The following is a 55,258-nucleotide window of genomic DNA, read 5'->3' on the forward strand; positions in this document are numbered from 1 at the left end:
CTCGGCCAGATCAGCCCGATCACCTACGAACAGCGATCAACTACGCTGGCCACCGCCGCATGACAATCGGTGTCCACGATCACGGGGAAGGCCCCAGACTCGTTCCGGCTCGAGCGCCACTAGCGAGACCCAATGCTTCGGCTATGACGCCCTCGACCGTCTCACCACGGCTTGGACCGCCACCGATTCCTGCTCGGCCACTCCTACAAGCAGTGACCACAGCACGGTCGGTGACGGCATCACCGGAGGCGTGTACTGGACCAGTTGGACCTATGACGCCATCGGCAACCGGGACACCCAGACCCAACACGTGGTATCGGGCACCGGAAGCGACACTGTCACCACCAGCGCCTACTCCAGCAGCCAGCCCAACACCCTGACCGGCACGACCGCCACAGGTGGCTCCACCGCATCCACCAGCTACGGCTACGACAGCGCCGGCAACACCACCAGCCGCGACACCACCGCTGGCGACCAGACCCTCGTCTGGAATAACAGCGGGCAGCTGACCAGCATCTCGAACAGCACAACCGGCACCTCCACCAGTTACATCTACGACGCCGACGGAACCCTGCTGCTGCAGATCGACCCGACCGCCACCACCCTGTACCTCGGCAGCGAGCAGATCACCCTCAACGACTCCGCGGGCACGGCGACCGGCATCCGCTACTACTCACTTCCCGGAGCTACCGCTGTCCGTACTGGAACCGGCACCAACTACGGTTTCGAACTCGCCGCAGACCAGCACGGAACCAACACCCTCTACCTCGACTACACCGCCCAGACGCCCACCTGGCGCCAGTTCGACCTCTACGGCAACGCTCGTGGCACCACCACTACTTGGGCTGACAACCGCACCTTCCTGAACAAGACGACCGACACCACTACCGGCCTCACGGACATCGGTGCCCGAGAATACGACCCGGTCACAGGGCGCTTCATAAGCCTCGACCCCGTCTTCGACACGGGCGATGCCCAGTCCCTCAACGGCTACGGCTATGCCGACGGCGACCCGGTCAACCTCTCCGACCCGACGGGAATGGATAACTGGTGGGCCGACCCCACCATGAACAAGCCCCTTTCCAAGGGCGGCACACCGATCTCACAGAAGCTGGCCAACGAGCAGGGCTTCGGTGACAGCTGCAACGCCAGTAATTGCTCTGACTTCGATCCGAAGGCGAAGCCGAGCTACGCGAGGAGCGCGGCCGTCCAAGCGGCAAAGGCGAAAGAAGCATATGAGGACGATCGCCAGATCGAAGAGATAAACGGCAAGAAGTCGGTGTCCGGTGCCGTCGCCATCGCCGATGAGGGTTGGGAGACCGAGCAGTATCTCGCAGCTGCGCAACGGGTCCGGGACGGTGTAATGGCGCAGCTGCACCTGTTGCGTGAATCGGGGGAGATCTCCTCTTCCCAGTTCAACCGGTTCAGTACCATCACCGTTGCCTGGGATGAGAAGAAGGGCATGATCTACTGGGGTGCCCTCAAGTCGGCGAGAAAGGGGAAAAGCGAATTCTGCGCCGAGGACTTGTGTGACTTCGAAGCGGAGAACCATGGCTCTGCGCCAGAAGATCTGCAGTACACGGAGGCCATCCGTCCACGTGCGGCCGAAACTGTGGAAATATGTGTGCGGTGCCAAAGCTCTCATGAACTGGAGCAGTTCAAGGCGTCCGGTGCAGAGATGGAGGCCGGAGGGCGGCTGGCTGCCCAGCAGGAGTCCGAGGCAGTCGCGCAGGCAGAAGCAGAGGCGCAAGCCGAGGCTGAGGCCGAGGCCCTAGCTGAGGGGATGGCGATGGGATTCGAGGACGAATGATTCCTGAGTCGCTGGTCGTTGCCGCTCCGCACTGATGTGTGGCGCCCGGAATATCCCGGGCGCCACTTTTATCGTGTCAAGTATTTTGTCAGGATGGAGAGTTGCTGGTAGAGGAAGGCGCGTTGCGCAGCCAGCTGTAACCGTCGGGAAGTTCGCTTCCCGGATGGACGAAGGACCAACCTTTCCGGTCGGCTGGAGTGATGACCGGTCGGCGCAGAATCTCACCGAACCAGTCGGCGGCGATCCGGCCCAACTCGGCTGGGCTCCCGGATGCCTCGATCGCTTGCACGGTCGAGCTCTCCTGTGGTGCATAGGTCTGGTTGTGCACCTCGCTGCATGAAAGCCGGTCGCCCACCAGGAAGGCCCCCACTGTCAACAGGACACGTTTGCCGACTCCACTCACGTCAACGATGAGTTGCAACTCGCCCTCATCGTCTTCGGCTTCCTCCTCCAGGTCCTCGCCGGGCTCGTATACGATCACAGCCGTCTGGGCTGGCCGGCATTCCGGCCAATCTTGCGCATAAGGCCTCACTGCGGCCAAAAAGCTCTTCTGCCTGTCATCTACTTCGACGTCGTCGACTTCGAACCACTCCTCGTGCATTGCGTCAGTCTATCTATTGTGCCCGCCGCTGGTCTCGGCAACTCCACCCCGGTTCTGAGCGTCATTGGGGCGTGGCCTGCAGAGGGAATCGCGTCTGCTGCACACTATTTGTTCGGCAGCCTGTACTGCTGCCCCTCCATGCACCATCTCGGCTCGCAAGTACAGCTGACCCTTCAGTCGTAGATCGGCGTGCTCGCTGTAGTTCGTGGCGTGCTCGTGGGCGGTGGCCGGGCGGAGTCCTGGCGTCGTCTGCGGTGGCAGGCCCGGGCGATGGCCTGGTGGAGGCGGCGCCATCGCGACCAGTGCAGACCGTGGCGAATCCGTCCCTCACGAGTTGGGTGACGGTCCATCAGGAAGAGGAGGCGGGCGATCTAGAAGGCGGTCAGGGTGACTGGGGCGAGTCCACCGAGGACGGTGGGGTCACTGCGGGCCCCCTGTGTGGGACGGACCGGACTGCTCGCCCCGGCGTTCGGCGGCGGCCTGGACGGCCAGGAACGCCGCGGCCAGCTGGGAGGGGGTGATGTGCCGGTACCAGCCGTGGACGGCCACGCCGCAGGATTGGCTCAAAATCCCGGTTGAATGGGACGGTGTAAAGTCCAGCGCCCCCTTCGAATACTTCCTCGGCCGGACGGGACAACGGGTCGCGGCAGAACCGCGATGGACTGATTGGTTCATCTCGCTCGGTGTTGAGGAGATCTGGCACTTTCCCCTCTACACCACACAGAGAGCCGATCCCAAGATCCGAAAGGGGCGTCGAAAAATCCAAGCAGAATTCACACGGACCCCTGACGAACTCTGGCGTCCAGGACTGTCCGACGAAGAAAACGCCGAGGCGGAAGTGCGAGAGCTCCTACAGAGCACTTACGACGCCCTCGCTACCGGAAGAAAAATCGAGTAATATCAGACATGTCGAGAAGGTACGGCTCTCGTAACTCATTTGGCACCGGTATTTGCCAGACCGCGCACAGGCGACCAGAGGCCCTACCCGTAGCGGGGTTGGGACTCTTTCGTCGCAAGGTCGGTGCGGTGGAGGCGTTTTCGCCTTCCGGTGTTGCGCTGGATTACCCCCTCGGCTGGCGCTCGGAGCATCTGCCGGCTGGCGTCTCTGGGGCCAGGATGGGGCCGGAAGGATGGTGAAACCCAGGGAATGATCACCATAGCCCGGGTATGCCCATGCCTTCTGACCTGCGTAGACGGTGAGAAGAGGGGGCACCAGTGAACCATGGGGAAATGATCTTGCGAGCTTGTAATGCGTAGGTCGTCGGTTCGAATCCGACAGGGGGCTCTTTTCATGCCCAGCCCAGACAGCGTCTGATCTGGGCTTTCTCGTTCAGCGGATGCGGCGGCGGCGTTCACGTAGCGGCAGGTCCGGCTGATCTGGGTGTGGCGGAGGATCTCCATGATCGTGGTCATGCCGACTCCCGGCTCGTTCAGGATTGTGTCGGCGGTGTGGCGGCTCCCGTCGTAGAGGCGACGGTCGTCGATCCCGGCTTCGGCGAGTAGCTCCTTGAAATCCTCGTAGCCCTGTCGGGGGTCGAGCGGGCGCCCGTCCTCCCGTGCGAACACGACGTGGTGTTCCTGCCACAGCTCTCCGGCCGGGGTTCGCATAGATGGGAAGTTGACGGCGGAACAAATTAGGAAAGAGTCAATTTGAAGATGCAGCCCTTGCCCACGCGTGTCATGTTGGAAGAGCAGGGTGGTTGATTTCTGAGCGTAGGGGGCAGGCACAGTAGGTACCTCCCGGACGGGCCGGTTCAGGAGCGGGGAGAGGTGTCCTTTTCTAGGACATCTTGTGCTCACCAGGCCGAGCAACTTTGACGTTCCCCAGGGGTGAGTCATGTCCAGAAGTGTTCGGAAGCGCGTTCCCCGAATCGTCAGTGCATCTTGTTTCGTCGCGGCATTTGCACTTTCAGCGACGAGCGGTGCTTCGGCCGTCGCCCAAGAATCGGAGCACCTCGCGGTATCGCCGTCGGTAACTAGACGGCCTTCGCCAACAAAAAAGCCCGGGAATACAAAAGTCGTGATACCAAACCTCGGTGGAAAGCCTCACGAGGATGTATTCGTAAACGAGGTCGCGAAGCTCGGCAGCAAAGTCCACAAGGGCGATGTTTTGGCTGAGGTCGACACTGTAAAGGCGAGCGCTGAAATCGAAGCTCCCGTTTCTGGCGTAGTTGTCAAAGTCTGCCTCAAAAGGGGCGCAACGGCGCACGTGGGAGATACTATTGCCGTGATTGGACCCTCACTCAAGGCGAAACCCAAGGCTCACTGCTGAAAGGCGCGGCGGGGGCCTGACAAGAGGAAGGTCCGCAGGGCGCTGAGCGTCCTGCGGACCTGGTGTGGGCCGGGTACCGGTACAGCGCTTACGCCTTCAGGGCCACGCCCGCGTACATGGCGACGTCCGAGTCCTTGACGTCTCCCTCGGTGCCGGGGAGAGGGCGCCAGCGGTGGACGAGTGTCACGCCCGGCTCGACGAGTTTCAACCCGTCGAAGAACGGCTGGACCTCTTCCTTGGTGCGGTTCCGGGCGGGCATGCCGCGCTTGGTGTACTCGGCGACCACGCTGCCGATCGGCTTCGGGCTGGAATCGGTGGTGACCGTGGACAACGCGAGGTAGCTGCCGGGCGCGAGCGGTTGCAGGTATCGCTTGACCAGGTCGTACGCCTTCTGGTCGTCGAGGACGAACTGCAGTACCGCGATGAGCGACAGCCCGACGGGTCGGTCGAGGTCGAGGGTGTCGTTCAGTTCCGCGGAGCTGAAGATGGCGTCCGGGTCGTGCATGTCGGCATGGATGTAGGAGATACGGCCTTCAGGGGTGCCGGTGAGCCGGGCTCCGGCGTGGGCGAGGACGATGGGGTCGTTGTCGACGTAGACGACCCGGGCGTTCGGGGTGACTTCCTGGGCCACCTCGTGGAGGTTCGGGGAGGTCGGAATGCCGGTACCGATGTCCAGGAACTGGTCGATTCCCTGTTCCGCAAGATGACGCACGGCACGGTGCATGAACTTGCGGTTCTCATGCATGGATATCTGCAGGCTGGGCCAGGCGATGAGCATCTGCTCCGCCGCCGCCCGGTCAGGGGGGTAGTTGTCTTTTCCTCCGAGAATGTAGTCGTAGACCCGCGCCGTATGTGGAACGCTCGTATCGATCTGCGGGGGTTCATAGCCCAGAGGTCGATTGGTCCAGTTCGTTTCGTCGGCCACTCGCGTACTCCTCCTGATTACCGGTCCGATCAGGCCGGCAGGCTGGACTGTCCGGCCTCCCAGCCGTCTGCGAAGACATCGAGCTCGATCTGCGTGAAGATCAGCGCCGGCCCGTCAGGATCAGTCGACTGGCGGACGGCGAAACGGCCGTCGGGCAGTTTCCTGACTTCGACGCAGGCGCCGCCGTTGCTTCCGCTCCACGGCATGTGCCAGCCTTCCGTCCCCAGCTCCTGAACAGCATTGTGTATGCGATTCACGGGACTACAGCTCCTTGCGAATATCACCGAGGAATTCCACGGTACGTTTTACTGGAAGGGCCTGCGCAGCCATCCGGTCCAGCGCTTCCTGGTAATTCGTGACGTCGTCGTACTCGTCGAGATACACCGCGCCGACGAGATTCTCGATGTAGGCGATGTCCGAGATTTCCTCGTGTGGGAACCGGAAGATGTGGAACGGCCCGTACATACCCTCGTGCGCGCACAGCCCGAAGGGCATGATCTGGAGTTTGATCTGCGGCAGTTCGGTCGCCTCGATGAGGCGGTCGATCTGTCTTCGCATCACGTCGGGCGGGACCATGGGGCGGCGCAGCACCGTTTCGTCCATCACCACCCACAGTTCGGGCGGCCGGGGCCTGCTGAGCAGTTTCTGGCGCTCCATGCGCACGACGACCCTCTGCTCGGCCTCCGCCTCCTGCTTGCCGTGGAGGCCGGCGCTCAGGATGGTCCGCGCGTACTCCTCGGTCTGGAGCAGCCCCGGGACGTAGTGCGGTTCGTAGACCCGGATGAGGCTGGCCTCTTCCTCCAGGCTGACGTAGGCGCTGAACCAGGCGGGCAGGGCGTCCCGGTGGCGGTGCCACCAACCCGGCTGGTTGGCCTCCTTCGCCAGGGCGAGGAAGGTCTGGGCCTCGTCCGCGGGGACTCCGTACGCCCGCAACAGGGCCTGGACGTACGGGAGTTTCCACTTGCCCTTGGCGAGTTCCATCCGACGGATCGTCAGGTGATTGACGTCGAGCACGAGTGCGGCGTCATCGAACGACATCCCGGCGTGCACGCGCAGATCGCGCAGGCGCCTGCCCAGGACCATCAATCGTACGGTCGAGGCGCCGGCCGTCAACTGAGCTGGAGTCATCTACCGCCCCCTCGCACTGGCTCCATCGAAAGAGTGTGCCACTCCGCTGTGCGCCGACTTCCTGACTGCGTATCTGCTGACTGTGTCTCGGTGAAATTATCACGGCGCACCTTGCTTCGTGACCATGTCGGCGGGCATAGTGATGTCGTGACCATGTTCACTCAAGCGTGGCAGTCCCCCGCCTCGCAGGCCTGGGCACCGGATCTCCCCGTGAAGCCCCGCATCGCACATCCCGTGTGTGGGGCGGAGGCGTGCCGCTTCAGTGACATGACCTTCCAGCCCGCTCCGTCGCCTCCGGACCTGACCTTCGAACTCCCGGCCCACATCACGTCGGTCGGCGAGGCTCGCCGCCGCGTCCGGGCCCACCTCATACGTCAGGGTTGCGGTGACGAGGCGTGCGAGACCGTGGTCCTACTGGTCAGCGAACTGGTGACCAACGCCGTGCGGCACACCCGCAGCACCCGGGTGAGGTGCTCCGTAGGGCTGGAGGCGGGCAAGGTGCGGATCGAGGTGCGGGACCAGGGTGAGGGACGTACCCCCGTGGCACTGGTCCGGGCCACCGACGACGACGTGAACGGCCGGGGCCTGTACCTGGTGGCGGCACTCTCGCAGGAGTGGGGGGTCCGGGAACACGACAGCGGTTCTGGCTGCGTGGTGTGGGCCCTGGTGTCGGCTGCCGACTGAGTCCACGGGAGGATCGGGCCCTTCACGGGCGGCGCGTGCTGTTCCCCAGTGCCGTGAGGGCCTCGTCGGTCAGGCGGTAGACCGTCCACTCGTTCTGCGGTCGGGCGCCGAGGGACTCGTAGAAGGCGATGGTCGGGGCGTTCCAGTTCAGGACGGCCCACTCCAGGCGCTGGTAGCCGCGCTCCACGCAGAGGCGGGCCAGCTCGGTGAGGAGGGCCTTGCCGTGGCCGCCGCCGCGTGCCTCGGGGCGTACGTAGAGGTCCTCCAGGTAGATGCCGTGGACGCCGCGCCAGGTCGAGAAGTTGAGGAACCACAGGGCGAAGCCGACGGGCTCGCCGGTGGTGTCGTCGGCCGCGATGTGCGCGTACGCGGCGGGGTGTTCCCCGAAGAGGGCGTCGTGGAGCTGGGCCTCGGTGGCCCTGGCCTCGTGGGGGACCTTCTCGTAGGTGGCGAGCTCGTGGATGAGGGCGCGGATGACGGGGACGTCGGCGGGGGTCGCGGTGCGGATCATGCGGCCACGCTAGTCGGAGGGAGCGCGCAGACGGCGGGCTATTTCCAGGTGCTCGGGCAGCGGGGCGCGGCCCTCCTCCAGCTGCCACACGGAGTTCTGCAGCACCCGGCCCAGCGTCCAGGCCCGCGCACGGCCCCGGTCCAGCCCCAGTACGTCCGTCATCGCGTCGAAGCGCCAACGGATCTCGTCGGGCTCGAAGCGGTTCCACAGGGCCGGGAGGAGCTCGAAGCCGGGGTCGCCGGCGAGGGGCTTGGGGTCGATGGCGAGCCAGGGTGCACGCGTCGCGGCCAGGACGTTGTCGAAGTGGAGGTCCCAGTGGAGAAGGCGGTCGCCGGGGGTGTCGGTCGCCTCGCGCAGGGCTGCCGCGCAGTCCTGGAGGAGGTGGCGTACGGCGGTGTCGGGAACGGTGGGGAGGGTCGCCGAGGCTCGGTCCAGGAGGCGGGGGGCCAGGTCGCCGAGGTGGCGGAGTGGGGCCGGGGCCTCCTTCGCGGTCAGGAGGGTCAGCAGGCGGGCGACGGTCAGCGTGGCCTCGCGGGAGTCGGGGAGGCCGGCCAACGGGCGCCCGCTGTCGAGCCGTTCGAGCAGCAGGGTGCCGGTCACGGCGTCGGACTCCAGGAGCCGCACGGCCCCGTCGCCGGCCCAGGCGCGCAGCGCGACCGGCTCACCGACGGTCTCCTCGTCGACGTCCTGGAGCTTGAGCACGGCCCGCGAACCGTCGGCCCGCAGCACGGGCAGCACCAGCGCGCACCGCCCGTACATCGACCGCCCGTCCAGCCGCAGCCCCCACTCCTCCAGGAACCGCTCGGCGCGCCCGCGGAGCCCGACGACGAAGGCGCGGCCCGCCGCACCGCCAAGGCGCTGGTGCCGGGCGATCAGCTCGTCCGGAATGTCGATCACCCTCGCGACGATAGTGGCGTGGCTGAATCGCCTCATGCGAATTTTCCGGGACCTCGGCGACCGACTGTGGGCGTATGTCCGCAGCGCCCCCGGCACCTATGTGTGGCTGGCCGTTCTCTTCATGACGACCGTCGCCCTGCACCACATGTCTCCCGAGTTCGAGCAGGACTTCCTGCGGCAGCGGTCCACGAACATCCATGAGCTGTCGAACGACCCGGCCCGGGTGCTGGTGCAGAGCGCGATGTGGATCGACGACGGGCGCTGGCTGCCGTACGCCGTTCTCTACACCGTTTTCCACGCGCAGGCGGAACGCTGGCTGGGTACGGCGCGCTGGCTGATGGTGTGCGTGGCCGCGCATGTCCTGGCGACGCTGATCAGCGAGGGGGCGCTGCTGCGCGCGGTCCATGAGGGGGTCGCCCCGCAGTCGGCGGTCAACACCCTCGACATCGGGGTGAGTTACGCGCTGGCCGGGGTGGTGGCCGTACTGACCTACCGGATCGCGCCGCCGTGGCGATACCTCTTTCTGGCGGTCGTGCTGGTGGTGTACGGCCTGCCCCTGCTGTCCACCCCCACCTTCACCGACTTCGGGCACTTCGTGTCCGTACTGATCGGGCTGGCGTGTTATCCGCTGGTCAGAGGGCGCGGAAAAGCATGGAATCCGAAGGAGACAGTGGCCGCTCTGAGAGGTTAGCTTTCCGGCCATGAGCAGATCGGCCGGCAGTGGCGTCGTGAACGGTGGCATCTCCTTCTGGTACGCGGACGACGGTCTCCCGGTGGTGCGGGAGCCGCTCGTCGGTGACGCGTCGGCGGACGTGGTGATCGTCGGGGGCGGGTACACGGGGCTGTGGACCGCCTATTACCTGAAGAAGGCCGTGCCCTTCCTGCGGATCACCGTCCTGGAGCAGAAGTTCTGCGGCTACGGCGCCTCGGGACGCAACGGCGGCTGGCTGTACAACGGCATCGCCGGCCGCGACCGGTACGCGAAGCTGCACGGCCAGGAGGCCGCCGTACGGCTGCAGAAGGCCATGAACAGCGCCGTGGACGAGGTCGTCCGGGTCGCCGCGGAAGAGGGCGTCGAGGCCGACATCCACAAGGGCGGCGTCCTCGAAGTAGCCACCACACCGGCGCAGTTGGCCCGGCTGAAGGCGTTCCACGAGCACGAGCTGTCGTACGGGGAGAAGGACCGCGAGCTCTACGGCGCCCGTGAGACGGCCGAGCGCATCCGGGTCGCGGGCGCCGTCGGCTCCAGCTGGACCCCGCACGGGGCCCGGCTGCACCCGGTGAAGCTGGTGAAGGGGCTCGCCGCCGTCGTCGAGGCACTCGGGGTGACCATCCACGAGTCGACCCCGGTGACGGAGATCCGCCCGAAGCACGCCGTCACCCCGTACGGCACCGTCCGCGCGCCCTACGTCCTGCGCTGCACGGAGGGCTTCACCGCCGGGCTCAGGGGCCAGAAGCGCACCTGGCTGCCCATGAACTCCTCGATGATCGCCACCGAGCCGCTGAGCGGGGAACAGTGGGAGTCGGTGGGGTGGAGCGGACGGGAGGCGCTCGGCGACATGGCGCACGCCTACATGTACGCGCAGCGCACCGCCGACGGCCGGATCGCGCTCGGCGGGCGCGGGGTGCCGTACCGCTTCGGGTCGAGGACGGACAACGACGGGCGGACGCAGGACGAGACGGTCGAGGCGCTGCGCGACATCCTCGTGCGGTTCTTCCCCTCCCTCGCCGGGGTCGCGATCGAGCACGCCTGGTCGGGTGTGCTGGGGGTGCCCCGCGACTGGTGCGCGACGGTGACGCTGGACCGGTCGACGGGGCTGGGCTGGGCGGGCGGTTACGTCGGCTCGGGCGTCACGACCACCAACCTCGCGGCGCGGACCCTGCGGGATCTGGTGCAGCTGGATTCCGGGCAGGGGCAGAAGACGGAGCTCACGGAGCTGCCCTGGGTCGGGCACAAGGTGCGGAAGTGGGAGCCGGAGCCGTTTCGGTGGCTGGGCGTGCAGGGGATGTACGCGACGTATCGGGCGGCGGACGAGCGGGAGCGGAACCGGCACAGCGTGGAGTCGTCGAGGCTGGCGCGTTTCGCCGACCGGGTCGCGGGGCGGCACTAGGGGGTGTTTCTCGCCCCGTGCTTCGGCGGCTTCGCCGTCACCACCAGGGCGATGTCGTGCTCACGGCTCCAGTACCACCTTTCCGGTCGTGGCGCGCGTCTGCAGCGCGCGATGGGCGGCCGCCGCCTCGGCGAGCGGGAAGCGCTGTACGGCGGGGGTCAGCCGGCCCGCCGCGGCCTCGGCGAGAGCGCGCAGTTCAAGGGTCTGTACGGGGTTCGGGCCGCCGGCCCCGCGCAGCATCGCGGGTCCCAGGACGCGCTCCGACACGCCTTCGACGAGGTAGGGCGCACCGCCTCGGATGCCCTCGGCCGACCAGCCGAAGACGAGATGCCTGCCGCCGGGCCCGAGGAGGGCGACGGCGTGCCGGGCGATGTCACCGCCCACGCCGTCGAGGACGAGGGTGGCCGGGCGGCCGCCGAGATGGGCGCGGACCTTCTGCGGCCACTCGGGGTCCGTGTAGTCGACGGCGAGATCGGCGCCGTTGGCCTGGACACGCGCCGTCTTGGCGGCCCCGCCGGCCAGGCCGATGACCGTGGCCCCGGAGTTCTTCGCGCACTGCACGAGCAGGGTGCCGACACCGCCGGCCGCGGCCGGGATCACGACCACGGCATCGGGTCCGAACTCGGCGAACCGCACGATCCCCATCGCCGTACGGCCCGTGCCGATCATGGCGACCGCCTCGGCGAAGTCCAGGTTCTCCGGTATCTCGTGCACGCGGTCGACGTCGGCGACGGCGAGTTCGGCGTACCCGCCGGGGGCGGCGCCGAGGTGTACGACGACGCGCTTGCCGAGCCAGAGCCGGGCGACCCCCTCGCCGAGGGCCTCGACGACTCCGGCGACCTCACGGCCGGGCACGGTGGGCAGGGCGGGCGGCTCGGGGAACGGCCCCCGCTCGCCCTCCCGCAGGGCGGTGTCCAGCAGATGCACACCGGCCGCCGCCACGGCGACCCGGACCTGGCCGGGGCCGGGTTCGGGGTCGGCGATCTCCTCGTGGCGGAGGTTCTCGGGCGGCCCGAAGGCGTGCAGTCGGATGGCGTGCATGGCGGTTCCCCCATCGGTTTCTGATGAACCCCACTGGCGTGTGAGACCTCACTCTTCAACCTCGAGCAAGCTTCAGGTCAAGGTGATTGTCAGTGGCGGGGTGCAGCATGGGGGCATGGTGAGGCGAGCGATGAGTGGGGCCGGTGGAGCCGGCGGAGCCGGTGGTTCACGGCGGGCGGCGGTGAAGGGGGCGCGGCGGCCGGAGCTGCGGTTGCCGGAGCTGGAGCGGTTCGGGGGAGGGGAGCTGGAGCCGGACGGGGACTACGACGGGCTGGACTTCCGGGACGAGGACTTCGCCGGACAGGACGCGGGCGGCGCCCGTTTCATGGACTGCTCGGTGACGGGCTGCGCGGTGGACGAGACGCGGCTGCATCACGCGCGGCTGCTCGACTCGGTCCTGACGGGTCTACGAGGCGTCGGCACCGATCTCGCGGAGGCGACCCTGCGTGACGTGGAGGTGGTCGACGCCCGCCTGGGCGGCACGCAGCTGCACGGCGCGGTCCTGGAGCGGGTCGTCATCCGCGGCGGCAAGATCGACTATCTGAACCTGCGCAAGGCGAGGCTGCGGGACGTCGTCTTCGAGAACTGCGTCCTCGTCGAACCGGACTTCGGCGGAGCCCACCTCGAACGTGTGGAGTTCCTGGACTGCGTCCTGAAGCAGGCGGACCTCACCTCGGCGGTGCTCAAGGACGTCGACCTGAGAGCGGCGACCGAGTTCAGCATCGCGCGAGGGGTGGACCGGCTGGCGGGGGCGGTGGTGAGCACGGCCCAACTGATGGATCTGGCACCGGTGTTGGCGGCGGAGATGGGGATCAGGGTGGAGGACTGACGGAAGGGAAGTCGGGTGGACGGCGCCTGGACTGCTCACCGCACCCCGGGGAACTGCTCACCGCACCCTGGGGAAGCGGGCCTGCAGGGTCCAGATCGCCGGGTTCTCGCCCAGGTCCTCGTGCAGGTCCACCAGGTCGGCGATCAGGTCGTGCAGGAAGTCCCGGGCCTCGCGGCGCAGTTCGGCGTGGGAGAAGGTCAGCGGGGGCTCCTCCGCCGGCATCCAGTCCGACTCGATGTCGACCCAGCCGAAGCGGCGCTCGAAGAGCATGCGGTCGGTGGACTCGGTGAAGTCCAGTTCCGCCCGCTGGGGGCGGGAGGCGCGGGAGCCCGCCGGGTCCCGGTCGATCCGCTCCACGATGTCGCACAGCGCCCACGCGAAGTCGAGCACCGGCACCCATCCCCAGGCTGTGGACAGTTCCCGGTCGGCCTTGGTGTCGGCGAGGTAGACATCCCCGCAGAACAGGTCGTGGCGCAGGGCGTGGACGTCCGCGCGGCGGTAGTCCGTCTGCGGCGGGTCCGGGAAGCGGTTGGAGAGGGCGTAGCCGATGTCGAGCACGTACGAGATGGTGCCATGCCGCTTTAGGATCACTGGAGTGTCCCGATCCGTACCCGTTGTCCCGGCTGTCCCGGCCTTCCTGCTCGCTCTGGGCCTCGCCCTCACCGCGTGCTCCGGCGGCGGCGTCCACGGCAGTCCTGGAAGCTCCGGCGTACACGACCCGTACTTCCCGAAGGCGGGCAACGGCGGCTACGACGTCAGCCACTACGACCTGAAGCTGGCGTACACCCCTGGCCAGGGCGATCGTGATCGCGGTCAGGGCAGTCGCCTGACCGGTACCGCGACCCTCACCGCCCGGGCCACCGAGCACCTCTCCGCCTTCGACCTCGACCTCAAGGGCCTGGACGTCGAGGACGTCACCGTCGAAGGGCGGCCGGCCCGCTGGAGCCGCTCCGGCCAGGAACTCGCCGTCCGCCCCCACGACGACCTCGACGCCGACGAGACCTTCCGTGTCACCGTCCACTACTCCGGCACCCCCGAGACCATCACCGACCCCGACGGCTCCGAGGAGGGCTGGCTGCCCACCGCCGACGGCGCGCTGGCCCTCGGTGAGCCGACGGGTTCGATGGCCTGGCTCCCCGGCAACGACCACCCGTCCGACAAGGCGTCGTACGACATCACGATCACGGTGCCGAAGGGTCTGCAGGCCGTCTCCAACGGCGAGCTGAGAGGCGAGAGCACCTCCGGGGGCCGTACGACATTCGCCTGGCGCAGCGCCGAACCGATGGCGACCTATCTCGCCACGGTCGCCGTCGGCCGCTACGACATCAGCCGGTCCACCCTCGGCCCCGGCCACCTCCCGGTGTACATCGCCGTCGACCCCACCCAGGCCCGGGCCGCCCGCGGGGTGTTGGCGAAGCTCCCCGAGATCATGGAGTGGGAGGAGTACAACTTCGGGCCGTACCCCTTCTCCTCCACCGGTGCGATCGTCGACCGCCCGCAGGACGCCGGCTACGCGCTGGAGACCCAGACCCGCCCCGTCTTCCCGGGCGCCCCCGACACCACCACCCTCGTCCATGAACTCGCCCACCAGTGGTACGGCGACTCGGTCACCCCGAAGACCTGGCAGGACATGTGGCTCAACGAGGGCTTCGCGACCTACGCCGAGTGGCTGTGGGCCGAGGACCACGACGGCGACACCGCGCAGCAGACCTTCGACCGCCTCTACGCCCACGGCGAGGACGACTACCCCGACCTCTGGTCCTTCCCGCCGGCGAAACCGACCAGCGCCGCGCACATCTCCGACGACCCGGTCTACGTACGGGGCGCGATGGTCCTCCAGAAGATCAGGCGGACGGTCGGCGACGACAGGTTCTACGACATCGTCCAGGGCTGGGCGGCGGCCCATCGCCACGGCAACGCGGACACGGACGACTTCACGGCGTACGTGGAGAGGATGGCGCCGGGGAAGGACTTCACGGGGATCTGGAGGGACTGGCTGTACGGGAAGGGGAAGCCGGACCGCCCCTGAGGAAGGGAGCGGTCCGGCACGGTGTGACCGGGGCCCGTGACCGGGTCCGTGATCAGTTGCGGGTGGCCCTGCTCTGCACGATGTACGCCGGGCCCGAGGCCGCCTTGACGGTGGTGGACGTCATGCGGACCGTGGCGTTGCGGAGGGTGAGGCCGGTCTTGGCGCTGATGGTCACCGAGGTCAGGGTGAGCCCGGTGACCGGCCGCTCGGGGAGGCCGACGATCTGGCCGGCCTCGGTCGCGCCGGTCGCGGTGATGCCCGAGATGGTGATGTCGTGGTAGTTCGGCGTGGTGGCGGTGATCGCCTGGGCGGGGTCGCCGTCCGCGGGGACCTTCGGGTAGTAGCCGACGACCTGGATGGGCGTCGTCACATTGGTCATCTTCAGGTTCCGGTACGTGATGTCGTGGACCTCGCCGCCGCGGTCGCGCGCGGTCTTGATGCGGACGCCGGCGGTGGTGCCGGTGAGGGTGTTGTCGTGGATGTTCACGTTGTGGACACCGCCGGCGGTGAAGCTGCCGATGGACAGACCGTGGCCGTGCAGGATCGTGCAGCCGCTGAGCGAGATGTCGTGGGCGGGCCCGCCCGCCGTCGAGGAGTCGATGGCGATGTCGTCGTCACCCACGTCGATGGTGCTGCCGGTGACCGCGACGCCCGAGGACGACCACACATCGATGCCGTCGGTGTTGGGCGAGTCGGCGGGCGACGAGATCGTGAGCTTGTCGAGGACGGCCGTGGTCACCTTCTTGACGGTGATGTGGACGTTCGGGGCGTTCTTGAGGGTGATCCCGGTGATCTTGAGGTTCGAGGCGTCGGTGACCGAGATCAGTCCGGGCCGGGAGGACAGCGTCCGGCCCGCGGCCTTCTCGGCCTTGGTCCTCGCCCACCAGGGGGCGCCCTGGCCGTCGATGGTGCCCGCACCGGTGATGGTCAGGTTCTTCCCGGACCCGGCCAGCAGCGGGGCGAGCTTCGATCCCGAGGAGGCGTAGTCCGCGGCGTTCTGCGAGGCGAGCAGCGTCGCTCCGGAGTCGATCCGGAATGTGAGGTCGCCGGGCAGGTTCAGGGCGCCCGAGAGGTACTTGCCGCTGGTCAGCTCCACCGTGCCCTTGCCCGCGCAGGCGTTGATCGCCTTCTGCAGGGCCGCGGTGTCCTTCGTCCTGCCGTCGGCCTTCGCTCCGTAGGCGGTGGGCTCGCAGAACGTGCCGGCCGACGGCGTGGAGGCCCCGGCCGTGGCCATCGGGTTCCAGCCGTCCGAGCCGGCCAGGTACTTGGCGGGGGTGTACTTCGCCGCCTGGGCGTCGCTCAGCTGCGGCCGGTTGGCGTTGACGGTCGCGCCCGCGCCGGTGTTCTTGTACTCGCTGAAGCGGGCCTTCGTCCACACGGACCCGGACATGTCGCTCCAGGGCCGCCCGCTGTTGACGAACGACCCGAGGTCGGACTCCCGGTAGAGCACCTGCGCGTCCTGACGCCACGGCCGGCCGAGGCTGCCGGTCCTGGAGCCCGAGGGCCCGGTGATCCTCGACTTGTAGAACAGGTAGCCGTAGGTTTTGGCGGCCGGTGTGCTGGCCGCGGTGAGAAAGCCGCCGCCGCCCAGCTGGTGGATCTCGTCCTGGTCGAAGACCGCGGTCCCGCCGCCGAAGATGAAGTCGACGGTGCCCGCGATGTACGACTTCAGGAAGTAGGCCCGCGCCGAGTTGTTGAGCAGCAGGGTGTCCTGGTGGCCGAGGATCCGTACGTTCGTCAGGACCGCGCGGTCGGCGGACAGGCTCAGGGCGACCGCCTGGCCGGTGCTGTCGGTCCCGGTGTCGTAGTCGTTGGAGACGGTCAGGTTCGAGGCCGAGAAGTCATGGCCGTCGACGAACGCGGTCGCGCTGCCGGAGGTGCCGTAGGTCGTCCCGTCCGCCTTCTTGGTGCCCGCCCCGTGGTTCTCGACCAGCACGACGTCGGAGGCGGTGGCGCCGAGGCCCTTCAGCGTCACGTACGGCTTGTCGGCCGGGACGGTGAAGACACCCCGGTAGGTGCCCTTCTTGATGGCGACGGTCACCGGCTCGGTGTTGTTCGCCGGGACCTTGTCGATCGCCGCCTGTACGGTCCTGACGTCACCGCTGCCGTCGGCCGCGACCGTGATGGTCGTACCCGAAGCGGCGGGCTTCTGCACGGAGTTGGAGGAGGAGGCGCCGACCGCCCTCAGTGACCAGCGCTTGTTGCTGTTGGTGGAGCAGGTCTCCTGGATGACGGCGGCGCCGGGCGCGGTGCTCGCCCCCGCGTCGCTGGCGCACAGGCCGTTGCCGGCGCTGACGATCTGGTACGTGTGGTCCCGCGCCGGCTTCAGCCGCCACAGCTGGTTGGGCTGGTCGTTGCCGCAGCCCCACTGCTGGAGGCGGGTCCCGGACGCCGTGGAGCCGCCGGTGACATCGAGGCACAGACCGCTGGCCACGGACTTGACGGCGAACCGCCCCGATCCCCGGTCGACCAGCGTCCACTGCTGGTTGGTCTGCCCCGCCGCGCAGCCCCACTGCTGGACCCGTGTGCCGGGGGACGAGGCGCCCCCCACGAGATCCATGCACAGTCCGCTCTTCGCGACCGCCAGGCTGTACGTCCCCGCCTTGACGCCGGTCGTGTCGTCGCCGGAGCCCGCGACGACGGTGGCCGCCGTTGCGACCCCGCCCAGGACGACGAGGGCCGCCACGCCCGCGGGCGCCGCGATACGCCATCGGGGTCGTCTGCTCCGGGCCCGCCTGCCGCGTCTGAAATACATGTCGTCGGGTTCCTTTCTCCGCTGTCGTTACGGAGACGGCTCAGCCCGGCGGCTCATAACAACTACCCGCACACGAATTTCACGCGGCGTCCACAGGCGGCGGGGTGAGGCCCGGTAGGGCCCGGCGGCGGGCCACGGCGACGGGGCGTGCAATCATGACCGCCCTCCGCCGAGGAATGACCCTGTGAGGAAGAAGTGCACGAGACTTCGGCACCGCTCGCGGCGGCACGAACCGAGCTGGTCGAGGCCGCCCGCGCCGGTGACAGCCGCGCCCGGGCAGCCCTGTTCGCCGAGTATCTGCCGCTGGTCTACAACGTGGTCGGGCGCGGGCTGCACGGGCATCCGGACGTGGACGACGTCGTCCAGGAGACGATGGTGCGCGCCCTGCGCACCCTTCCCGGACTTCGCGAACCGGAACGGTTCAGGTCCTGGCTCGTGGCGATAGCGATCCGTCAGATGCACGACCACGGACGGCGTCAGAAGAGAGCCCATGTCCACCAGGTGTCCCTGCCGGAGACGGCCGAAGTCCCGGACCCCTCACCCGACCTGGCCGAACTGGCCGTGGACCGGCAGACGTTGGCACGCGCGGGCAGTGATCTGCTGGAAGCCGGGCGCTGGTTGACCGAGGACCAGCGTCGGACGATGGCGCTGTGGTGGCAGGAGGCAGCCGGCCAGTTGAGCCGTGCGGAGGTCGCCGCCGCGCTGGATCTGAGCGTCCCGCACACCGCCGTACGCATCCAGCGCATGAAGGCCAAGCTCGAACTGGCCGTCGACGTGCTGGCGGCATGGCGGGCCCGGCCGCGCTGCCCCGACCTCTCGGGTCTGACGGACGGCGGCCCGGTCAGGGACGGAACCCGGGTCCTGGCCAGGCTCAGCCGGCATGTGGCGGACTGTCCTCGCTGCCGGGTGGCGGTCAGCGCCCGGGCCTCCGTCGACGAGGTGCCGATCCGGCTCAGCGGGCTGGCGGTGCCGGCCGCGCTGGCGGCGGCGATCCCCGGTCTGGTCGGCCGGCACGCCCTGGCGCCCGGCCTGACGGCGTCGCTGTGGCGCGCCGTCCACCATGTTCTGGGCCGGTTCTCGGCCAAGTCCGCCCTGGCCGTGGGCGCGGGCGCGACGGCCGCCGCGGTCACCGTCCTCGCGATCCACTCTTCGCTTCCGCACACGACTCCGGCGACGCGGGAGCCGTCGCCGACGGCGAGTGCCGCGCACGGCGGACCCGCCGCCCCGGCGGCTTCGGTCTCTGCCACGCCCACCGCCACCCGCCCACCAGCAGCCCCCATCTACTCGGGGGTCACGACCGCGGACTACTACATCGCCCCGGACGGCGACGACACCAACCCCGGCACCCGCGCGCGCCCCTTCGCCACCCTCACCCGGGCGCTCGCCGCGACCCGCCCCGGCCAGACGGTCGCGGTGCGCGGAGGGACGTACCACCCGACGACAACGACCACCCTCGACACCTCCGGTACGGCGGCTCACCGGATCACGGTGAGCAACTACCGCGACGAACATCCCGTGTTCGACGGCACCGGATTCTCGTCCGGCACCCCGTTCTTCGTGCAGAGCGCCGCCCATCTCACGGTGCGCGGCCTGGAGATCGTCAACGCCCCCGACATCGCCTACGCCTGCGGGTCCTGCCACGACGACGTCCTGGCCCGGCTCTCCGTCCACGACAACGGCCGTATCGGCCTGATCTTCCACGGCGCCGGAACCCTGAACAACCTCGTCCTCAACAGCGACTTCTTCGACAACCACGAGTCCGGGTCCTCCGGCGGCCACGCCGACGGCCTGGTCTTCCGCGACGGCTCCGGCGCGGGCAACCGCATCCGCGGATGCCGGATCTACGACAACTCCGGCGACGGCGCCGACCTCAGCGGCTTCCTCGGCGCGGTGGCCATCGAACACACCTGGTCCTTCGGCAACGGTGTCAACCGCTGGGCCCTCCCGGACTTCTCCGGCACCGGCAGCGGCTTCAAACTCGGCGGCGGTACGACCACCCAGACCACCCAGACCACCACGGACAGCGCGTCCTGGGACAACGCCGGCTTCGGCTTCACCGAACTCGGCGACACGGGCGCGGCTCACCTCACCCACAACACGGCTTACGACAACGGCGCGGCAGGCTTCGCCTTCGTCCACTCCGCAGCCACCCTCGACCACAACCTCGCCCTGTCCAACCACCCCGACAACTGGCTGGGCCCCCGAACCCACCACACCGCCAACTCCTGGGAGCAACAGGGCTGGACACCGTCAGCACTCCACCTTTCAGACGCCGACTCGACCACAGCCCAGCGCGCCCCGGACGGCGACCTGCCTGCTACTCGGTTCCTCGGTGGTGGTGCGGAGGGTGGGGGGATGGGGGCGGCGATGTGAAAGCGCCGAACCGCATCATCGACGAGATCGCCCAGGAGCTCGGAGGCACATCTGCGCCCGGGTCGCACCTGGATGTCCGGGTTGGCCACACGGCACTGATCCGCGACGGATGGCGGGACTCCCTGATGTTCAGTCTGCTCGAGGACGAGTGGCGGACCGCCGCCGAACAGCCGTCGGCCACGGCCGCCGAGTGACGTCACGCGGCCCGATGTCACAGAGGCGGGTGGCTGAACCGTCAACAAGGCGAACAGAACTCGGAGCTCGGGAGCTCGGGCCCTCGGAAAGGGAGATGACTTGTTCGCCGCCTACCTCACGGTGACCCTCCTCGGCGCGGGCTTCAACGGTGCCGCCGCCGTCACCTACCTGATCGGCCACGAATACCCCAAAACCCAGGCGGACATGAAAGGTCTGCCCCGGAAGTGGGTGCCGGTCCTGGGCATGCTGCTCGCGGCGGGCACCGTGGGGCTGCTGGCCGGACTCGCCGTGCCCGTTCTCGGCACCCTCGCCGCCTGCGGCCTCGTGCTCTACTTCGTCGGCGCCATCATCGCCCACCTGAGAGTCGGGTCCCGCAACATCGTGGGCGGGATCGTGTTCCTCGCCACCGCCGTGGCCGCCCTGGTCCTGGGCTGGAGCTACCACGGCCCCTGGTGACCCCTTGGGGCCCCGTGTCCCACAGGTGGGCGACCGGGCTACGCTCACCCCGCACCACGATCAGGAGCACGGGCAGAGGTAGAGGCAGAGGCAGAGGCAGGGAGAACGATGACCACACCGCCGCCGGGCTTCGGACCACCCCCACCGCAGTACGCTGCCCCGATGCCGCCCCAACCTCCCGCCCAGGGGCCGGAGTTCATGGCGGTCGACGTCCACAACTCCATCGTGGTCGACATCGCCGGCATCGCCTTCGAGGACCACGACGCGTCCGTCGAGTTCTCCTGGCCGGAGATCCGCAGCGTCCACTACAAGGCGAGCCCCAACGGCAAGGCGTTGATGATGGCGGTCATCCACCTGGACGGCCGCTTCTACGAGTGCGTGGTCCAGGCCAAGCCAAGGGCCCAACTGGGCCAGTGGTTCGGACAGTTGGCGGCGGTGCTGGGCTATTACCGGCCGATGGGCTGGTAGAGCGGCAGGTCGTCGGTCGAGATGGTCCAGTCGCCGATGGTGACGTCCTCGCCGTAGACGAAGTCCTTGCGAGTGGCGTAGCGGGGGCCCTCGGGTGTGGGGTGGATGTCGGTGAGGACGGCGCCGGCGCCGGTACGGGGGTCGAAGATCGCGTAGACGGGGACGCCGATCAGGGGGTAGTCGCGCAGCTTGGTGACCCAGTCGTTGTCGGGGTTGGAGCGCGAGACGATTTCGATGGCGGCGATGAGCGTACGAGGGTCGAAGGACCCTTCGCCCTCCATGTCCGCCTCAGTGATCACCATGATGTCGGGGCGGCGCATGATGCCTTCAGGCTCCAGCTCGACGTCGGGTTCGCCTGTGTGAGCCACGATCTCCTCCGGCATGACCTTCTCCAGGCGTTTCCGGAGACGTAGTGCGGTGAGTTCGTGTGGCCGGACAGGCGACATCATGTCGAGGACGATCCCTTCCTTGGTGATCTCGAACTTGCCCGGGAGGGTGCCGGCCGTGGACTCCACGAAGTCACGCATGGCCCGGTAGAGGAGGGAAGCGCCCTGTCGCGCGTTGTCCGGGGCGATGGTCATGGCGCTCGCTCCTCGTCTGTGCCCGGGGGCAAGGATCGTCACCTCCATGCTAGGTGGACTCCCTGGAGATCGGATCGGCACTCGCCGCAGTGGCCGGGGCCCGGGGCGCGGAAAGCGCGGTCGCAGGCGTCGCAGTTCTGGAGTGGGTGCCGGACGGGTGGTGGAGGGGTGGGAGGCCGGACGGGGGGTGGGGGAGGGAGCTGGGCCGTCAGGCGGTGGGCCAGGAGGGCGGCCGGGCGGCACAGAGGTGAGGGGAGGTCCCTGGTGAGAGCTTCTCGTACGGTCGTCGGGAGTACGTCCCGTTCCAGCCAGGCCGCGACGCCGGGAGCCAGGTGGGCCACGTCCTGCTCGCTCAACAGCAGGCTGCGGTCGTGGGTGCGGAGGGCCACGAGGAAGTCCGTGGCCTGCTGGATCAGGGCCGGGGCGGGGTAGGCCGGTCTCGGCACCGGCGGGAGTGGCTTGGGTGGGGCCTTCTTCCGGCGGGCGGGCTTCGGGGCGTGCGGGGCGTCCTGCTCGCCGCCACGCCCCGGCTGGTTGCAGGAGACCGTGCGGGTGACGATACGGCCGCCACCGGTGCGTTCGCGTTCGCGGCGCAGGTAGCCGTGGGCCTCCAGTTCGCGCAGGGCGGCGGCGATGCGGTCACGGCTCTCGGGGAAACGGGCGGCGAGGGTCTTGATGTCCACGCGGGCTCCCATCCGCAGCGACTGGATGTGGCAGGCCAGTCCGATCGCCAGCAGCGACAGCTCCGGGTGCTGGGTGAGGTGGTTGCCGATCACCGTGAAGCGGGTGGTGTGGCGGGTGTGGTCGTGGACCAGGCCGCCCGCGGAAGGGTGGTTTTTGCCCGTGTCACGGGACTGGGCACGCGACGGCGCGCTAGGGTTTTCGATGTCCATCGGGAAGGGCTGCTTCCTTGGTGGTCAGGCCCTCGCATTGGGATGCCAGTCCCTGCGGGGGCCGTTGTCTGTCTGGGGCTTGTTGCGCTGAGCGTAAGGCAGGCAACCAGGGCCAAAGCCAGCCGAGTTGGCGATGTTCACCCGGGCGGGTGAAGGGGCTGGGGTTTGGTTTGGTGGGGGTTCTTTCACCAGGTCGTTTCTTGAGAAAGGCGTCCCGAGCCACCGTCGCACGGGCCACCGGAACACGGTTTCCCGGGCTTCGGTCGGTCCAGGCGGACCTCTGCCCATACCGTCTTGCGTGGGGGCAGACCCGGTGCGACTCCCCACTTGTCGGCCAGGGCGTCCACGAGGACGAGGCCTCTGCCCGACTCCGCGTCGGGGGCGGGGTGTTGGGGCCGGGGGACTTCGTCACCGCGCGTGTCCGTCACCTCGATGCGGAGAGTGGTGCCCACGACGTACAGGATCAGGTGGAAGTCCCGGCCCGGCACGCGGCCGTGGGTCGCCGCGTTCGCCGCCAGTTCCGCGACGATGTGCGCCGCCGGGTCCAACGGAAGCTCCCAGGAGCGGAGTTGTTCCGTGGCCAGGAGTCGGGCCAGGCGGGCTCCGCGCGGTGTGGGGGAGAGCCGCACGCTGAAGTTGCGGACCTGGGTGGAGATTTCTTGATTCACATCACTCAGCGTGGCCGGGCGTGCGTACCGTGAGGAGTGACTGCATCGTTGCGTACGGTGACTGTCCGGAGCTTGTCCGGTGGTGTCCGGGCTGTCGGGGCGGGGCGTACGGGTAGGGGCGTCGCGGGTACGGACGTACGGCGGAGGGGTGCGGGATGAGTGTCGACGGCGAGGCGGTCGAGGCGGGTTGGGAGGTCGACCCCGACGACGAGTGGGGCGTCGCGGTGATCGCGACGGTCGGACGGCAGCTGAAGCTGCGGCGCGAGACGGTCGGGATGCGGGCCGCCGAGTTCGGGGCGGCCGTCGGGTACGGCGAGGATCTCGTCTACAAGATCGAGGGCGGGAAGCGGATTCCCCGGCAGGAGTATCTGGACAGGGCCGACGAGGTGTTGAGGGCGGGTGGGCTGATCTCGGCGACGTGGGAGGACGTCAAGAAGGTCCGGTACCCGAAGCGGGTGCGTGAGCTGGGCAAGTTGGAGGCGCGGGCGGTCGAGATCGGGGTGTACGAGTGCAACAGCGTCCATGGGTTGTTGCAGACACCGGACCATGCGAGGACGCTCTTCGAGGCAGCGCAACCGCCGTACTCACAGGACGACGTGGAACGCATGATGGCCGCGCGACTGGCCCGGCAGGCGGTCTTTGAGCGGGACCCGGCTCCCTCCCTCCACTTCGTGCTGGAAGAGGCCGTGATCCGCCGACCGGTCGGGGGCACAATGGTGTGGCGACAGCAGCTCGAACGTCTGTTGGAGGTGGGGAGGTTGCGCCACGTCACGCTTCAGCTCATGCCGACGAACAGCGATGCCCACCCGGGTTTGGACGGCAAGATCGAGCTGCTGAAATTCCCGGACGGGACGGCGGTGGGTCGCTCGGACGGCGCCTTCAACGGTCGCCCGATCACCGATCCGAAACAGCTCCGCATTCTTGAACTGCGGTATGGCACCATCCGGGCTCAGGCTCTCTCCCCAAGGGAGTCGCTGGCCTTCATCGAGAAACTGCTGGGAGAAACATGATCCGCAAGCCCGCTGCCGGTGACGCCTGCGAACTGGTGTGGTTCAAGAGCAGCTACAGCAGCGGCACCGACGGCAACTCCTGCGTCGAGATCGCGATAGCACCCCGTACCGTCCACATCCGCGACTCCAAGCAGAACACCACCGGCCCCCGCCTCACCTTCGCCCCCACCGCCTGGGCGAACTTCCTGCCCCACGCGAAAGACTGAACGCCGGAGCCCCCGGCTGCAACGCACCCAGGGGCTCCCGCTCAGCGTGGCGTCCCTCAGACGTTGACGCCGAAGTCCTGGGCGATGCCCACGAGGCCCGACGCGTAGCCCTGGCCGACCGCGCGGAACTTCCACTCCGCGCCGTTGCGGTACAGCTCGCCGAAGACCATCGCCGTCTCCGTCGCCGCGTCCTCGGAGAGGTCGTAGCGGGCGATCTCGGCGCCGCCGGCCTGGTTGATGATGCGGATGTACGCGTTGCGGACCTGGCCGAAGTTCTGCGAGCGGTTCTCCGCGTCGTAGATGGAGACCGGGAAGACGATCTTGTCGATGTCGGCCGGGAGGGCCGCCAGGTTGACGTTGATCGCCTCGTCGTCGCCCTCGCCCTCGCCGGTGCGGTTGTCGCCGGTGTGGACGATGGTGTTGTCCGGGGTCTGCTTGTTGTTGAAGAAGACGAAGTGGGCGTCCGAGTAGACCTTGCCCTGTGTGTTGACCGCGATGGCGGAGGCGTCGAGGTCGAAGTCCGTGCCGGTGGTGGTGCGGACGTCCCAGCCGAGGCCCACGGTGACGGCGGTCAGGCCCGGAGCCTCCTTGGTGAGCGAGACGTTGCCACCCTTGGACAGGCTTACAGCCATGGTTGGGAGTCCTTTCCCTCGTTTATGTACGGCGGTACGACGTACGGGCTAGAAGCTACAGCTACCGGTATGAACGCCGAGAGGGGTACCAAAGGTTCCAGGTCTCTTTACTTTCTTTACCGAACTTCGGGTGAACGTCCGTGGACGCGGGTGGGCCCTCGTGCGCCCTCGTGGACGTTATTCGCGTGACGTGCGCCGGTCACGCGCGCGACCATGGGGGACATGTCCGGTCCCTATCTCATCCGCGGCTCCGTCTCGCTCCCCGAGGCCGAGCTCATGTGGCGTTTCTCGCGGTCGTCGGGGCCCGGCGGGCAGCACGTCAACACCAGTGACTCCCAGGTGGAGCTGCGTTTCGACGTGGCGAACACCGAGGCCCTGCCGGAGGTCTGGAAGCGGCGGGCGCTGGAGCGTCTGGCCGGGCGGCTCGTCGACGGGGTGGTCTCGGTCCGTGCGTCCGAGCACCGCTCGCAGTGGCGCAACCGGGAGACGGCGGCCGTACGCCTGGCATCCCTTCTCGCCGAGGCCACGGCCCCGCCGCCGAAGCCCCGCCGCCCCACCCGCATCCCCCGCGGCATGAACGAGCGCCGCCTCAGGGAGAAGAAGCAGCGCTCGGAGACGAAGCGGGGGCGCACGGGACGCGACTGGGGGTAGCCGCGCCCTCGAAGACGGGCCTGCGGTCAGGGGGTTGATCGAGCAGGTCACCCCAACTGCCGGTATCGGCCCCGGAAATACGTCAGTGGGCCGCCGTCCGCGCTCGGTACCTCCGCTGTCAGGACGCGGCCGATCACCAGGGTGTGGTCGCCGGCGGTCACTCGCTGCTCGGTGCGGCACTCCAGGGTCGCGAGGGCGCCGCCCACCAGGGGAGCGCCGGTCGCCTTCCCGCGGACGTAGGGGATGTCCTCGAAGAGGAGGCGGTCGCTGATGCGGCCCTTCATGGCGAAGCGGCCGGCGATGTGACGCTGGCTCTCGGACAGGACCGAGACCGCCCACAGGGGCTGTTCGTCGAGGAGGTCGTCCATACGGGCGCCGGTGCGCAGGCTGACCAGGACCAGCGGGGGGTCCAGGGAGACGGACATGAAGGCGGTGGCCGTCATGCCGACGTCCTCGCCCGCCGGTGCGGACGGGTCGTCCGGGTCCAGCGATGGCTCCCGCGCGGTCACCAGGACCACACCCGCGGCCAGCCGGGACATGGCGGCGCGGAACTCGTCGTTGCTCACACCGACAGGATGCCCGGAGGCGGGCTCGGCAGTGATCAGGGCCTGGGCGGGGGGAATGTTCAGCACGTCCGAAACGCTAGGGCGGGGGGCCCGCGGACCGCATCGGGCGTCGGGACCAGCCGGGACCTAGGACCATCGGCCGAACCGGTCCGCGCACGGACCCGTGCACCGAACGTCCGACTTCCACATATGTACAAAGTTTGCGTTCAGGAAAGGCACAGGGAAAACGCAGAAACCCCACTCAATTGTTCATGTTTAGCTGTGACTTGAGTCACAAGGGACATTAATTGTTGACCCTGTGTACCGAGTGGGCTTCACGCTGTGATTCAGTGGCGGGGAAGCTGCCAGAACGATACGCCGATGAGAACCCTTGATTCGCTGCGAGGTCTCGGGGGGAGGGCGAGCATGGAGACCGAGTCGGAGCCCTACGTCCGTCTTGCGACTCTGCGACAACTGCACCAGGTCATGGCCGACATGAACACGGCCCGAAGCCTGGCCGACACCTTGCAGACCGTAGCCGACGGCGTGGTCAACGGGCTCGGTTACGAGCTGGCGTGCGTCAACCTCGTCCGCCCCGACGGCGACCTCGTCGTCGCCGCCCTCGCCGGCAACCCGGCGGCCGAGGCGCTGATCACCGGCCGGGTCGGCTCCCGCGACTCCTGGGAGCGCCGGCTGACCATGGGTGAGCACTGGGGCGACCTGGTGTTCATACCGCACACCGAGGGCTGGATACTCGACGACGACGACGTCCCGCAGTGGTACACGGACGGACCCGCGCCCCGCTTCGAGGACGAGTGGCACCCGTCGGACCGGCTCTTCGCTCCCATGTACACGCCCGCCGCGCCCGGCGGCACCTGCGGCGAGCTGATCGGCGTCCTGTCCGTGGACCGCCCGCGCAACGGCCGCAGGCCCGGCGCCTGGGGACGCGAAGCGCTTCAGATGTACGCGTTCCAGGCCGCGATCGCGATCAGCAACGCACGCCTGAGGTCCAACATGCAGCGTGCACTGGTCAGACTCGAAAGGGAGCAGCAGGCCCTGCGCGCCAGCGAGGAGAGCTTCCGGCAGGCCTTCGAGTACGCCCCCTCGGGCATGGCCATCGCCGAGATGGGCGGCGACCAGCACGGCCGGATCCTGCGGACCAACGACGCCCTGTGCCGGCTGCTGGGCCGCCCCGCCTCCGCGATGCGCCGCTACTCCTTCTCCGACCTGGTCCACCCCGAGGACATAGGCACGCTGCTGAGGACCTCGGCCGAGGGCGGGCGGGCGGAGCTCAGGCTCGGCCGCCGGGACGGCACCTATGTCTGGGTCAGCCTGCGCAACAGCGTCGTCGCGGACGCCGCCGACGGTCCCCGCTTCCTCCTCACCCATGTCGAGGACATAGAGGAGCGCAAGCGCCGCGAGCTGCAGCTCGCCCACCGGGCCTCGCACGACTCGCTGACCGGCCTGCCGAACTCCGCAGAGCTGCGTTCCCGGCTCTCCTCCCGGCTGTGCACCCGCCCCGCGCACCCGGGCGCCCTGGAGTCCCTGGACGCGGCCTACGGCAGCGCCGCGTACGACATAAACGGCCATGGCTTCGACTTCCGCCCGGGCGGGGCCGAGGCCTTCGACGCCTTCGACCACCATGTGCACACCATCGCCCCCGAGGGGGAGCGCGACGACGGCACCAAGGGCCTCGCGGTCCTCTTCTGCGACCTCGACGGCTTCAAGTCGATCAACGACCGGTTCGGGCACAACGCCGGTGACGCGGTCCTCATCGAGGTCGCCCGACGGCTCTCCCGCGGGGTGCGCGACGGCGACACGGTGGCCCGGCTCGGCGGCGACGAGTTCGTGGTCCTCGCCGACGGCCTCGGCCGTGCCGACGCCCAGGACCTGGCCGTACGCCTGCGCAACGAGATCATCCAGCCGATCCGCGTCGACGGACGGGCCATGCGGGTGGGCGCCAGCTTCGGCATCGGCTGGGCGCACTGCGGCATGACCGCGGACGAAGTGCTGAAGTCGGCCGACGAGCGGATGTACGTAGAGAAACGATCTCGTCCCAAACAGCATCGACGGGCCGGCTGATCCGAGCCGATCCCCCAGGTCAGCGGCGGGGGCGGGGCGGCGATGCGATCCGAGTCACCCGTTTGGGGCAGCGGAAGCGGGTAGGCTCGCCATTCTGACCCCCCGTATCGCGTTCGATCCGCACCGCTGAGGAGTATCCAGGGATGACGTCCGGCAACAACGGCGCCAGCACGCCCGAGGACGACGACCCGTTCGGCTACCTCTACGCCGACGGCCAGGCCAACGGCGCCCAGCCGCCGTCCGGTGGCGGTGGCTACGGCTACCCGGGCTCCGTCAACCGGAACCGCGCGGTCGGCCAGCGCCAGTACAGCCAGCCGGCCCAGGCCCAGCAGACGGCCGCCTACGGGCAGGTCCCGCAGCAGCAGGGGACGTACGGCCAGCCGAACGCGAACTACGCGGCTCCCGAGACCTTCCCCGGCGGCGGCGCTCCCACGGCCCCGCACCAGCAGCCGGCCTACAGCGGACGCGGTGGTCGGCGCGGGCCCAACACCAAGGGGCTGCTGATCGGCGCGATCGCGGTGGTCGCCGCGGTCGTCATCGGCATCGGCGTGGCGATGATCGGCGGCGACGGGTCGGACAACAAGGCGGGCGGGGGCTCCTCGCCCTCGCAGTCCGCGTCGGCGAGCGGGCAGCCGAGCCAGTCGGCGAGCGCGAACGAGGCCGGCGGCGAACTGCCCAAGACCGACGCCAAGGACCTCCAGCTGGGCGGCGGGGCCACGACGGCGTCGGACGTCAAGGGCGCCAAGGCGGACGGCGGGACCTATGTGACCGGGTTCAACAACGTCGGCGCGTCGATCACCTGGACCGTCGACCTCCAGAAGGCCGGCTCCTACCGTCTGTACGTGCAGTACAGCATTCCCGCCGTGGACGCCAACGCGACGCTGACGGTCAACGGCAAGTCCAACCAGCAGCCGCTGGGCATGAAGAACTTCATCAAGTCCTCGGACACCGACCTGGCGAAGAACTGGCAGTCCACCTGGGCCCCGGTGAAGCTGAACAAGGGCACCAACACGCTGACGCTCTCCTGCGGCCAGGGGAACCAGTGCAACGCCCTGATAGACCAGCTGTGGGTGCAGTAGCGCGGCCAAGTCGCCGTGGGAGCAAGGACTTCAGGCGGCGGTGACCTCGCCGGTCACCGCTATGCGCGTCAGTAGTTCCTCGTAGGCCGCGCGGTCGAACTCGCCCGCCACCGGGGCCATCACGGTCGCCGTGGCCAGGGCCACCGCGCGGGACAGCCGGTCGGGCCAGGGGAGTTGGTCGACCAGGCCCGACAGCAGGCCCGCCACCACCGAGTCACCGGCGCCGGTCGGGTTGCCCCGGACCCGGGCGGGCGGGATGGCGCGCCAGCGGCCCTCGGGGGCGGCCGCGAGCAGACCGCCGGTGCCGAGCGAGGCGACGACCGCGCGGGCGCCCCGGCGGCGGGCGTCCTGGGCGGCGCGCGACGGGTCGTGGGAGCCGGTGAGTTCGGCCAGTTCGTCGGCGTTGGGCTTGAGCAGGTCCGGGCGGGCGGCGACACCGCGGCGCAGGGGTTCGCCGCTGGTGTCGAGGAGGACGGGCACGCCGGCCGCCTTGGCGGCCCGTATGAGACCCGCGTACGCGCCCACCGGCACCCCCGGCGGCAGACTCCCGCACAGGGCCACCGCGGACGCCGGCGCCAGCAGGTCCTGGTAGGCGTCCTGGAAGGCGGACCACTCGGCGGGCGTGATCGTCGGGCCGGGCTCGTTGAGCTGGGTCGTGTCGCCGGTCAGCTCGTCGACGACGGCGATCGTGCGCCGGGTCGGGGCGGCGATCGGGACCAGGGCGTCCACCACCCCTGGTGCGGCGGTGAGTTGCCCCTGTACGACGGCTCCGGTGGCGCCGCCCGTGAAGCCGGTGACCGTCACCTCGTGGCCGAGGGCGGCGAGCACCCGGGCCACGTTCAGGCCCTTGCCGCCCGGGCGTTCGGTCACCTCGGTCACACGGTGGGAGGCGTGCGGCCGCAGGGACCGTACGCGATAGGTGATGTCGAGAGCGGTGTTCAGCGTGACCGTGAGGATCACCTGGGCCGACCTCCCCCGGAGAAAGACATGCAGAACGTGGTCGCCCTATTTTCACAGGACGACCGCCGCCCTCAACAGCCGGACACATCAGCCCAGTTGGGGATCGACCACCCATTCACCCCGGCGCATCACGCCCTTGAGGTCGAATTGATGGTCCAGCAGGACCAGGTCGGCGTCCTTGCCGGGCTCCAGCGAGCCGATCCGGTCGTCCATGCCGAGCAGCCGGGCCGGGTTCGCCGAGATCGCGGCCACCACGTCCTCGACGGACAGCCCGTCCACGGTGACCGCCCGCTTGAACGCGCGGTCCAGGGTCAGCGTCGACCCGGCGATGGAGCCGCCCTCCACGAGCCGCGCCACGCCTTCGCTGACCTCCACCTCCAGGGGGCCCAGCATGTAGCGCCCGTCGCCGAAACCGGCCGCGTCCATGGCGTCCGTGATGAAGGCGACCCGGCCCGCTCCCGCGTGGTGGAACGCCAACTGGAGGGAGGCCGGGTGGAGATGGGTGCCGTCGTCGATGAGTTCGACCGTGACGCGCTCGTCCTCCAGGAGGGCGGTGATCGGGCCCGGGGCACGGTGACCGATCTGCGGCATCGCGTTGAAGAGGTGGGTGGCGACCGTCGCGCCCGCGTCGATCGCCTCGACCGTCTGCTCGTACGTCGCGTCGGTGTGGCCGATCGCCGCGATGACACCGTGTTCCACGAGCAGGCGTACGGAGTCGATGCCGCCGGGGAGTTCGGTGGCGAGGGTGACCATGCGGGCCCTGCCGCGCGCGGCGTCGACCAGCTTGCGGACCTCCGCCGGGTCGGGGTCGCGCAGGAGTTCCTCGGAGTGGGCGCCCTTTCGGCACGGTGAGATGAAGGGGCCCTCGAAGTGGATACCGGCCAGATCGCCCTGCTCGGCGAGTTCGCTGAGCAGACCGGCCCGCTGGACGAGGAAGTCCATGTCGCCGGTGACCGTGGAGGCGACGAGGGTGGTGGTGCCGTGCAGACGGTGGGTGTGGATGCCGTGCAGGACGTCTTCGACGGTGCCGGAGGTGAAGGAGGCTCCGCCGCCGCCGTGGTTGTGGAGGTCGACGAAGCCGGGCACCAGCGTGAGGCCGGAGGCGTCGATGACCTGGGCGTTGGCGGGGGCTGAGCCGGCGATTCTCGTGCCGTCGACGACAAGTCGGCCATCGCGGACCGTTCCTGTGGGCAGCACGACGTCTGCGCCCGTGAGCACCGTGGGGGTGTCGGCCGTCGCGGGGTGCGGGCTCGTCGTGGCTGGTCGCGCCCACGCGGCGGTAGCCGCAGATTCGGCGGGGCCCCGCGCCCCTGGGTGGGTTGCCATCAGGGGGTTACCTCCGTGCGGTCGGTGGTGGTCAGGAGGTCCCAGGCCAGTAGGCCGGCACCGAGGCAGCCCGCCGTGTCACCCAGGGCCGCCGGCAGGATCTGTGGCTGTTTCTGGAAGGTGATCCGGCGTTCGACGGCTTCCCTCAGCGGTGTGAACAAGGTTTCCCCCGCCTCGGCCAGCCCGCCACCGATGATCAGTGCGCCGGGGTCCAGCAGGGTGAGGGCCGTGAGGAGACCGTCGGCCAGGGCGTCCACCGCCTCCTGCCAGACCCGGACGGCGTTCGGGTCGCCGGACAGGACGGCCCTGGCGCAGTCGGCGGCGTCCGCGTCCGGGTCGCCGCAGGCCCGCGCCCAGGCCTCGCTGACGGCCGCCGCGGAGGCGTACCGCTCCAGACAGCCCCGCTGGCCGCACGGACAGGCGCTGCCGCCGGGCCGTACGACGATGTGGCCGATCTCGCCCGCGAAGCCGTGCGCGCCCGACTCCACCCGGCCCGCGATGCCGATCGCGCCGGCGATACCGGTGCCGAGGGGGACGAAGAGAAAGCGGTCGGCTCCCTTGCCCGCGCCGATGCGGCCCTCGGCGAGCCCGCCGGTGCGGACGTCGTGGCCGAGGGCGACCGGGGTGCCGAGGCGGTCGCCGAGCAGGTCGCGCAGGGGTATGTCGCGCCAGCCGAGGTTGGCCGCGTAGGCGGCGACGCCGTGCTGTTCGTCGACGATGCCGGGGACGGCCACGCCGGCCGCGGCCGCGGGCTCGCCGAGGTGCTCGACGCCGTACGCGCGCAGCTCGGCGGCGAAGTCGAGGATGCCCTCGACCACCGCGTCGGGGCCGCGTTCGCGGCCGGTCGCGCGGCGGGCGCGATGGAGCAGCTCGCCGCGCGCGCCGACGAGGGCGGCCTTCATCCCGGTGCCGCCCACATCGAGGGCGATGACATGTCTCACGGGGGTAGTGTGGCCCGCCGACCCATGAGAGGTCTAGTCCACTTACGTGGTGTAGACCTTATGGAGTCCAGATATTGAACGGCGACACAGTTGGGGCGAGCAGTGCAGCGGCGTAGGACGGGAACGGTCGCGGTGGTCTCCGCACTGGGGATGACGGCGGTTCTGGGAGGCTGCGGCCTCACCGGCGGCTCGGGGGACGTGACGCTCAGACTGGTCGCCGCGGACTACGGCGACTCGGCGTCCGACAGCTCCCGGAAGTACTGGGACAAGCTGGTGAAGGAGTACGAGAGCGAGCACGCCGGTGTGAAGGTCGACGTCAGCGTGTACTCGTGGAACGACGTCGACCGCAAGGTCAAGGAGATGGTCGCCGCGGGCGACGAGCCCGACCTGGCGCAGATAGGGGCGTACGCCGACTACGCCGACAAGGACCTGCTCTACTCGGCCGACGACCTGCTCTCCATCAGCACCCAGGCCGACTTCGCCTCCCAGCTGGCCACCGCGGGGGAGGTGAGGGGCGTGCAGTACGGGATGCCCTTCGCGGCCTCGACGCGGCTGCTCTTCTACAACAAGACCCTGTTCGAGCAGGCCGGCCTCACCGCGCCGAAGACCTGGAAGCAGCTCGCCGCCGACGCCCAGGTGCTCAAGGAACGGGGCGTGAAGTACCCGTACGCGCTGCCGCTCGGCTCCGAGGAGGCGCAGGCCGAGACCATGCAGTGGATGCTCAGCGGAGGGGGCGGCTACACGGACGCCGTCGGCACCTACGGCATCGACTCCACGGAGAACGTCGCCACCTTCGACTGGCTGAAGAACGACCTGGTCGACAAGGGCCTCACCGGTCCGGTCGCACCGGGCCGGCTCAACCGCGCCGCCGCGTTCACCGCCTTCGCCGACGGTGAGGTGGGCATGCTCAACGGCCATCCCTCGCTGATGAAGATCGCCGCGAGGAAGGGCGTGAAGTTCGGCATGGTGCCGATGCCGGGCGTCGACGGGCGGAGCAGGACCGCGCTGGGCGTGGCCGACTGGATGATGGCCTTCAAGAAGAACGGCCACGCCCAGCAGATCGGCGACTTCCTCGACTTCGTCTACGACCGGAAGAACGTCCTCGCCTTCTCGCACGAGTACGACCTGTTGCCGGTCACCAACTCGGCCTCCGAGGCGATGGGTTCGGACGCCGAGGACGCCGACCTCAAGCCGTTCCTCGACGAGCTGCCCCGGTCCGAGATGTATCCCGTGGACAAGATGTCGTGGGCGGACGTGAGCGCCGCGGTGAAGAAGCGGATAGGCCAGGCGGTCGCCCCGGGCGGAAGCCCGGCGGCGACGCTCGGGCAGCTGCAGGACGCGGCCTCGTCGGCGGAGAGCGCGGACTAGGCCTTCAGCGGCTGTGGGGTGACTGTCAGTGGCGGGGGCTACGGTTCTGACATGGACGAGGAGCAGCAGCTGGGGGAGCGCGAGCGGGCCGTGCTCGCACTGGAGCGCCGGGGTTTCCCGGGCCCCGGCCTGAAGGAGCGGGCGATACGGGAGGAGCTGGGGCTGGCCCCGGTCCGCTACTACCAGTTGCTGAACGCCCTGCTGGACGACGAGCGGGCGCTCGCTCATGATCCGGTCACCGTGAACAGGCTGAGAAGAGTGCGGGAGCAGCGGCGGGGGGAGCGTTAGGGTCGCCTTATGGGAAGCCCTACGGATCGTCTGCCGGTGCCGTCCACCCGGGCCGGGCGGGACGGACTCGCCGCCATCCTCGCGAACCCCGCGAAGTCGGTGCTCGCCTTCGACTTCGACGGGACCCTCGCCCCGATCGTGCCGGACCCCGAGCAGGCCCGGGCCCACCCGGAGGCGGTTCCCGCGCTGGCGGGCCTCGCGCCGAAGGTGGCCTCCGTGGCGGTCGTCACCGGCCGTCCGGCCGGGGTCGCCGTCCGGCACGGAGGCTTCGCGGGGGTCGCCGGCCTGGAACACCTGGTCGTCCTCGGGCACTACGGCGCCGAGCGCTGGGACGCGGTCAGCGGCGAGGTCAGCGCCCCCGCCCCGCACCCCGGGGTCGCCGCCGTGCGCGCCGAACTCCCCGGCTTCCTGGACCGGATCGGAGCCTGGCAGGGCACGTGGATCGAGGAGAAGGGGCGCGCGGTCGCCGTCCACACCCGCCGCGCCACCGACCCCCAGGCCGCCTTCGACGCCCTCCGCGAACCCCTCACCGACCTCGCCACCCGCCACGGCCTGATCGTCGAGCCCGGCCGTATGGTCCTGGAGCTGCGCCCGCCGGGCATGGACAAGGGCGTGGCCCTCGTGGACCACGTCCGCGAGATCCACGCGACGGCGGTCCTCTACGCCGGCGACGACCTCGGCGACCTCCCCGCCTTCGCCGCTGTGGAGAAACTCCGCTCCGACGGCGTCCCGGGCCTGCTGGTGTGCAGCGGCAGCGACGAGGTGACGGAGCTGCGGGAGCGCGCGGACCTGGTGGTGGAGGGGCCGGCGGGGGTGGTGGGGCTGCTGCGGGGGCTGGCAGCACAGCTGAGGTGAGCTCCCCTGCGGGTCAGCTCCGCAACGCCTCCAGCTGGTCGAGGAACCACTGCGCCGGAGGCAGCGCCGTCGCCGCGGCAGCGAGTCGCTTCGTCCGCTCGGCCCTCTCCTCCACCGGCATGCTCAGCGCCGCGTGCAGCGCCCGCGCCGTTTCCACCACGTCGTACGGGTTGACCACGACCGCGTCCTTGCCCAGCTCCTCGAACGCCCCCGCCTCCCGCGACAGCACCAGCGCGCACCCCTCGTCGGAGACGACCGGCATCTCCTTCGCGACCAGGTTCATACCGTCCCGGATCGGGTTGACCAGTGCCACGTCGGCCAGCCGGTAGGCCGCCAGGGAGCGTGCGAAGTCGTCCTTGACGTGCAGCACGACCGGGGTCCAGGTCGCCGTACCGTACTGGGAGTTGATCTCCTCCGCGAGGCGCTGCACCTCCGCCGTGTAGTCCCGGTAGACGGCGAGGTCCTGACGGGAGGGGTAGGCGAAGGCCACGTGCGCGACCCGCTCGCGCCACTCCGGGTGGTCGTCGAGGAGCTGCCGGTACGCCAGCAGCCCGCGCACGATGTTCTTGGACAGCTCGGTCCGGTCCACCCGCACGATCGCCTTGCGGCCCGCGCCGATCTCCTCGCGCAGGGCCCGCATACGCTCCTCGACGTCCGCCTCGTGCGAGCGCGCGTGCAGGAACTCCGCGTCGGCGCCGAGGCCGTGGACGCCGAGCCAGGTCCGGTGCCCGGGCCCCTTCCAGCCGGGGACGTGCTGGAAGGCCTCGGGCACCCCGGACAGGGCCATCCGGGTAACCGCTTCGACGTCCGTCGCCTGGACGCAGGAGACGAAGGCCGACCGCCACCGGTGGGTCAGGAAACCCAGGCGGTCCGCGCCGAGCATGCCCAGGACCAGCTGCCTGCGGATGTCGTCGGGCAGCAGGGCGAAGTACTCCGCGGGCGCCCACGGTGTGTGCGAGAAGTGCCCGATCCGCAGGTCGGGGCGGAGCTCCCGCAGCATGCCGGGGACGAGACACAGGTGGTAGTCCTGCACCAGGACCGCCGCCCCGTCGCCCGCCTCCTCGGCCAGCGCCTCGGCGAAGGCCCGGTTGTAGGCCTCGTACGACTCCCACTGCCGGCGGAACTCCGCGTCGAAGACCGGCTCCAGCGGTGTCTGGTACAGCATGTGGTGGACGAACCAGAGGACCGAGTTCGCGACGCCGTTGTACGCGTCCGCGTGCACATCGGCCGGGATGTCCAGCATCCGCACGCCGTCCTCGCCGATCCCGCGCCGCACCGCCTCGCGGTCGCCGTCGCTGAGCGCCGAGCACACCCACAGCGCGCCCGCGTCCGGCCCGATCGCGGAGAGACCGGAGACCAGCCCGCCGCCGCCGCGCTTGGCGGTCAGCGAGCCGTCCTCCTGGACGACGTACGAGACCGGGCCGCGGTTGGACGCGACCAGCACCTGATGGACAGCACCGTGCGTGGAAGCCATACGCCTCAACCTAGCCCGGCCCGTAAACGCTCAAACGTTTGGTTGCGCTCTGCGGGTGCGCCGTATACAGCGGGTGAGACCCCTCCGTGCGGAGATCAGGCGACCTTACGGGAGGCGTACTCCGCGATCTCCGCCATCGGCGGCCGCTCCTCGGTGTCCACGGAGTAGGTGCGCGGCTCGAAGCCGTCCTCGCCCCGTTCGAACTGGGTGAGGGAGGGACGGATGAGATGTCCGCGGGCCAGCCTCAGCTGGGCCGTGCGGTAGATCGCCGCGGCCATCCGGCCCAGCGCCTGTCCGTCCTGGTGCCGGTGCTTGCGCACGCCGACGTCGACCTGGGCGAGCGCGTCGAGGCCGACCAGATGCAGCGCGTCGATCAGCATGCCGAGCTCGACGCCGTAGCCGACGGGGAACGGCAGCTGTTCCAGCAGGGAGCGGCGGGCCGCGTACTCACCGCCGAGGGGCTGGACGAAACCGGCCAGCTGCGGCCAGTGCATGTTGAGCAGCGGGCGCGCCATGAGCTCGGTGACCCGGCCGCCCTGGCCTCTCGCGCCGCCGAGCGGGCGGTCGTACATGCCCTTGACCAGGTCGATCCCGGGGTCGGTGAGCAGCGGGCCGACGATCCCGGAGACGAAGTCGGAGGAGAACTCCTTCAGGTCCGCGTCGATGAAGCAGACGATGTCCCCGGTGGTGACGAGCAGCGAGCGCCACAGGACCTCGCCCTTGCCGGGGACGGCCGGGAGCCGGGGCAGGATGTCGTCGCGGTGGACGACCCGCGCGCCGGCCGCCGAGGCGACCTCGGACGTACGGTCGGTGGACCCGGAGTCGACGACGACGATCTCGTCGACCAGCGGCACCTGCTGCATCAGGTCATGGCGGATGACGGCGACGATGTCGCCGACCGTCTCCTCCTCGTTGAGCGCGGGCAGGACGACGGAGACCGACTGGCCGGAGCGTTGTTTCGCGGCCAGGATCTGGTGGAGCGGGCGATCGGTGACGGACCAGGAGCGGGTGCTCAGCCAGCGCTCGACTTCTTCCAGCACGTAGGCGGCTCCTCACTTGTGTCTCGCGGTTCGGACGACTCTCTCAACTCTCCTGGCCTTCGGTTACAGTCTTGAACAACGTCGATGACCATCGCATGTCCGAGGTCATTGAACCGACAACCGAATACCGCTCATCCAGAGGGGCAGAGGGATACGGCCCGATGAAGCCCCGGCAACCCTCCAGTCGGCTCTCGTAGATCAATGCTGATCGTTCCGCGAGGCTCCCGGCTAGGGAAGGTGCCAAATCCGTCTCACGGCGAGATGCGTCGTGAGGAAGATGAGGAGAAAGGGCCTCGCCTCACATGGCTGCGCAGACTGTTGCAAGCACCACGGACTCCACGACCGTCGACCTCGGACCCGCCGCGGCACTGAGCTGCCGCGAATGCGGTCACCGGGTACCGCTCGGTCCGGTCTTCGCCTGCGAGGAGTGTTTCGGCCCGCTCGAGATCGCGTACGACTTCTCGGCATACGACACCGAGGAGCTCCGCAAGCAGATCGAGGCGGGACCTTCGAACATCTGGCGTTACGCGCCGCTGCTGCCCGTCCCGGCGGACGTGGCCGACAAGCCGAACATCAACCCCGGCTGGACCAAGCTGGTCAAGGCCGACAATCTCGCCCGTGAGCTCGGCGTCACCGGCGGTCTGTACGTGAAGGACGACTCCGGCAACCCGACGCACTCCTTCAAGGACCGGGTCGTCGCCCAGGCCATCGAGGCCGCGCGTGCCTTCGGCTTCACCACCCTCTCCTGCTCCTCCACCGGCAACCTCGCGGGCGCGGTCGGCGCCGCCGCCGCGCGGGCCGGCTTCCGCTCCTGCGTCTTCATCCCGCACGACCTGGAGCAGGGCAAGGTCGTCATGGCCGCGGTCTACGGCGGCGAGCTCGTCGGTATCGAGGGCAACTACGACGACGTGAACCGCTTCTGCTCCGAGCTGATCGGCGACCCGGCCGGCGAGGGCTGGGGCTTCGTCAACGTCAACCTGCGGCCCTACTACGCGGAGGGGTCCAAGACCCTGGCCTACGAGATCTGCGAGCAGCTGGGCTGGAAGCTGCCCGACCAGCTGGTGGTGCCGATCGCCTCCGGGTCGCAGCTCACGAAGATCGACAAGGGGCTGCAGGAGCTGATCAAGCTCGGGCTCGTCGAGGACAGGCCGTACAAGATCTTCGGCGCCCAGGCGGAGGGCTGCTCGCCGGTGTCCGTGGCCTACAAGGCCGGGCACGACGTGGTCCGCCCGCAGAAGCCGAACACCATCGCCAAGTCGCTGGCCATCGGCAACCCGGCGGACGGACCGTACGTCCTGGACATCGCCCGTCGCACCGGCGGCGCGGTGGAGGACGTCGACGACGAGCAGGTCGTCGAGGCGATCAAGCTGCTGGCCCGCACCGAGGGCATCTTCGCCGAGACGGCGGGTGGCGTGACGGTGGGTGTCACCAAGAAGCTGATCGAGAACGGTCTCCTCGACCCGACCCTGACCACGGTCGTGCTGAACACCGGCGACGGCCTCAAGACCCTGGACGCGGTGGCCTCCGACACCGGCCTGACCGCGACCATCCGTCCGAACCTCGACTCCTTCCGAGAGGCTGGCCTCGCATCATGAGCGTTTCCGTCCGCATTCCGACCATCCTGCGTACCTACACCGGCGGACAGGCCGAGGTGACCGCCGAGGGCGGGACCCTCGCCGAGGTCATCGCCGACCTGGAGAAGAACCACACCGGTATCGCCGCGCGCGTCCTCGACGACCAGGGCAAGCTGCGCCGGTTCGTCAACGTGTACGTCAACGACGACGACGTGCGGTTCGAGCAGGGGCTGGAGACGGCCACCCCGGACGGTGCGGGCGTGTCGATCATCCCGGCCGTCGCCGGCGGCTGAGCGCGCATACCGGCCGCCCCGATTATTACCGTCGGTAACGCCGGTTACCAAGAGTTCATCGAATTGCCCCCTCCGTGAGAGAACCGGAGGGGGCAATTCTGCATGGTTGAGCACGGTACAGTTGGGGAACCAGCTGCTTTCCGTATGCCGGACGCATATGAGTACCGTCTCCGGATGCGATGAGAAGTAGCCAAAGTGTGCACGTCTTTTGTGGCTTATGCGCGTTTTATGGGGCCCGACTTGCCCTGAATTCGGGCGAATTCTCACTACATTCCGGACCCCTTCCGTCCAGAATTCTCGTCCGATTGACCTGTTGCAGACGGCAGTTGGACAGATACATTCGGCCGCGGTCGACGCGTTCCGGCGCACGCCCCCAAACCGTGGGGGGTGAGGTCTGACCCGGATCCGCGAAGTGCGGATCTGTGCAAGGGCCAGTAATAGGGGAGTTAGGCATGGCTCAGGGCACCGTCAAGTGGTTCAACGCGGAGAAGGGGTACGGCTTCATCGCGGTCGACGGTGGTGCGGATGTTTTCGTCCACTACAGCGCCATCCAGATGGACGGGTACCGCACCCTGGAAGAGGGCCAGCGGGTCGATTTTGAGATCTCGCAGGGTCAGAAGGGGCCGCAGGCGGACATGGTTCGCCTGGCGACCGGCTGAAGCACGCGCCGGGCAGTAACAGCGTCGTTCTTCTGTTCTTCTTCGGAGGGCTCGTATCCCATGGGGAGTCATGGGTTACGAGCCCTTCGGCATGCCCGGGGGCACCCGCCGGGACCCGTCACGGCCCCGCCCGAGACCCGGCCGATCCCGAGAGCCGCTTGCACTCGCCTACCCCGAGTGCTAATCATTGGCGTTAGCACTCTGAAGGTGAGAGTGACAAAGAAGGACCGGGTCGGTGAGGCCCGCAGGCCGGGTGGGGCAAGGAACCCACGGGTCGGCGAGCCGTCCGTCGCGGGCGCGGGCGCGGTCCGAAGGAATCACCCCCAGTCCTGGAGGGACCACTTCACATGGCCAAGATCATCGCGTTCGACGAGGAGGCGCGGCGCGGCCTCGAGCGCGGCATGAACCAGCTCGCGGACGCCGTGAAGGTGACGCTCGGCCCCAAGGGCCGCAACGTCGTCCTCGAGAAGAAGTGGGGCGCCCCCACGATCACCAACGATGGTGTCTCCATCGCCAAGGAGATCGAGCTCGAGGACCCGTACGAGAAGATCGGCGCCGAGCTGGTCAAGGAAGTCGCCAAGAAGACGGACGACGTCGCCGGTGACGGTACGACCACCGCGACCGTTCTCGCCCAGGCCCTCGTCAAGGAAGGCCTGCGCAACGTAGCCGCCGGCGCCAACCCGATGGCCCTCAAGCGCGGTATCGAGAAGGCCGTCGAGGCCGTCTCCGGTGCCCTGCTCGAGCAGGCGAAGGATGTCGAGACCAAGGAGCAGATCGCCTCCACGGCCTCCATCTCCGCCGCCGACACCCAGATCGGCGAGCTCATCGCCGAGGCCATGGACAAGGTCGGCAAGGAAGGCGTCATCACCGTCGAGGAGTCCCAGACCTTCGGTCTGGAGCTGGAGCTCACCGAGGGTATGCGCTTCGACAAGGGCTACATCTCGGCGTACTTCGCCACCGACATGGAGCGGATGGAGGCGTCGCTCGACGACCCGTACATCCTGATCGCCAACTCCAAGATCGGCTCCGTCAAGGACCTGCTCCCGCTCCTGGAGAAGGTCATGCAGTCGGGCAAGCCGCTGCTGATCATCGCTGAGGACGTCGAGGGCGAGGCCCTGTCGACCCTGGTCGTCAACAAGATCCGCGGCACCTTCAAGTCCGTCGCCGTCAAGGCCCCGGGCTTCGGCGACCGCCGCAAGGCGATGCTGAACGACATCGCCATCCTCACCGGCGGCGAGGTCATCTCCGAGGAGGTCGGTCTCAAGCTGGAGAACACCTCCCTGGACCTCCTGGGCAAGGCCCGCAAGGTCGTCATCACCAAGGACGAGACCACCATCGTCGACGGTGCCGGCTCCTCCGAGCAGGTCGCGGGCCGGGTCAACCAGATCCGCGCCGAGATCGAGAACAGCGACTCGGACTACGACCGTGAGAAGCTGCAGGAGCGCCTGGCGAAGCTCGCCGGCGGTGTCGCGGTCATCAAGGCCGGTGCCGCCACCGAGGTGGAGCTCAAGGAGCGCAAGCACCGCATCGAGGACGCCGTCCGCAACGCCAAGGCGGCCGTCGAGGAGGGCATCGTCGCCGGTGGTGGCGTCGCGCTCATCCAGGCGTCCTCCGTCTTCGAGAAGCTGGACCTGGAGGGTGACGAGGCGACCGGCGCCAACGCCGTGCGCATCGCGCTCGAGGCCCCGCTGAAGCAGATCGCCGTCAACGCCGGCCTCGAGGGCGGTGTCGTGGTGGAGAAGGTCCGCAACCTGACCCCGGGCCACGGTCTGAACGCCGCGACCGGTGAGTACGTCGACCTGGTCAAGGCCGGCATCATCGACCCGGCGAAGGTGACCCGTTCCGCGCTGCAGAACGCCGCCTCCATCGCCGCGCTGTTCCTCACCACCGAGGCCGTCATCGCCGACAAGCCGGAGAAGGCCGCCGCGCCCGCCGGTGGCGGTATGCCGGGTGGTGACATGGACTTCTGATCGACCGGTTCCGGTTGATCGGCGATCGGCCCGCGCGGTTGATCGACGTCCTTGCCGAGGGCGGTATCCCCAGCTTCCCGCCGGGGGTGCCGCCCTCGCGCGTGTGTTCGCAAGTCCCGTGCGGGGAAAGCCACTTGGCATGACCGCCACCCCCACCGCGACACGCGCCGCCGAGCTTCTCTCCCGCCCCTTCACCGTGGGCGGCCTGACCGTCCCCAACCGCGTCGTCATGGCGCCGATGACCCGCAAGTTCTCCCCGGGCGGAGTGCCGGGCGAGGACGTGGTGTCGTACTACGCGCGCCGGGCCGCCGCCGGGGTCGGGCTGATCGTCACCGAGGGCGTGTACGTCGACCACGCCTCGGCCGGTGAGTTCGACGGCATCCCGCGGCTGCACGGACCGGAGCGGGGGGCGGCCTGGTCGAAGGTGGTGGAGGCCGTGCACGCCGAGGGCGGCGCGATCGTGCCGCAGATCTGGCACATCGGCATGATCCGCGACCAGCCGGAGGGGGAGTACGCGCACGCGCCCCATATCGGCCCCTCCGGCATCCGTACGGACGGCACCGAGGGCGCGGGGAAGGCGATGACCCTCCAGGACGTGGACGACGTCGTCGAGTCCTTCGCCCGGGCCGCCGCGACCTCCGAGGCGCTCGGCTTCGACGGGGTCGAACTGCACGGCGCCCACGGCTACTTGATCGACCAGTTCCTGTGGGCGGGCACCAACCGCCGCACCGACGAGTACGGCGGTGACCTCGTCGCCCGGACGAGATTCGCGGCGGAGGTCGTACGGGCCGTACGGGCGGCGGTCTCCCCGGACTTCCCGGTGATCTTCCGTTTCTCGCAGTGGAAGCTGTGGGCGTGGGAGGCGCGCCTCGCCGAGACGCCGGGGGAGCTGGAGGCGGTGCTCGCTCCGCTCGCCGAGGCCGGGGTGGACGCCTTCCACGCCTCCACCCGGCGCCACTGGACACCCGAGTTCGAGGGGTCCGACCTCAATCTGGCGGGCTGGGCGAAGAAGCTGACCGGGAAGCCGGCGATCACCGTCGGGTCGGTCGGGCTCGACGGGGACTTCCTGGAGGCGTTCCTCGGGAAGGGGGCGCCGTTGAAGGGGCTCGACGGTCTGCTGGACCGGCTGGAGGCGGGGGAGTACGACCTGGTGGCGGTCGGGCGGGCGCTGCTGCAGGACCCCGAGTGGGCGGCGAAGGTGCTGGCGGGGCGGTTCGGGGAGCTCGCGCCGTACGACGCGGTGTCGCTGGGGTCGCTGAGCTGACGCGAGGGGCCGGGGTGCGCGGAGTCACACCGGCTTGCGGAATAGCGTGATCGGCCGGGCGGTTGGTGCGTAGGTAGATTCCATGCGCATGCACATACCGTCCGGTTCCCCTAGGAGACCCTCACGTGACCGCCACCGTCCCCGAGTCCGCTTCCCGCGCGGCCGAGATCCTCTCCCGTCCCACCCCGATCAACGGCCTGACCGTGCCCAACCGCATCGTCATGGCGCCGATGACCCGCAACTTCTCGCCGCGCGGAGTGCCGGGCGAGGACGTGGTGTCGTACTACGCGCGCCGGGCCGCCGCCGGGGTGGGCCTGATCGTCACCGAGGGTACGTACGTCGGCCATGACTCGGCCGGGGACAGCGACCGCGTCCCGCGGTTCAACGGCGAGGAGCAGCTGGCCGGATGGGCGAAGGTCGCCGAGGGAGTGCACGCGGCGGGCGGCACGATCGTGCCGCAGCTGTGGCACATCGGCATGGTGCGCAAGCAGGGGCAGCCGCCGTTCGCCGACGCCCCCGCCGTCGGGCCGTCCGGCCTGGCGAACGCGGGTGCCGAGCCGACCGGCGAGGCGATGACCCAGCGGGACGTGGACGACGTCATCGGCGCGTTCGCCGAGGCCGCCGCGGCCGCGGAGCGCATCGGCTTCGACGGCGTGGAGATCCACGGCGCCCACGGCTATCTCGTCGACCAGTTCCTGTGGGCGGGCACCAACCGCCGTACCGACGCGTACGGCGGTGACCCGGTGGCGCGCACCAAGTTCGCGGCGGAGATCGTCGCGGCGGTCCGGGAGACCGTGTCGCCCGAGTTCCCGATCATCTTCCGCTACTCGCAGTGGAAGCAGCAGGACTACACCGCTCGGCTCGCCGAGACGCCGGAGGAGCTGGAGGCGATCCTCGCTCCGCTGGCCGCCGCGGGGGTGGACGCCTTCCACGCGTCCACGCGGCGGTACTGGCTGCCCGAGTTCGAGGGCTCCGACCTCAACCTGGCCGGCTGGACGAAGAAGCTCACCGGCAGGACGGCCATCACCGTCGGCTCGGTCGGCCTCGACGGGGACTTCCTCAACTCGTTCGTGGGCGAGGGCTCGCCGCTCAAGGGCATCGACGACCTCCTCGACAGCCTGGAGCGCGACGAGTACGACTTCGTCGCGATCGGGCGCGCGCTGCTGCAGGACCCCGAGTGGGCCGCGAAGGTCCTCGGCGGCCGCTTCGACGAGCTGAAGCCGTACGAGGCGGCGGCGCTGCGCTCGCTGAGCTGAGGGGCTGTGCGGGCCGGTGGGGGTGCGCGTCCCCGGGGGCTGCGCTGAGCGGGACTGGGGTGGACTGGGCTGAGAAGGGTTGTTGACAATGGGTCCATGACCCGTGCCCGCATCGCCACCCACTCCGACATCGACGCCATCGTCTCCACCTTCACCAGCGCCTTCGCCCAGGACCCGGTGTGGGGGCCCGTACAGGCGGACGTCATGTGGCGGGTCTACGTCACCTCCGCGCTGCGCTATCCCTGGACCGTCGTCACCCCGGACGTCGAGGCCGCCGCGCTCTGGATCCCGCCGGGCGGGGTCGAGCTCACCGAGGAGGAACTGGCCGGTCTGGAAGGGACGTTGGCCGAGGCCACCGATCCCGCCACGGCCCGCTGGATCATGGAGGTCGGAGACCGGTTCGAGGAGGCGCACCCGGCCGAGCCCTTCTTCCACCTCACCATCCTCGGCACGCATGCCGACCATCGCGGCAAGGGACTGGGGATGGCGCTGCTGGCCGAGAGCCTCGCCCGGATCGACGAACTCGGCGCCCCCGCCTATCTGGAGTCGACCAATCCCGCCAACCTCGAGCGGTACGAGAGCGTGGGCTTCACGGCCCGCGAGGAGATCGTGCTCCCCTCGGGGCAGGTGGTGACGACGATGTGGCGGCCGGCCGGCCCCTCCTGACCTGGTCCCTCTGCGGGACATGCTGGTTAGGCTCGGACGATGACAGCTGATGGAGTGACCGAAGGGCCTGTCGTGCGTACCGCCGCCGGCGCGGTGCGCGGACTTCGGGAGGGCGGCCTCACCGTCTTCCGTGGGATTCCGTTCGCCGAACCACCGGTCGGAGAGGCCCGGTTCGGGGCACCTCGGCGCGTGCGGGCCTGGGAGGGCACCAGGGAGGCGTACGCCTTCGGGCCCCCGCCCCCGCAGGAGTCCGGGTTCCAGGGCCGCAGGGGTGTGCTGGACGCGCCCGAGGGCGACGACTGGCTGACCGTCAATGTCTGGACCCCGGAGGCGGACGCGGCCGCCGGGCGGCCGGTCATGGTCTGGATCTACGGCGGTGCCTACAAGCTGGGCCACTCCGGGAGCCCGGGCTACGACGCCCGGCGCATCGCCCGGGACGGAGACCTGGTCGTCGTCACCCTCAACTACCGGGTCGGCATCGAGGGGTTCGCGCGGCTCGACGGAGTGCCGGCCAACCGCGGGCTGCTGGACCAGGTGGCCGCCCTGGAGTGGGTACGGGAGAACATCACGGCGTTCGGGGGCGACCCCGGCCGGGTCACCGTCTTCGGGGAGTCGGCGGGGGCCGGATCGGTGGCGTCGCTGCTGGCCATGCCGAGTGCGCGGGGGCTGTTCCGGCGGGCGATCGCGCAGAGCGTGCCGGGGACCTACTTCTCCGACGAGCTGGCCCGGGACATCGCGTCGGCGATCGCCGCGGAGGCGGGAGTGGGCCCGACGGCCGCCGAGCTCGCCGCCTTCGACCCACGCCAACTCCCCTCCTTCGGCGAGACGCTGGGGATGGACATGCGGGCCACGCGTGCGGAGCGCTGGGGGCAGGTGGCCCCGACGGCCACGCCCTTCTCCCCGGTCGTCGACGGCGAGGTGCTGCCGTGCACCCCCTGGGATGCGCTGGCGGCCGGTTCGGGCCGGGACATCGATCTGCTCGTCGGACACAACCGGGACGAGTACCGGCTGTTCCTCGTCCTCGCCGGGCAGCAGCCTGGCGAGCTCGGTCAGGAAGAGGCGAGTTGGGCGCTGCGGACCTTCGCGCCCGGCGGGCCGGAGGGCGAGCGGGCGTACCGTGCCGCCTTTCCGGACGCGACGCCGGGCGAGCTGTTCGAGCGGGTGCAGACGGACTGGCTGTTCGGGATGCCCTCGCTGAAGCTGGCCGAGGCACAGGTCGCCGGCGGCGGCCGGGCCCATCTCTACGAGCTGACCTGGTCGGCACCGGGCAACGACGGAGCCCTGGGCGCCTGCCACGGGCTGGACATCCCGCTGCTCTTCGGCACGTTCGAGGCGGACCTGGGGCTGCTGCTGTTCGCGGGGAGCGGGGTGCCGAAGGAGGCGGAGGAGCTGTCGGCGCGGTTCCGCTCGGCGTGGACGGCGTTCGCGCGGACGGGCGAGCCGGGCTGGCCGGCGTACGACGGCGAGGGCCGGCTGACACAGGTGCTGGACGTGAAGCCGGAGATCGGACCCTACCCGGGCGAGACGACACGGCGGCTGTGGGAGGACCACGAGTTCCGGCCGCTGCCTCTGCTGGACTGAACCGGCTACAGATTGCCCAGCGGCTCGATGTCCACTTTCACCGGCGTACCCCACACCCGCAGCACCTCGTAGTCGGTGAACTCGTGCACGAGCCGGTACGCCATCGCCGGACGCGGTCCGCGCCGCTGGGCGGTGAGGTACAGCTCGGCCTCCCGCCGGTCCCGCCGCGGGGTGCCGCACAGCTGCCACTCCTGGCCGTTCCACAGCTCCGGCAGCCAGCGCTGCTGGGGCTGGGGGCGGTCGGCGCGGACGCCGTAGCGGGAGGGCGCGGACTCGGTGGGGGCCTGCGGAAGCGGACCACCGCCGTACTCCGCGCGCCGGGCGGCACGGCGCCGGGTCTCACACAGCAGACACAGATCCGGGGCGCTCTTGTCGACCGGCCCGTTCGGGTGCTCGGCACAACGGGTGGCGGGGGCGGAGCCGCCGACACTGTCGTCGAGCAGATCCAGGGCACGGCGGAGATCCACCCTGACCTCGTGGAGCCTGGAGTCCGGCGTGTCGGCACTCAACGACTCCCCGTGCTCACCGAGAACACGAAGAGCACGGCCGAGGGCGGTCAGCTGGGCGTGGTTCATGGGTATCAGTCTGCCCTGCCCTCCACCCGACGGTTCAGGGAGCGAGGCGGGTCACCCTGTGGCCGCTGTGGCCAGGGCCGTTCGCAGGTGGCCGTCGGACTGTGTCAGGAGCCGGGCCGCCGTCGGGCCGTCGACGTTCGCCAGGATGGTGAGGATCGCGTTCTTCACCTCGCCGTCCGTGGCCGCCAGGGCCCGCTCGATCTCCTCGTCCGTGGCCCCCGTGGCGAGGGCGACGATACGGCGGGAGCGGGCGCGGAGCTTCTCGTTCGAGGCGCGTACGTCGACCATCAAGTTCCCGTACGTCTTCCCGAGGCGGATCATCGTGATCGTCGACAGCATGTTGAGGACCAGCTTCTGGGCCGTGCCCGCCTTGAGGCGGGTGGAGCCGGTGAGCAGCTCCGGGCCGACCACGACCTCGATGCCGTGGTCGGCGGCGGCCGCGAGCGCGCTGTCCGCGTTGCAGGCCAGCCCGATGGTCAACGCCCCCTGCCGACGGGCGTGTTCGACGGCGGCGAGGGCGTACGGGGTCCGTCCCGAGGCGGAGACGCCGACGACCGTGTCGGACGCGGTGAGGCCGAGGGCGTCGAGATCCGCGCGGGCCATCTCGCCGGAGTCCTCGGCGCCCTCCACCGAGGTCACCATGGCGGGCGGCCCGCCCGCGATCAGCCCGACGACCTGCTCCGGGCCGGTGTTGAAGGTCGGCGGACACTCGGACGCGTCCAGGACACCGAGCCGGCCGGCGGTCCCCGCACCCGCGTAGACCAACCGACCGCCCCGCGCCATGCGTTCGGCCACGGCGTCGATCGCGGCGGCGATGGCCGGGAGCCGCCGCGCGACCGCTGCCGGGACGGTGGTGTCCTCGTCGTTCATCAGCCGGGCGATGTCGAGGGTGGGCCGCTGATCGATGTCGGCGAGCTCGGGACGGAACGCCTCGGTGGTCAGAGCTTCCAACGCGGCACGCAGATCACGGGGGTTGGATGTGGAGGTCATGGGAGGCGGCTCTTTCAGGTGTTCGGTTCGGTGTCCCGCCCGGGCTTGCGGTCGGAGCTGCGGTCTGTCCGCGATCTATTTGCCTGCGGCCTATTTGCCTGCGGTCTATTTGCCTGCGGTCTGTCTGCCTGCGGTCTATCTGCGATGCCGGTGCGCCAACGCCTCGTAGGACGCGGCCAGCGCCGGCGCCGCCGTCTCGTACGTCTTCTGCGCCACCCCCACGAACAGACAGTCCACGACCAGGAGCTGACTCGTCCGGGACGACATCGCCGCCGGCCTCAGCTCGCTCTCCCGCGCGGTGGACGTGGTCAGCACATGGTCGGCGTACTGCGCCACCGCCCCGTTCGGACGCCCCGTGATCGCGACGGTCGTGGCACCGCGCTCGAAGGCCACCCGCAGCGGCTCGATGACATCCCCCGTCGACCCGGAGTGCGTGATGGCGATGGCGACGTCCCCGGCGCGCAGCTGCACCGCGTTCGTCACGGCGAGATGCGGATCGCTGTGCGCCTGCGCCATCAGCCCTATCCGCAGCAGCTTCTGCGTGAGGTCCTGCGCGACCAGCCCCGACGCCCCCACGCCGTACACATCGATCCGCCGTGCCACGGCCGCCGCGGCGACGGCCGCGGCCAACTGCGCGGTGTCCAGCCCGGCCGCGGTGTCGGCGAGCGTCTGCTGCTCGTCGTAGGCCAGCTTGGCGACGACGTCGGCGATCGGGTCGTCGACCGCTATGTCGGTGGTGATCGCGGGCGCCCGCCCCGACTGCTGCTGCGCCGCGAGTCCGGCGAGGGCCAGCCGCAGATCGCGGTACCCCGGATACCCGAGCAGCCGGGCCGTCCGTACGACCGTCGCCTCGCTGGTGCCGGTGAGTTCCGCGAGACCGGTGACCGTGAGGGCCGCGCAGCCCGCCGGGTCGCCCGCGACGGCCTCGGCGACGCGCTGCATGGAGCGGGTCATGGAGGGTGCGAGGGTGCGCACCTTGGCGGCGAGGGCGGCGGGCGCGGGCGGCGCGGCGGCCTGGAAAATTTCCTTCACGTTCTGGGTCACTCATGAAAGATATTTTCGGTCCGGCCTCCTGGTCAAGAGTGCGCACAATGGGGTCATGCACCCCATCAGTCCCCTGGAGCAGGCGTTGCACGCGGCGCGCGCCCTCGTGCTCGCCGACCTGGCCGCGAGCGAGGTCACCGCGGCGGACGTGGTGTCGATGGTGGAGGAGTCCGTGGTGCGGCGGCGCTGGTGGGTGGAGCAGTGGCCGGAGGGGGTGGAGTACGTCGCCGGGCTGGTCGCGCAGGATGTCCAGGACGCCCTGCTGGAGGCGTACGGCCGCTGGCCCCTGTGCCCGGTCTGCGGCGCCGGCGACCCGCACGCCCTGGAGGTCGAGCCCGAACTGGGCCCCGACCCGCGCTGGGTCTGCCACCAGGCGGGCGTGAAGGTCGCGGCGGTGGGTGCGCTGGGCTCGGCCACCGGCGGGACGGCCACCTCGTGACCGTGTACATCGACCCACCGGACTGGCCCGGCCACGGCCGGATGTGGTCCCACCTGGTCAGCGATGTCTCGTTCGACGAACTGCGGTCGTTCGCCGACGGGTTGGGGGTTCCGCGGCGGGCCTTCGAGCGGGACCACTACGACATCCCGTCGCATCGGTACGCGGAAGTGGTGGCCGCGGGCGCGGTGGAGGTCAGCAGCCGGGAGGTGGTGCGGTTGCTGGTGGAGTCCGGGTTGCGACGGCCGAAGGGGCGGGCCGGAGGCGTCAGTCCGTGAACACGGGCTGGAGACTGCGCCACCAGGTCATGAGGCCCGTGGAATTGGTGCCGGTCACCGCGAAGAGCGCGGGCCGGTCGTAGTAGGTGCAGAAGATGACGTACTGCGCGCTCGCCCAGTAGCAGGCCATGTCGCCGGTCGCCGTCGAGCTGTCGTCCTCGCGCCAGACGGTGCGCGCGCTCCCCTGCGGGCTGCAGTCCTGCTCCGGCAGTTGCGAGGTGTAGGTCTGGTACACCTCGTCGGCCTTGCTCTTGGACGGATACGTGGTGATCGTCGCCTTGGCCGTGCCGACCACGGTGGACACCGTGCACCGCAGGGCGGCGGTCGCCTCGGGCGTGGTGATGTGCTCGCAGCTGTTGCGTTGCCACTGCTCGCTGTTGAGCGAGTCGCGCAGGGTGCGCTCCGCGGAGGTCAGCCCGTCACCGCTGTCCGTACCGCTGTTGTCCGTACCGCTGTTGTCCGTGCCGCCGCCGGCCGTGCCACCGGTGGCCGAACCTCCGCCGCCGGTACCGCCGTTGCCCGAAGCGCCGGAACTCGTGCCGATCGAGTCCGTGCCGCCGGAGCTGCCTCCCGACCCGCCGCCCGATGTGCCGCCCGATCCGCCGCCCGCCTGGGCGGCCTGGAAGAACAGGCCGGCCAGTGCCAGGACGGTGCTCACCACCACGCTGATGATGGTCCAGCGGACACTCCGGCGGGCCAGCAGACGGTCCGGGTCCGGATGTGGCGGTCCGGGCAGGTGTGGCGTTCCGGGTGGGTCGTACTGACTCATCGCGCTTCCCCCGATTTCCGCGATCCCCCGTTGACGTAACGGAATTATCCGGACACGGCGAAGGCCTGGGGAGTCGAAAGGAAGAGGATGGGCCCCGGGTACGCACTTCGGGGTCAGCCGCCCAGCTCGTAGACGTACCCCTCCTCGTCCACGCCCCTCTTCCGGAACCCCGCGCGGGAAACCACCGCCTGGGACGGGAGGTTGGACGGATCGATGGTGGCGAACAGGGTGTGTACGTCGTCCCGGGCCAGCGCCCACTCGGCCAGCGCCCGCAGCGCCTCGGTCGCGTAGCCGTTGCCCCGGGCGGTCTCGGCGAGGTCGTAGCCGACCTCCGCCCGCCCCTCCTCGTCCGGGACGCCGTGGAAACCCATGCCGCCGACCGCGCGGCCGTCCGCACGCCGGACGAGGGCGAAGACGCCGAACTCCGGTCGGTGCACTCCTCCTTCGTACGCCTTGAGCAGGAAGCCGGACGCCTCGCGGGTGCCCTCGAAGGGGCCGCCCTCGACCCACTCGAAGCCGCCGTCGCCGCCGGCCACCAGATCGCGCGCGGACGCGGGTGTGATGCCCTGCAGGGTGAGGCGTTCGGTGGTGTGCACGAGGTTGTTGTTCCAGCGCCAGTCGGTGACCCGGGCGCGGCCGGGCAGTTCACCGCGGCCGGTCGCCCACAGGAGGGTGCGCCAGTGGTCGGGGCCGGGCGGGACGTGCGGGAAGATCCGGGTGAGGACGAACTCCGGGAGACCGGACGGGGGTTCGTACGGCACCCCCAGGGCGCCCGCGATGTCGTACGTGTGCAGCAGCACCTCCGTGACGCCCATAGCGGCGAAGCCCTCACGGTTCGCGCTGCGGAAGGGGTACGGGTGGTGGGCGCGGACCTCGCGCGGGGCGGTGCGGACCGCCGCGGCGAGCAGGGCGCCGGCCGTCTCGACGACATGCAGCAGACCGGTGTTGCCGATGCCCTCTTCGAGCTTGATCTCGAAGGGGACATAGGTGTCCTGGGCGCGTCCCGCCAGGTTGGCGGCGTACGCGATCAGGCACTCCGCGATGTGGAACGCGGTCTCGTGGACGGTCCACTCCATCCCGGCCGCCCGCACCGCCGTCCAGTCCCGCTCCACCGCAGGCCGCAGCGTCGCGACACAGCTCGCGACGGCCTCGTCCACCCGTTCCCCGCCCATGACATGCATGGGCCGCAGACTATTCGGCCCGCTCCGCGCCGGTCGACAGCATTTCCAGCTCGGCGGCGAGGTTGTAGCGCGCCGTCGCCTCCCACTTCTCCTGCCCGTACGGCGTCCTGAACAGCCTTGGCAGGTCGAGGAGTTGGCGAAGGATCGCCGAACGGCCCGCTCGGAAGGCCTCGCCCGGTACGAAGTGGTACTCCTCGCGGACCGCGGCGGTGTAGGCGGCGTACCCGGACGGGGGCGCGGCGAGGATCGCGAGGTCGGCGTCGCACAGGACCTGGCCGTTGCGGTCGTCGGCGGCGGGGTCGTGGCCGGTGGTGAGGCGGACCAGGCGGGCGACCTCGGCGGTCCGGTCCTTGGGCACACCGGCCTCGGGGAGGGCGCGCTCGGCGAGGCGGGCGGACCGCTCCTCGTTCTCGGAGCGGTCGGGAAGGTAGACCGCGTCGTGGAACCAGGCCGCCAGCCGGACGAGGTCCGGATCGCCGGCGTACTCCTCCAGTACGTCGATGTGGTCCAGGACAGCCGTGAGGTGCGTGAGCGTGTGGTAGCGGCGCTGCGGCTCCTGCCAGCGGGCGAGGAGGTTGTCGGCGTACGGCACGGGGTCCGGCAGGCCGGCCCGGGCGCCGCGGGCCCCCTCCAGCGTGCGGGTCCACCGGCTGCGCAGGACATCGAGATCGGCCATGCCCCCATTCTCCCGTCTTCCCGGGGCGATCTCGCGGGTGGCCACCCCGTCGTCGTACGCTGTGATCCGAGATTGGACTAGACCTGTAGGCCGGACCTGCGGGGACTGGACCGGTAGCCGCTCCCAGCGGGAACACGACGGAAGGGGTCCTATGAGCACGCGTGCAGTCCTGGAGGTGATCGCCCTCGACGTCGAGGACGCGCTCGCCGCCCAGGCCGGAGGCGCGGACCGCCTCGAACTGGTCACCGACATGGCGTCCGACGGCCTCACCCCGCCACCCGCCACGGTCGCGGCCATCCGCGCCGCCGTCCATATCGACCTGCGCGTGATGCTGCGGCTGGAGGACGGTTTCGCGGCGGGGGACGCGGGCCGCCTGGTGCGGGTGGCGCGGAACCTGCGGGCGGCGGGGGCGACGGAGTTCGTGCTCGGCTTCCTCGACCCGGACGGGCGGGTCGACCTGACGGCCGTGGAGCGGGTCGTGGCGGAGCTGGACGGCTGCCGGTGGACCTTCCACCGCGCGATCGACCGGGCGGCGGACCGGGACGCGCTGAGAAAGCAGCTGGACGGGCTGCCGGGGCTGGACACCTATCTGACGGCGGGTTCCGCGGCGGGCGTCGACGACGGCCTCCCCACCCTGCTGACGGAGGCGGCCAGGCGGGGCGAGCCGGGATACGAGCAGCGCCTGCTGGTGGGCGGCGGGCTGAGGCTGGAGCACGTACCGCCGCTGAGGGCGGCCGGCGTGGACGCCTTCCACATCGGCGGGGCGGTGCGACCGGGGGGCTGGAGCGGGCCGGTGTCGGCGGCGGCGGTGCGGGACTGGCGCCGCTCCCTGGACGCCCCGCTCAGCCGTCCAGCTGCTCCGGCAGCGGCGCCGCATGTGTGACGATCAGGCCCGAGACCGCCCGGGTCAGGGCCACGTACAGCCGCCGGAGACCGGTGCGTTCGTCGGGTTCGCCGTCGACCACAGCCCGGGGCTCGTCCAGGACCACGTAGTCGTATTCCAGGCCCTTGGCCAGTGAGGCCGGGACGAGGGTGAGGCGGGTCTCGGCCGTCGTCTCCTCGCCGGGGGCGAGGTGGCCGATGCCGGCGGCCGTCAGCGCCTCGGCCAGCGCCGGGACCCGGGCGTCGGCCGCGATCAGCCCCGTGGACCCCTCGTTCCGCAGCAACTCCTCGCACGCGGCCACGACTTCGGCCGCGCCGGCGGTCCGCCGAAGATCGAAGAAGCCGGGGTTCTCCCGCACCGACGCCACCGGCGTCAGCCCGGGCGCGATGTGCGGAAGCAGCCGGGACGCGTAGGCGATCACATCGGTCGGCACCCGGAAACCGGCGGTCAGCTCCTCGATCACCCCGTCCGACTTGCCCAGATGGGACAACGCCTCGTCCCAGCTCCGGGTGGCCCAGGGAGTGGTGCCCTGCGCCAGGTCGCCGAGGACCGTCGCCGAACCGGTCGTGCAACGGCGCCCGACCGCGCGGTACTGCATCGGTGACAGGTCCTGCGCCTCGTCCAGCACCACATGCCCCAGCGAGTGGGTGCGCCGCACGATGTCCGTCGTCTCGTCGATCAGCACCGCGTCCGCGGCGGACCACTTGGCGGACTTCACCGACCGGACCGGCCGCGCCCACGAAATGGTCTTCTGCTCGTCCTCGTCGAGGATCCCCTCCGCGTGCGCGGCGAGGAACTCGGCGTCCGTGAGCAGCCGCAGCACCAGCTTCGCCGGGTCGACCGGCGGCCAGATCTCCTTCACGGCCGCCTTCACCGCCGCGTTGCGGGCCACCGCGTCCTGCACCCGGTCGTCCGGTGCCTCGCCGGAGCGCTCCATCTGCACCAGCACGGCATGCGCGACACGCTGCGGAAGGGCCTCGCGGGCGGCGCCGTAGCGGATGTCCCGGTCGAGCAACTCACGGACGATGTCCTCGAGTTCGTACGCCGGTACCCGCCAGCGGCGCGAGCCGCGGACCACGACCACCGGCTCGGTCGGCATGGTCACATGCGAGTAGACCGCGCGGCGCAGCACCTCCGCCATCCTCGCGTCGCCCTTGACGATCGCGGCGGCCGCGTCGTCGGCGCCCCTGACCTCCACATGGCCCACCAGGTCGTCGACCGTCGCCTGCTGGACCGTCAACTCGCCCAGCGCGGGCAGGACCTGCTCGATGTAGTGGAGGAAGGACCGGTTCGGTCCGATCACGAGGGTGCCGGTGCGGGCGAGCCGCTCGCGGTGGGCGTACAGCAGATAGGCGACCCGGTGCAGGCCGACGGCGGTCTTCCCGGTCCCCGGACCTCCCTGGACGCACACGGTCCCGCCGAGACCGCTGCGGACGATCTCGTCCTGCTCGGGCTGGATGGTCGCGACGATGTCCCGCA

Annotated in this window: 57 protein-coding genes, 1 pseudogene and 1 riboswitch (1 of these 59 cut by a window edge); of the genes and pseudogenes, 30 read left to right on the plus strand and 28 right to left on the minus strand. The window is 69.8% G+C overall.

Going from position 1 to position 55,258, the window contains the following annotated elements:
* The first annotated feature begins 250 nt into the window (after positions 1-250).
* The gene (locus tag ABZT17_RS18145) at positions 251-1,810 is read left to right on the plus strand and encodes an RHS repeat-associated core domain-containing protein (RefSeq protein ID WP_356349918.1); all 1,560 of its coding nucleotides are present in this window, start codon (positions 251-253) and stop codon (positions 1,808-1,810) included.
* 88 nt (positions 1,811-1,898) lie between these two features.
* Here the strand turns inward: ABZT17_RS18145 and ABZT17_RS18150 are convergent, their stop codons facing one another.
* The 3 genes and pseudogenes from ABZT17_RS18150 to ABZT17_RS18160 form a co-directional block, all read right to left on the minus strand.
* Positions 1,899-2,411 carry a hypothetical protein gene (locus tag ABZT17_RS18150; protein WP_356349921.1) on the minus strand — a complete coding sequence of 171 codons (513 nt, stop codon included), beginning with the start codon at positions 2,409-2,411 and terminating at the stop codon, positions 1,899-1,901.
* A gap of 420 nt (positions 2,412-2,831) precedes the next feature.
* Positions 2,832-2,978, minus strand: a complete 147-nt coding sequence (locus ABZT17_RS18155) for a hypothetical protein (protein ID WP_356349923.1) — start codon at positions 2,976-2,978, stop codon at positions 2,832-2,834.
* 786 nt (positions 2,979-3,764) lie between these two features.
* Positions 3,765-4,007 (minus strand): annotated as a pseudogene (locus ABZT17_RS18160) (tyrosine-type recombinase/integrase); the annotation flags it as partial.
* 241 nt (positions 4,008-4,248) lie between these two features.
* Between ABZT17_RS18160 and ABZT17_RS18165 the strand changes: the two are divergent.
* On the plus strand, positions 4,249-4,683 hold the full coding sequence (locus ABZT17_RS18165; RefSeq protein ID WP_356349926.1) for a lipoyl domain-containing protein: 435 nt from the start codon (positions 4,249-4,251) through the stop codon (positions 4,681-4,683).
* Positions 4,684-4,771: 88 nt separating this feature from the next.
* Here the strand turns inward: ABZT17_RS18165 and ABZT17_RS18170 are convergent, their stop codons facing one another.
* The 3 genes from ABZT17_RS18170 to ABZT17_RS18180 are packed head-to-tail and all read right to left on the minus strand — an operon-like array spanning position 4,772 to position 6,736.
* Positions 4,772-5,608 (minus strand): SAM-dependent methyltransferase, encoded by an 837-nt coding sequence (locus tag ABZT17_RS18170; protein ID WP_356349929.1) that lies wholly within the window; start codon positions 5,606-5,608, stop codon positions 4,772-4,774.
* A 29-nt stretch (positions 5,609-5,637) separates the two neighbouring features.
* Complete coding sequence (locus ABZT17_RS18175) at positions 5,638-5,814, minus strand: DUF397 domain-containing protein (protein ID WP_356350134.1); 177 nt, start codon at positions 5,812-5,814, stop codon at positions 5,638-5,640.
* A 55-nt stretch (positions 5,815-5,869) separates the two neighbouring features.
* Positions 5,870-6,736 (minus strand): helix-turn-helix transcriptional regulator, encoded by an 867-nt coding sequence (locus ABZT17_RS18180; RefSeq protein ID WP_356349932.1) that lies wholly within the window; start codon positions 6,734-6,736, stop codon positions 5,870-5,872.
* A 153-nt stretch (positions 6,737-6,889) separates the two neighbouring features.
* Here ABZT17_RS18180 and ABZT17_RS18185 point away from each other — a divergent pair, with 153 nt between their 5' ends.
* Entirely contained in the window at positions 6,890-7,420 is a 531-nt protein-coding gene (locus ABZT17_RS18185; protein ID WP_356350136.1) for an ATP-binding protein, read from the plus strand.
* A gap of 22 nt (positions 7,421-7,442) precedes the next feature.
* On the opposite strand, the gene ABZT17_RS18190 is transcribed toward ABZT17_RS18185, so the two are convergent.
* Entirely contained in the window at positions 7,443-7,931 is a 489-nt protein-coding gene (locus ABZT17_RS18190) for a GNAT family N-acetyltransferase (protein WP_356349934.1), read from the minus strand.
* Between the two features lie 9 nt (positions 7,932-7,940).
* Positions 7,941-8,828 (minus strand): aminoglycoside phosphotransferase family protein, encoded by an 888-nt coding sequence (locus ABZT17_RS18195; protein WP_356349937.1) that lies wholly within the window; start codon positions 8,826-8,828, stop codon positions 7,941-7,943.
* Positions 8,829-8,862: 34 nt separating this feature from the next.
* On the opposite strand from ABZT17_RS18195, the gene ABZT17_RS18200 reads away from it, so the two are divergent.
* Both ABZT17_RS18200 and ABZT17_RS18205 read left to right on the plus strand, forming a co-directional pair.
* On the plus strand, positions 8,863-9,519 hold the full coding sequence (locus tag ABZT17_RS18200; protein WP_356349940.1) for a rhomboid-like protein: 657 nt from the start codon (positions 8,863-8,865) through the stop codon (positions 9,517-9,519).
* Between the two features lie 10 nt (positions 9,520-9,529).
* Positions 9,530-10,939, plus strand: a complete 1,410-nt coding sequence (locus ABZT17_RS18205) for an FAD-binding oxidoreductase (protein ID WP_356349942.1) — start codon at positions 9,530-9,532, stop codon at positions 10,937-10,939.
* 60 nt (positions 10,940-10,999) lie between these two features.
* Here the strand turns inward: ABZT17_RS18205 and ABZT17_RS18210 are convergent, their stop codons facing one another.
* Complete coding sequence (locus tag ABZT17_RS18210) at positions 11,000-11,980, minus strand: zinc-binding dehydrogenase (protein WP_356349944.1); 981 nt, start codon at positions 11,978-11,980, stop codon at positions 11,000-11,002.
* Positions 11,981-12,110: 130 nt separating this feature from the next.
* Here ABZT17_RS18210 and ABZT17_RS18215 point away from each other — a divergent pair, with 130 nt between their 5' ends.
* The gene (locus ABZT17_RS18215) at positions 12,111-12,809 is read left to right on the plus strand and encodes a pentapeptide repeat-containing protein (RefSeq protein ID WP_356349946.1); all 699 of its coding nucleotides are present in this window, start codon (positions 12,111-12,113) and stop codon (positions 12,807-12,809) included.
* Positions 12,810-12,866: 57 nt separating this feature from the next.
* Here the strand turns inward: ABZT17_RS18215 and ABZT17_RS18220 are convergent, their stop codons facing one another.
* Entirely contained in the window at positions 12,867-13,367 is a 501-nt protein-coding gene (locus ABZT17_RS18220; RefSeq protein WP_356349948.1) for a hypothetical protein, read from the minus strand.
* Between the two features lie 37 nt (positions 13,368-13,404).
* Between ABZT17_RS18220 and ABZT17_RS18225 the strand changes: the two genes are divergently transcribed.
* Complete coding sequence (locus tag ABZT17_RS18225) at positions 13,405-14,838, plus strand: M1 family metallopeptidase (RefSeq protein WP_356349950.1); 1,434 nt, start codon at positions 13,405-13,407, stop codon at positions 14,836-14,838.
* 52 nt (positions 14,839-14,890) lie between these two features.
* Here ABZT17_RS18225 and ABZT17_RS18230 read toward each other — a convergent pair whose 3' ends face one another.
* Complete coding sequence (locus ABZT17_RS18230) at positions 14,891-17,593, minus strand: pectinesterase family protein (RefSeq protein WP_356349952.1); 2,703 nt, start codon at positions 17,591-17,593, stop codon at positions 14,891-14,893.
* Positions 17,594-17,788: 195 nt separating this feature from the next.
* Between ABZT17_RS18230 and ABZT17_RS18235 the strand changes: the two genes are divergently transcribed.
* From ABZT17_RS18235 to ABZT17_RS18250, 4 genes are all read left to right on the plus strand, one after another.
* A complete protein-coding gene (locus ABZT17_RS18235) occupies positions 17,789-19,966 on the plus strand; it encodes a sigma-70 family RNA polymerase sigma factor (RefSeq protein WP_356349954.1) in 2,178 nt (725 codons plus the stop codon).
* A complete protein-coding gene (locus ABZT17_RS18240; RefSeq protein ID WP_356349956.1) occupies positions 19,963-20,160 on the plus strand; it encodes a hypothetical protein in 198 nt (65 codons plus the stop codon). Before ABZT17_RS18235 ends, ABZT17_RS18240 begins: the two co-directional genes overlap by 4 nt.
* Positions 20,161-20,260: 100 nt before the next feature.
* Positions 20,261-20,617, plus strand: a complete 357-nt coding sequence (locus ABZT17_RS18245; protein ID WP_356349958.1) for a DoxX family protein — start codon at positions 20,261-20,263, stop codon at positions 20,615-20,617.
* 162 nt (positions 20,618-20,779) lie between these two features.
* Positions 20,780-21,085 (plus strand): hypothetical protein, encoded by a 306-nt coding sequence (locus ABZT17_RS18250; protein WP_356349960.1) that lies wholly within the window; start codon positions 20,780-20,782, stop codon positions 21,083-21,085.
* Here the strand turns inward: ABZT17_RS18250 and ABZT17_RS18255 are convergent.
* The 3 genes from ABZT17_RS18255 to ABZT17_RS18265 form a co-directional block, all read right to left on the minus strand.
* On the minus strand, positions 21,064-21,666 hold the full coding sequence (locus ABZT17_RS18255) for a Uma2 family endonuclease (RefSeq protein WP_356349962.1): 603 nt from the start codon (positions 21,664-21,666) through the stop codon (positions 21,064-21,066). The genes ABZT17_RS18250 and ABZT17_RS18255 overlap by 22 nt on opposite strands.
* 38 nt (positions 21,667-21,704) lie before the next feature.
* Positions 21,705-22,559: a helix-turn-helix domain-containing protein gene (locus ABZT17_RS18260; protein ID WP_356349964.1), complete on the minus strand. Its 855-nt coding sequence runs from the start codon at positions 22,557-22,559 to the stop codon at positions 21,705-21,707.
* Between the two features lie 185 nt (positions 22,560-22,744).
* Positions 22,745-23,227: an ATP-binding protein gene (locus ABZT17_RS18265; RefSeq protein WP_356349967.1), complete on the minus strand. Its 483-nt coding sequence runs from the start codon at positions 23,225-23,227 to the stop codon at positions 22,745-22,747.
* Positions 23,228-23,382: 155 nt separating this feature from the next.
* Here ABZT17_RS18265 and ABZT17_RS18270 point away from each other — a divergent pair, with 155 nt between their 5' ends.
* Positions 23,383-24,237, plus strand: a complete 855-nt coding sequence (locus ABZT17_RS18270; RefSeq protein ID WP_356349970.1) for a helix-turn-helix transcriptional regulator — start codon at positions 23,383-23,385, stop codon at positions 24,235-24,237.
* Positions 24,234-24,443, plus strand: coding sequence for a DUF397 domain-containing protein (locus ABZT17_RS18275; RefSeq protein WP_356349972.1), 210 nt, complete (start codon positions 24,234-24,236; stop codon positions 24,441-24,443). The genes ABZT17_RS18270 and ABZT17_RS18275 overlap by 4 nt, the downstream gene beginning before the upstream one ends.
* Positions 24,444-24,499: 56 nt before the next feature.
* On the opposite strand, the gene ABZT17_RS18280 is transcribed toward ABZT17_RS18275, so the two are convergent.
* Positions 24,500-25,075, minus strand: a complete 576-nt coding sequence (locus tag ABZT17_RS18280; RefSeq protein WP_058924618.1) for a TerD family protein — start codon at positions 25,073-25,075, stop codon at positions 24,500-24,502.
* Between the two features lie 213 nt (positions 25,076-25,288).
* Here ABZT17_RS18280 and arfB point away from each other — a divergent pair, with 213 nt between their 5' ends.
* Positions 25,289-25,726, plus strand: a complete 438-nt coding sequence (arfB, locus tag ABZT17_RS18285) for an alternative ribosome rescue aminoacyl-tRNA hydrolase ArfB (protein WP_356349976.1) — start codon at positions 25,289-25,291, stop codon at positions 25,724-25,726.
* A gap of 47 nt (positions 25,727-25,773) precedes the next feature.
* Here the strand turns inward: arfB and ABZT17_RS18290 are convergent, their stop codons facing one another.
* Positions 25,774-26,358 carry a flavin reductase family protein gene (locus ABZT17_RS18290; RefSeq protein WP_356349978.1) on the minus strand — a complete coding sequence of 195 codons (585 nt, stop codon included), beginning with the start codon at positions 26,356-26,358 and terminating at the stop codon, positions 25,774-25,776.
* Between the two features lie 339 nt (positions 26,359-26,697).
* Here ABZT17_RS18290 and cdgB point away from each other — a divergent pair, with 339 nt between their 5' ends.
* Positions 26,698-28,353 carry a diguanylate cyclase CdgB gene (gene cdgB / locus ABZT17_RS18295; RefSeq protein ID WP_356349981.1) on the plus strand — a complete coding sequence of 552 codons (1,656 nt, stop codon included), beginning with the start codon at positions 26,698-26,700 and terminating at the stop codon, positions 28,351-28,353.
* A 143-nt stretch (positions 28,354-28,496) separates the two neighbouring features.
* Positions 28,497-29,432 carry a CBM35 domain-containing protein gene (locus ABZT17_RS18300; RefSeq protein WP_356349984.1) on the plus strand — a complete coding sequence of 312 codons (936 nt, stop codon included), beginning with the start codon at positions 28,497-28,499 and terminating at the stop codon, positions 29,430-29,432.
* Between the two features lie 30 nt (positions 29,433-29,462).
* Here the strand turns inward: ABZT17_RS18300 and ABZT17_RS18305 are convergent, their stop codons facing one another.
* The 3 genes from ABZT17_RS18305 to ABZT17_RS18315 form a co-directional block, all read right to left on the minus strand.
* Positions 29,463-30,392 carry a 1-phosphofructokinase family hexose kinase gene (locus ABZT17_RS18305; protein ID WP_356349987.1) on the minus strand — a complete coding sequence of 310 codons (930 nt, stop codon included), beginning with the start codon at positions 30,390-30,392 and terminating at the stop codon, positions 29,463-29,465.
* Positions 30,393-30,479: 87 nt separating this feature from the next.
* Positions 30,480-31,610, minus strand: coding sequence for an N-acetylglucosamine-6-phosphate deacetylase (nagA, locus tag ABZT17_RS18310; protein WP_356349990.1), 1,131 nt, complete (start codon positions 31,608-31,610; stop codon positions 30,480-30,482).
* Between the two features lie 107 nt (positions 31,611-31,717).
* Positions 31,718-32,659, minus strand: a complete 942-nt coding sequence (locus tag ABZT17_RS18315; RefSeq protein ID WP_356349992.1) for an ROK family protein — start codon at positions 32,657-32,659, stop codon at positions 31,718-31,720.
* Between the two features lie 150 nt (positions 32,660-32,809).
* Between ABZT17_RS18315 and ABZT17_RS18320 the strand changes: the two genes are divergently transcribed.
* From ABZT17_RS18320 to otsB, 3 genes are read left to right on the plus strand one after another with little or no spacing between them, the layout of a single operon-like run.
* Positions 32,810-34,027, plus strand: a complete 1,218-nt coding sequence (locus ABZT17_RS18320) for an extracellular solute-binding protein (RefSeq protein WP_356350138.1) — start codon at positions 32,810-32,812, stop codon at positions 34,025-34,027.
* Between the two features lie 51 nt (positions 34,028-34,078).
* A complete protein-coding gene (locus tag ABZT17_RS18325; RefSeq protein WP_356349995.1) occupies positions 34,079-34,315 on the plus strand; it encodes a DUF3263 domain-containing protein in 237 nt (78 codons plus the stop codon).
* A gap of 9 nt (positions 34,316-34,324) precedes the next feature.
* Positions 34,325-35,170 carry a trehalose-phosphatase gene (gene otsB / locus ABZT17_RS18330; protein ID WP_356349997.1) on the plus strand — a complete coding sequence of 282 codons (846 nt, stop codon included), beginning with the start codon at positions 34,325-34,327 and terminating at the stop codon, positions 35,168-35,170.
* A 13-nt stretch (positions 35,171-35,183) separates the two neighbouring features.
* Here otsB and ABZT17_RS18335 read toward each other — a convergent pair whose 3' ends face one another.
* Both ABZT17_RS18335 and ABZT17_RS18340 read right to left on the minus strand, forming a co-directional pair.
* Complete coding sequence (locus ABZT17_RS18335; RefSeq protein WP_356349999.1) at positions 35,184-36,644, minus strand: trehalose-6-phosphate synthase; 1,461 nt, start codon at positions 36,642-36,644, stop codon at positions 35,184-35,186.
* 95 nt (positions 36,645-36,739) lie between these two features.
* On the minus strand, positions 36,740-37,684 hold the full coding sequence (locus tag ABZT17_RS18340) for a glucosyl-3-phosphoglycerate synthase (RefSeq protein ID WP_356350002.1): 945 nt from the start codon (positions 37,682-37,684) through the stop codon (positions 36,740-36,742).
* A 128-nt stretch (positions 37,685-37,812) separates the two neighbouring features.
* Positions 37,813-37,968, plus strand: a riboswitch (SAM riboswitch).
* A gap of 18 nt (positions 37,969-37,986) precedes the next feature.
* Between ABZT17_RS18340 and thrC the strand changes: the two genes are divergently transcribed.
* The 8 genes from thrC (at position 37,987) to ABZT17_RS18380 (ending at position 46,947) form a co-directional block, all read left to right on the plus strand.
* On the plus strand, positions 37,987-39,279 hold the full coding sequence (gene thrC / locus ABZT17_RS18345) for a threonine synthase (protein WP_356350004.1): 1,293 nt from the start codon (positions 37,987-37,989) through the stop codon (positions 39,277-39,279).
* A complete protein-coding gene (locus tag ABZT17_RS18350) occupies positions 39,276-39,551 on the plus strand; it encodes a MoaD/ThiS family protein (RefSeq protein ID WP_123761566.1) in 276 nt (91 codons plus the stop codon). The genes thrC and ABZT17_RS18350 overlap by 4 nt, the downstream gene beginning before the upstream one ends.
* Positions 39,552-40,003: 452 nt before the next feature.
* Positions 40,004-40,210 carry a cold-shock protein gene (locus tag ABZT17_RS18355; protein ID WP_007493268.1) on the plus strand — a complete coding sequence of 69 codons (207 nt, stop codon included), beginning with the start codon at positions 40,004-40,006 and terminating at the stop codon, positions 40,208-40,210.
* A gap of 347 nt (positions 40,211-40,557) precedes the next feature.
* Complete coding sequence (gene groL, locus ABZT17_RS18360) at positions 40,558-42,180, plus strand: chaperonin GroEL (RefSeq protein ID WP_356350007.1); 1,623 nt, start codon at positions 40,558-40,560, stop codon at positions 42,178-42,180.
* A 139-nt stretch (positions 42,181-42,319) separates the two neighbouring features.
* Positions 42,320-43,444, plus strand: coding sequence for an NADH:flavin oxidoreductase (locus ABZT17_RS18365; RefSeq protein ID WP_356350009.1), 1,125 nt, complete (start codon positions 42,320-42,322; stop codon positions 43,442-43,444).
* A 125-nt stretch (positions 43,445-43,569) separates the two neighbouring features.
* Entirely contained in the window at positions 43,570-44,700 is a 1,131-nt protein-coding gene (locus tag ABZT17_RS18370) for an NADH:flavin oxidoreductase (RefSeq protein ID WP_356350011.1), read from the plus strand.
* A 96-nt stretch (positions 44,701-44,796) separates the two neighbouring features.
* Complete coding sequence (locus ABZT17_RS18375) at positions 44,797-45,366, plus strand: GNAT family N-acetyltransferase (RefSeq protein ID WP_356350015.1); 570 nt, start codon at positions 44,797-44,799, stop codon at positions 45,364-45,366.
* Between the two features lie 39 nt (positions 45,367-45,405).
* Positions 45,406-46,947 carry a carboxylesterase family protein gene (locus ABZT17_RS18380; RefSeq protein WP_356350018.1) on the plus strand — a complete coding sequence of 514 codons (1,542 nt, stop codon included), beginning with the start codon at positions 45,406-45,408 and terminating at the stop codon, positions 46,945-46,947.
* 5 nt (positions 46,948-46,952) lie between these two features.
* On the opposite strand, the gene ABZT17_RS18385 is transcribed toward ABZT17_RS18380, so the two are convergent.
* From ABZT17_RS18385 to ABZT17_RS18395, 3 genes are all read right to left on the minus strand, one after another.
* On the minus strand, positions 46,953-47,522 hold the full coding sequence (locus tag ABZT17_RS18385; protein WP_356350021.1) for a hypothetical protein: 570 nt from the start codon (positions 47,520-47,522) through the stop codon (positions 46,953-46,955).
* A 51-nt stretch (positions 47,523-47,573) separates the two neighbouring features.
* Positions 47,574-48,512, minus strand: a complete 939-nt coding sequence (gene murQ / locus ABZT17_RS18390) for an N-acetylmuramic acid 6-phosphate etherase (RefSeq protein ID WP_356350023.1) — start codon at positions 48,510-48,512, stop codon at positions 47,574-47,576.
* 135 nt (positions 48,513-48,647) lie between these two features.
* Positions 48,648-49,556, minus strand: a complete 909-nt coding sequence (locus ABZT17_RS18395) for a MurR/RpiR family transcriptional regulator (protein WP_356350026.1) — start codon at positions 49,554-49,556, stop codon at positions 48,648-48,650.
* A gap of 55 nt (positions 49,557-49,611) precedes the next feature.
* On the opposite strand from ABZT17_RS18395, the gene ABZT17_RS18400 reads away from it, so the two are divergent.
* The gene (locus ABZT17_RS18400; RefSeq protein WP_356350028.1) at positions 49,612-49,995 is read left to right on the plus strand and encodes a hypothetical protein; all 384 of its coding nucleotides are present in this window, start codon (positions 49,612-49,614) and stop codon (positions 49,993-49,995) included.
* Complete coding sequence (locus ABZT17_RS18405) at positions 49,992-50,270, plus strand: DUF4031 domain-containing protein (protein WP_356350032.1); 279 nt, start codon at positions 49,992-49,994, stop codon at positions 50,268-50,270. The genes ABZT17_RS18400 and ABZT17_RS18405 overlap by 4 nt, the downstream gene beginning before the upstream one ends.
* Here ABZT17_RS18405 and ABZT17_RS18410 read toward each other — a convergent pair.
* The 3 genes from ABZT17_RS18410 to ABZT17_RS18420 form a co-directional block, all read right to left on the minus strand.
* Positions 50,260-51,039, minus strand: coding sequence for a hypothetical protein (locus ABZT17_RS18410; RefSeq protein ID WP_356350034.1), 780 nt, complete (start codon positions 51,037-51,039; stop codon positions 50,260-50,262). The genes ABZT17_RS18405 and ABZT17_RS18410 overlap by 11 nt on opposite strands.
* A 113-nt stretch (positions 51,040-51,152) precedes the next feature.
* A complete protein-coding gene (locus ABZT17_RS18415) occupies positions 51,153-52,211 on the minus strand; it encodes a GNAT family N-acetyltransferase (RefSeq protein WP_356350140.1) in 1,059 nt (352 codons plus the stop codon).
* Positions 52,212-52,230: 19 nt separating this feature from the next.
* On the minus strand, positions 52,231-52,896 hold the full coding sequence (locus tag ABZT17_RS18420) for an HD domain-containing protein (RefSeq protein WP_356350036.1): 666 nt from the start codon (positions 52,894-52,896) through the stop codon (positions 52,231-52,233).
* A 151-nt stretch (positions 52,897-53,047) separates the two neighbouring features.
* On the opposite strand from ABZT17_RS18420, the gene ABZT17_RS18425 reads away from it, so the two are divergent.
* Complete coding sequence (locus ABZT17_RS18425) at positions 53,048-53,779, plus strand: copper homeostasis protein CutC (RefSeq protein WP_356350039.1); 732 nt, start codon at positions 53,048-53,050, stop codon at positions 53,777-53,779.
* Here the strand turns inward: ABZT17_RS18425 and ABZT17_RS18430 are convergent.
* A protein-coding gene (locus ABZT17_RS18430; protein WP_356350041.1) for a UvrD-helicase domain-containing protein crosses the window boundary here: on the minus strand, positions 53,739-55,258 show its 3' portion. The gene runs 523 nt beyond the window's last position; the window shows 1,520 of its 2,043 coding nt (coding positions 524-2,043); the start codon falls outside the window, past its right edge — the gene reads right to left on this strand; it ends in the stop codon at positions 53,739-53,741. The two genes, ABZT17_RS18425 and ABZT17_RS18430, sit on opposite strands and share 41 nt — an antisense overlap.

This window comes from Streptomyces sp. NPDC005648, from assembly GCF_040605395.1.
GTDB lineage: Bacteria > Actinomycetota > Actinomycetes > Streptomycetales > Streptomycetaceae > Streptomyces.

Coding starts and splice junctions, on each gene's coding strand:
- ABZT17_RS18150 (WP_356349921.1), bottom strand. CDS start 2,411: ATGCACGAGGAGTGGTTCGAAGTCGACGACGTCGAAGTAGATGACAGG.
- ABZT17_RS18165 (WP_356349926.1), top strand. CDS start 4,249: ATGTCCAGAAGTGTTCGGAAGCGCGTTCCCCGAATCGTCAGTGCATCT.
- ABZT17_RS18175 (WP_356350134.1), bottom strand. CDS start 5,814: ATGCCGTGGAGCGGAAGCAACGGCGGCGCCTGCGTCGAAGTCAGGAAA.
- ABZT17_RS18180 (WP_356349932.1), bottom strand. CDS start 6,736: ATGACTCCAGCTCAGTTGACGGCCGGCGCCTCGACCGTACGATTGATG.
- ABZT17_RS18185 (WP_356350136.1), top strand. CDS start 6,890: ATGTTCACTCAAGCGTGGCAGTCCCCCGCCTCGCAGGCCTGGGCACCG.
- ABZT17_RS18190 (WP_356349934.1), bottom strand. CDS start 7,931: ATGATCCGCACCGCGACCCCCGCCGACGTCCCCGTCATCCGCGCCCTC.
- ABZT17_RS18200 (WP_356349940.1), top strand. CDS start 8,863: ATGCGAATTTTCCGGGACCTCGGCGACCGACTGTGGGCGTATGTCCGC.
- ABZT17_RS18205 (WP_356349942.1), top strand. CDS start 9,530: ATGAGCAGATCGGCCGGCAGTGGCGTCGTGAACGGTGGCATCTCCTTC.
- ABZT17_RS18210 (WP_356349944.1), bottom strand. CDS start 11,980: ATGCACGCCATCCGACTGCACGCCTTCGGGCCGCCCGAGAACCTCCGC.
- ABZT17_RS18215 (WP_356349946.1), top strand. CDS start 12,111: ATGAGTGGGGCCGGTGGAGCCGGCGGAGCCGGTGGTTCACGGCGGGCG.
- ABZT17_RS18230 (WP_356349952.1), bottom strand. CDS start 17,593: ATGTATTTCAGACGCGGCAGGCGGGCCCGGAGCAGACGACCCCGATGG.
- ABZT17_RS18250 (WP_356349960.1), top strand. CDS start 20,780: ATGCCGCCCCAACCTCCCGCCCAGGGGCCGGAGTTCATGGCGGTCGAC.
- ABZT17_RS18255 (WP_356349962.1), bottom strand. CDS start 21,666: ATGACCATCGCCCCGGACAACGCGCGACAGGGCGCTTCCCTCCTCTAC.
- ABZT17_RS18260 (WP_356349964.1), bottom strand. CDS start 22,559: ATGGACATCGAAAACCCTAGCGCGCCGTCGCGTGCCCAGTCCCGTGAC.
- ABZT17_RS18270 (WP_356349970.1), top strand. CDS start 23,383: ATGAGTGTCGACGGCGAGGCGGTCGAGGCGGGTTGGGAGGTCGACCCC.
- ABZT17_RS18275 (WP_356349972.1), top strand. CDS start 24,234: ATGATCCGCAAGCCCGCTGCCGGTGACGCCTGCGAACTGGTGTGGTTC.
- ABZT17_RS18280 (WP_058924618.1), bottom strand. CDS start 25,075: ATGGCTGTAAGCCTGTCCAAGGGTGGCAACGTCTCGCTCACCAAGGAG.
- arfB (WP_356349976.1), top strand. CDS start 25,289: ATGGGGGACATGTCCGGTCCCTATCTCATCCGCGGCTCCGTCTCGCTC.
- cdgB (WP_356349981.1), top strand. CDS start 26,698: ATGGAGACCGAGTCGGAGCCCTACGTCCGTCTTGCGACTCTGCGACAA.
- ABZT17_RS18300 (WP_356349984.1), top strand. CDS start 28,497: ATGACGTCCGGCAACAACGGCGCCAGCACGCCCGAGGACGACGACCCG.
- ABZT17_RS18320 (WP_356350138.1), top strand. CDS start 32,810: ATGACGGCGGTTCTGGGAGGCTGCGGCCTCACCGGCGGCTCGGGGGAC.
- ABZT17_RS18325 (WP_356349995.1), top strand. CDS start 34,079: ATGGACGAGGAGCAGCAGCTGGGGGAGCGCGAGCGGGCCGTGCTCGCA.
- otsB (WP_356349997.1), top strand. CDS start 34,325: ATGGGAAGCCCTACGGATCGTCTGCCGGTGCCGTCCACCCGGGCCGGG.
- ABZT17_RS18335 (WP_356349999.1), bottom strand. CDS start 36,644: ATGGCTTCCACGCACGGTGCTGTCCATCAGGTGCTGGTCGCGTCCAAC.
- thrC (WP_356350004.1), top strand. CDS start 37,987: ATGGCTGCGCAGACTGTTGCAAGCACCACGGACTCCACGACCGTCGAC.
- ABZT17_RS18350 (WP_123761566.1), top strand. CDS start 39,276: ATGAGCGTTTCCGTCCGCATTCCGACCATCCTGCGTACCTACACCGGC.
- ABZT17_RS18355 (WP_007493268.1), top strand. CDS start 40,004: ATGGCTCAGGGCACCGTCAAGTGGTTCAACGCGGAGAAGGGGTACGGC.
- groL (WP_356350007.1), top strand. CDS start 40,558: ATGGCCAAGATCATCGCGTTCGACGAGGAGGCGCGGCGCGGCCTCGAG.
- ABZT17_RS18365 (WP_356350009.1), top strand. CDS start 42,320: ATGACCGCCACCCCCACCGCGACACGCGCCGCCGAGCTTCTCTCCCGC.
- ABZT17_RS18375 (WP_356350015.1), top strand. CDS start 44,797: ATGACCCGTGCCCGCATCGCCACCCACTCCGACATCGACGCCATCGTC.
- ABZT17_RS18380 (WP_356350018.1), top strand. CDS start 45,406: ATGACAGCTGATGGAGTGACCGAAGGGCCTGTCGTGCGTACCGCCGCC.
- ABZT17_RS18385 (WP_356350021.1), bottom strand. CDS start 47,522: ATGAACCACGCCCAGCTGACCGCCCTCGGCCGTGCTCTTCGTGTTCTC.
- murQ (WP_356350023.1), bottom strand. CDS start 48,512: ATGACCTCCACATCCAACCCCCGTGATCTGCGTGCCGCGTTGGAAGCT.
- ABZT17_RS18400 (WP_356350028.1), top strand. CDS start 49,612: ATGCACCCCATCAGTCCCCTGGAGCAGGCGTTGCACGCGGCGCGCGCC.
- ABZT17_RS18410 (WP_356350034.1), bottom strand. CDS start 51,039: ATGAGTCAGTACGACCCACCCGGAACGCCACACCTGCCCGGACCGCCA.
- ABZT17_RS18415 (WP_356350140.1), bottom strand. CDS start 52,211: ATGGGCGGGGAACGGGTGGACGAGGCCGTCGCGAGCTGTGTCGCGACG.
- ABZT17_RS18420 (WP_356350036.1), bottom strand. CDS start 52,896: ATGGCCGATCTCGATGTCCTGCGCAGCCGGTGGACCCGCACGCTGGAG.
- ABZT17_RS18425 (WP_356350039.1), top strand. CDS start 53,048: ATGAGCACGCGTGCAGTCCTGGAGGTGATCGCCCTCGACGTCGAGGAC.